Origin of the sequence: Treponema sp. UBA6852, assembly GCA_002449305.1 — a bacterium.
In the GTDB taxonomy this organism is placed as follows: Bacteria; Spirochaetota; Spirochaetia; order Treponematales; family Treponemataceae; genus Treponema_D.
The window spans coordinates 1-42528 of sequence record DKDI01000015.1 but is presented as its reverse complement, the minus strand read 5'-3'; the positions used below and the strand labels follow the sequence as shown (position 1 = coordinate 42528).

The following is a 42528-nucleotide window of genomic DNA, read 5'->3' as shown; positions in this document are numbered from 1 at the left end:
ACCGAGTTTCTTTCAAAAACATTGCAGAGTCTAGCCCGATAATGACACTAAATTATAAAATCGAATTTCAGACAGCCAAAAATATAAAAAAAACTAAACAAGCTTGAATTTCTGCTCAACATAAGGTTCGCGGACAACCATTACAGAACAGTGCGCGCTTCCTATTATTTCGCTGTCTTGAGAAGAAATCACATCGCGAGAAAGTGAAGAAAGATGGTCAAGATTTTTTGCTCCGCCCAAAAGTATAAGGTCAGCTTTGAATTCATCTGCGGCTGTGATAATTTCAGCCCAAACTGCACCTTTGCGAATTTCAGTTTCAATCTTTACGCCTTTTGACTTTGCAAGATCTGTTACATAATCCAGATTTTTTTCACTGTCAGACTCAAGGCTTTTTGCAATAGACTCGCCTTCCTGCGAAACCATAAATTTCTGCAAAGTGAGATACTTTATGGAAGCTGTGTCTACAACGCTTACAACTTTTACTGCGCATTTGTAGACTTTTGCCATAAGAATTGCGTACAAAACTGTATGAAGAGAAGAGCGAGAACCATTGTAGCCGACTACAATCCGCTGAAAAAGAGGTTTTATCATTTTTCACCCTGCCTTTTTTTTAAAGACTTCATAACGAAAACATTATCACGTTCTCGTTCCTCAAGAACACCTTCAATATACTTCACAGTTTCCTTGTCCTGCGGAATAACCGTTTTATCCAAAGCATTTACACGGCGCTGGGTTTTCTTGACTTCAAGAGCAAGCCTCCAGGCGACAGTTCTTATGCTCGCCATTTTTGTCAGAAGCGTCAAAAGCTCAAAAAAATCCGCCATGACTTCATCACTGTCTGCAAAAGTTCCCATAAAAGAAGAAAAAAGTCTTCTCTGCGGAAGATTCACATCGATGGTTGTAAAAGACATTCCTGCAATGACAGCCGGTTTCTTTGTAATTTCAAAATTATAGTCAATTCCGTGCGCAATCCGCTCTACACGGTCGCCGCCAACAGAAACAAGCATTTTTTTCAGCGCAGGATAGGCTTTATGAATGCACTTGTCAATCTGGTTTTCCAAAAGCTTAACTTGCTCAACAATTCGCATAAGCTCCATTACAAGAATTTCACGTTTTTGCTCAAGCAAGTCATAGCCTTCAGTGCTGATTGCCAGCTGCTCTTTTATTGCAAGAAGATTTGATTTTGTCGGAGCAATATTCAGTTTTGCCATAATCAGTTCTCTAAAGCTTTTGGAAGATACTTGTCAATCATTTCATTCTTGATTCTGTAAAGCTCTTCGCGCGGAAGAATACTAAGCATTTTCCAGCCTAAATCAAGAGTCTGATCTATTGAGCGGTCTTCATATTCGCCTTGGGTAAAGAATTTCGCTTCAAGCTCGTTTCCGAATTTCAAGTAGCACTGGTCAAGCTCAGAAAGCTCCTCTTCGCCAATAATAGAAGCAAGGTTTCGGATTGATTTTACTTTGCTGTAAGCGGCAAAAAGCTGGCTTGAAACAGGCGCATGGTCTTCGCGTGTCATGCCTTCACCAATTCCGTCTTTCATAAGGCGGCTCAAGCTAGGAAGTCCTGATACCGGCGGATACATTCCCTTCTGGCTCATCTCGCGGTCAAGAACAATCTGTCCTTCCGTAATATATCCTGTAAGGTCAGGAATCGGATGCGAAATATCATCGTTTGGCATAGAAAGAATAGGAATTTGCGTAATTGAACCTGTACTTCCCTGAATTTTTCCTGCACGCTCATAAAGCTCAGCCAAATTTGAATAAAGATATCCTGGATAACCTTTTCTTCCAGGAACTTCACCGCGTGTCGTTGAAATTTCACGCAAGGCTTCGCAATAGTTTGTCATGTCTGTCATAACGACAAGAACGTGCATATTGCATTCATAGGCAAGATACTCAGCGGCAGTAAGAGCGCATCTCGGCGTAATAATACGTTCAATAGAAGGCGCGTCAGCCAGTGACTGGAACATTACAACTTTTGACAAAACTCCAGACTCTTCAAAAGTATGCTTAAAGAATTGCGCAACATCGTATTTTATTCCCATGCCGGCAAAAACCATAACAAATTCTTCATTGCTATTTAGAATTTTTGCCTGACGGATAATCTGGGCAGCAAGCTTGTTGTGCGGAAGTCCGTTTCCAGAGAAAATCGGAAGTTTTTGCCCGCGAATCAAAGTGTTCATTCCATCAATTGAAGAAATTCCAGTCTGGATAAAATCGCGCGGATAAACACGTGCATAAGGATTTATAGGATTTCCGTTTACATTTACTTTTTTGTCCGAAATAATCTGCGGATAGCCATCTATAGGCTCGCCAAGTCCGTTAAAAATGCGTCCGAGAAGTCCTTTTCCAACACGAAGCTCCATTGGCTCTTCAAGGAATTCCACAGTTGTATTTTCCAAGTCAAGACCGGTTGTGCTTCCGAAAATCTGAACAATCGCAGTTTTTTCATTCAAATCAATAATTCGTCCAGTCTTTTTTTCACCGTTTTTATCGCGGACATAAACAACTTCGTCATAAGAGGAATTTTCACTGCGCTTTACAGCTACAATCGGTCCGTCAACAGAAGTCAGTCCAGTATATTCAATTCCTTTCATAGTGCAACATCCTTGCGGTACATTCTTTCAAGTTCCGCCATCTGGTCGTCAAGATGATTTTGAATAGTTGTAAGCTCGTCAAGCTTGTCGTTTGGAATTTCACTTTTTGCCCTGACTATTTCATTTCGCACAGGAAGCTCGGTAACTTTCAAAAGCGGACATCCAGATTTTATAACCTTTAACGCTTTTTCATAGAAAGTCATCATAAGCAAAAGTATATTTACCTGTTTTTCTGGAACTGCATAGGCATCGATTGAATCAAACGCATTCTGCTGCAAAAATCCATTTTTAATCATTTCACAAACAGTAAGAATAAGGCGATCGCTGTCCGGCAAAGCATCAGCACCAATCAAGCGTACAATCTGCTGAAGACGCTGCTCACGTTTGAGCAAATCCAAAGCCTGAACACGAATCGAAGACCAGCGAGGATCAAATTTGTCCCACCAGCCTTTAATTTCTGCAGCATATTCTGAATACGAATCAATCCAGCCAATAGCAGGATAATGGCGCGCGTTTGCAAGTTCACGGTCCAACGCCCAGAAACAGCGGATAAAACGTTTTGTATGCTGGGTTACAGGCTCAGAAAAGTCTCCGCCCGCAGGAGAAACTGCTCCAATAATAGAAACAGAGCCTTCTTTTCCGCACAAAGAATTAACACGACCGGCACGCTCATAAAATTCAGCAAGGCGAGTCGGAAGATATGCAGGATAACCTTCTTCAGCAGGCATTTCCTCCATACGACCGGAAAGTTCACGCAAAGCTTCTGCCCAACGGCTAGTTGAGTCCGCCATAATTGCAACGTGAAGCCCCATATCACGGTAATATTCGGCAAGTGTAATTCCTGAATAAAGTGAAACTTCGCGCGCCGCAACAGGCATATTTGAAGTGTTCGCAATCAAAATTGTGCGTTCCATCAAAGAACGTCCAGTACGCGGGTCTATCAAAGTCGGAAATTCAGTCAGAACGTCCGTCATTTCGTTTCCGCGCTCGCCGCAGCCAATGTAGACAATCAAGTCCGCATCGCACCATTTTGCAATCGCATGCTGAGTCATCGTTTTTCCAGTACCGAATCCGCCTGGAATTGCGGCTGTTCCGCCTTTTGAAAGAGGAAAGAATACATCGATTACACGAAGACCTGTAACAAGCGGCTGGCTTACTTCAAGTTTCTGTGCAAAAGGACGAGGTTTGCGCAAAGGCCAGTACTGGCTCATCGAAATATTTTCGCCAAGTTCTGTAGTAGCGATTGTCTCATCAATTGTATAAGAGCCTTTTCCTGCGAAAGTCTTTAGAACACGCCCGCGGATTGTCGGAGGAACCATTATTTTATGGACAACAGAACCTGTCTCCTGAACAGTTCCAAGAACCATTCCCGGAGCAATGGAAAGACCTTCGCACATTTCTTTTCCGTCGGAAGGGTGAGCTGCAGGAATAAATTCCCATTTCTTTTTATTGTCAATAGGTTCTGTGCGCTGGCCAGGGAGCAGAAAAACCCCGCCGTCTTCATACATTTCTTTTAAAGGACGCTGAATTCCATCGTAAATTGTGCCTACAAGCCCAGGTCCAAGTTTAAGTGAAAGAGGACGCTCGCTAGAAACAACCTGCTCGCCAACGTGCATTCCTGTAACATCTTCATAAACTTGAATTGTAGCTTTTCCTTCACTCTGGCGGATTATTTCACCAATAAGCTTTTTTTCGCCAACATCAACAACATCGTAAAGTCCGCATTTTTCAAGGCCTTCAGCATAGACTATAGGACCTGAAATTCGGGTTATTTTTCCAGTAATCATTCAGGCAACCTCCCGCCAAAAAGAGTCTTTGCAAGAAGTTCTCTTTTTTCGTCTAAAATTTCCTTTATTTTTTCATCAAGCGTCAAACGGCAAGTAACAGAACCGTCCAAAGCTTTCAGTATAATTCCTTCCTTTAAATTGAATCCTTCAAGGCTTTCGCGGGAAACAAGATGAACGTCTCCAGCCTCGCATGAAGAAAGATTCTGCGGAAAAACTTTTTTCAGCATAGATTCAGCATCAGAAAGATTGAATCCAACAACAACCGCTGAAATTTTCTTTTCCTGAATAGCTTTTTTTGCACGCTCGCAAAGACTTTGTATAACAAGAAGACGTTTTTTGTCTCCGATAGATTCAAAATACTTATCCATAGCTTCTATAATAGAGCCATAAATATAAGAAACCAAATAACGCTGCTTTTCAAGAGGAAGCGAAGCATTTATATTTTTTTCATAAACAGCAATTCCTTCCGCAGAGATTTTTTCTGCATCTGACTTCGCCTTTTCAATGCGGTCTTGAACTCCGTCAATGAGCTGCTTTGCGCTTTCGTCCGCTTTTGCAAGAATTTTTTCTGCTTTTTTTACACTGTCAGAACGAATTTCTTTGTCCAGAACTTCCGTTGAACGTAATTCTTCCATAAAAAAGTTTTCCTTGTATGGTTTCGGTATGAACCTTCCGCACAAAATGATTAGTTTTATAAGCCCTAAAATTCAGAACAAGGAGCAGAGATTTGCTGCATTTAAGCCATGCCTCTGAAATTTTTAGGTTTGCTTAAAAACCTAAATCGATGAATAAAATTTAAACTTGAATTCCAACTGCTTCTCGGATTGAATCAGTGAGAGTTTTTCTTCCCTGAATATGTCCCTGAAGCCCAGGAATTTCCACAATAAGAGGAGCTTTGCCGTGCATCTGCCAAGACTGAATTTCCTTGGACAGCATATCGGCTATGTCTTCCGTAAGAATGAGAACCTTTGGTATGTCGCCAACGGAGCCTACGGAAGAATTTTGTCCGGTTGCCTTGTTAAAAGCATCCAAAGCTTCCTGTCTGTTAGAAACAGCCTTGCCTTTTACGCCCGCAAGCATAAAGCCAAGAATCAGTTCCCGTTCTCCAATTACAAAATATTCCATGGTTTTGCTTTTTATGCCAGACTGAATTTTCAACAGTTAAACTGACAAAAATTCAGCCTTCAGCAAAAAAATTCTATTACATTATCATAATGAACAAAGCAACAAGGAATCCCCAAAGACAAATACCTTCAGCAAGACCTACGAAAGGAAGCGCCTTTCCAGAAAGCTCTGCGTTTTCGCTCATTGCTCCCATAGCAGCTGAACCAATCTTTCCAACAGCAGAACCGCCGCCAATACAAGCAATTCCAACAGCAAGAGCAGCAGCTACATATTTTATAGCTCCAGCATTAGAAGCCGCCTGTTCTACAGCCTGCTCTTCAGGAACAGAAGAAGCCTGCGCAAAAACGCCAGCAACAGCAACCAAAAGCATCATTGAGAGAGCAACCAAAAATTTCTTGTTCATAATAAAAACCTCTTGTTCTAAAAATTCTATAAATAAACTGCAAAAAGCAGCTGTATACAAATTAAACTGTCTCTTTATAAACAAAAGAGAACGGCTTGAATTCACGTCCTGTCTCGCTAAAGAATTTTGAGAAGAACTCGTAATACTGAAGACGCACAACCTGAATTGCAACAATCATTCCTTCAAGAACTACAACAATAGCATTTCCCAAAATGGCCACAGCAATTCCGCCTGCGCCAGGAGCAAGCTCAACAAAAGTGTTGATAATATATCCCAAAACTGCGTGGGCAAGAGCAAATGCGCCTACACGGACAAAACTCACTGTATTTGAAAGATAGGAAGAAATCACTTCGATTATTTCAACTACAGCGCCAATAACCGCACTAAAAAGACCGTTTTCCAAAATAGGACGCTCGCCGTCAACAAGCCTTTGGAATATCTCAGAACAAGCAGTCAAAAACAACGAAACTGCTATAACAATCCAGTCATAGGCAGCTGGAACATGCTTGAACATCGCAACTCTAACCGCAAAAATAATCACATACCAGAAGAAAACCGCGCCTGAAATTCCAGTTTTTCCAAACAAAGCCTTTCCAATCCGGCGCAACGAAAACTGATTTATTATATTTATTATAAGTCCGCAGCTATTGATTATAAATCCTATTGAAATTGTAAATCCAAAGAACGTAAACATTCTAATTATAGAAGCAGGATCATTTGAAGGCATCATGTGCAGAATAGGAGCGCGCGGAGTTCCAAAAAGCCCTGTAACCCACAACGCAAACGGACGCAGCAAAGTTTCATTTGCAAAAAACTCGCCGGTAAGAAGTCCCATAATCGTACTGCTTATTCCTATGCAGCAGAAAATTCCGCCGAATTTTTCCCAGCCTGAAATCTTAATTTTTTTAAGGCAGCAAAGAATTCCTATTATAAGGAAGCACAAACCTTGTCCCGCGTCTCCAAACATAATTCCAAAAAGAACCGTAAAGAACAAAGCCACAAACGGAGTCGGATCAACAGTTCCGTATAAAGGCGAACCATAGCTGAAAATCATGCGTTCAAAGCTAGAAACAATTTTTCCATGCTTAACTTGAACCGGAACTTTTTCCTGCCCTGAAACAACAGAAGGAACTTCAGTTGGCAAAAACTCACGGATTCCAGCCCGGCTTTGTGTAAGCTCGTCCAAATCCTTCATTACTTTTCTAATAAGATAAGCCGGAATCCAACCAGTTATTCTATAAACAAATTCTGTTGATTCAAGAGAATTTTCCACAGAATAAATCTGGCTTCCAACTGAATAAATCTGCAAAAGCCTGAAAAGCTCGTCTTTGTGGGTTTCCGCAAAATTACGGCGTTCAGTCTGAATTTCTTCAAGAGCAGCAGCAGCTTCTGTTTTATTCCGCTCCAAAGTAAGCAGAACTTCATCAGGAATTCCTTTAAAATCTTTTGGAACCTGAAGCTCTGTAAATCCGGCTTCCTTAAGTTCTCCGTCCAATGCAAAACGAGCTTTTTTTGACGAAGCGGCAAGAATTCTTGAATTATCATCGCCAAGCCTTACAATAATTCCACGTGAGCCAAGGCGAGCTTTTAAATCATCGATTTTTTCAGGATCAATTTTTCCAATTCGCAAAGTAAGAAAGGAAAGAGACTCAAGATCTGAATAAGAAACTTTCAAATTTGCAAAAGCCAAAGCCTCTCTATATGCGGAAACTGCCCTTTTTTCCTCGTCAGCAGCAGTAAGCTCTTTTTTATGAATATCTTCAACTGAATCAATAATTTTTGTTGCGCTTTCAAAATCAGCATCAGAAGGAAGAGGAACAGAACCTTTATATCCGTCCAAGTCAGGCAAATCCAAAGCCGCCCTAACCTGCTGAAGCCGCTCAAAAACAGAAGCGTCCGGATTAAGTCTTTTTGCAGAATCGGAAGAATCAGAAGAAAATTCCTGTTGAAACTGAAATTCGCCCAGCTCGCCAAGGTATTTAAGAACAGAATGTATATCTTCCCGCAAAACCATAAGCTCAATAAGACGCATTGTGGTTGTTCTAGCCATTTATTACCTCCAAGGCTCCAGTCATCTGCATAGCCTGCGATGAATCTATGCTAAGCCGCAGACTTTCAGAAGCCGTGCGGATATTATCAAGTTCGTTTCTTTTTATAATAAACCAGCAAACAATCGGACAAGCCGTAAACGGATATTTATGGAAAAGTTTGTATGCTTTTTTTACATAAAGACTTTTATACGAATTAGAAATCCATCTAGGATCTATTGTCCATATAACGCCTTCTTCATGCGGATTTAAAAGCCTGCTGTATTTCCAGTTTTTCCAAGCATCGTAATTGTCCAATTCCCAATCCAAAGTTCTTATAGCTTCATAGGCAAGAGGGTCAGAAATTTCTTTTTTTTCCGTTGAATAAGCCAAAAGCGGAATAATCTCTTCTTTTTGCATTTTATAATAAAAACGAAGCCGGATTGCCCAGACAATATTGTCTATCCTGATTTTTTCACCAATTAGCTTAAGAATTTCTTCCCTGCAAGATGAATGAACCTGCTTTGCGGCATTCCAAAGAGACATAATATAATGGCAGTCAAGGTTGTAATTCGCCAAATGCTGCTCAGAAACGGGAGGAATGTTATTATACCAAGAAAGCGGTCCGCCAGATGTAATTGAAGCGATGTCCGGCCATTTATCATAATTTATTATATTAAAAGGTGTTATCTTTTGAATATCAGGGATTTTCTTTTCTCCAAGCGAAAGAGAAGCCGAAATGTCCTTTAAATTTTCATAATCAAAACTTCTAAGCAAAGTTAAAACAATATCATCCGGCTCTGAATAATTTCCAACAAGTTTTTTATAGTCGTAAATAAAATGCTCAAAAGCTTCCTGTTCCAAAGCATGAGCCAAAAGAGTTTCTGGAACAACAGGAACTTCTTTCTTGAACAAAAAAGCCCACAGTTCTTGCAATGTGTGAAAAGAAAACAACTGCCTTGCGCGTTCCCCAACATAAGACCGGGCAAGCATGCCGCTAGCTTTTGCATAAACATAAGAATCAGCGGCGGACTTATCCATTGCCATATCGTTCTCCTATGAAAAAAGAATTTTATCCATAAGAGCGTTAAAAGATGTATAATCCTTTTCGCTTGAATTCAAGTTCTGCTTATAAGATTCTATATCTGCAGAATGTTTTTTCTCTATAGCGGATTTTGTATCTTTTTCTTTCTGCTCAATTTCAGAAACAACAGCGGAATACTTAGCCTTGAATTCAGATTCAGCCTGAGAGCGTGCAGCGGCAATTTTTTCATCTGCCCTTTTCTGCGCATCAAGCACTGTTGTAGAAGCTTCTTTTTCTACATCAAGAAGATGTGTAATAATATCAATTTCTTCAGCAGCCATTATGTACTCCAAATAAAATGTTTTATCTCATTCTATTGAGATTCAGCTTCGCATAAAGCATCGAATATTTCTTGCGATGAAGTCTTTTCAAACAGTTTTGTCATAAAAAGCGGATCTTGCAAAACAACAGCAAGTTCTTTTAAAATCTCAAGAAGAAGATTGTTGTCATTCGGACCGCATAAAAGCATAAACACAAGATTTACAGGAGAACCGTCCAAGGCATCATAATCAATACCATTGCGGCTTATTCCTATTGCGCCAACGCAGCCTTTTACAGAACTGCAAATTCCATGCGGAACAGCAACGCCGTGCATTATGCCAGTGCTCATCTGGGCTTCACGTGCATGAAGAACAGACAGAGCATCATCTCTGCCTACTTCTGGATGTTCAGAATGGATAACTTGCACCATTTCCTCAAAAAGCTCGTCTTTATCTTCGCTTTCAAGGTTTACAATTATGCTTTTAGGAGAGAAAATTTTTGCGAAAACCATATTACCATCCTTAAACAATTCGCTGGCTCAAAACTGTTCGATTTTTAGTTTTTTGCAGTCTTGATTCCAACGCATTTTCGGTTTGTAATAACCCCTAATAAAGCCGCCAAAAACAACAGCTTTATTTTTCAGCAGGAGCAAGTTCCTCCTGAAGCCAACTTCCATTATCTTCTGAAGAAGTCTGTTCTCCCTGAACTTCCTTTACAGTAGATGACAAGTCTTCTTTAGCAGGAGCTTTGTTCAAAAGTGAAATTCCAAAAGCAGTTACAAAGAACAATGCGGCAAGAACACCAGTTGTCTTTGTAAGAACACTCGCTGAGCGGGCGCCAAAAGCTGTAGACTGTCCGCCGCCAAAAGCACTTCCCATGCCGTTATTTTCTTCATTTTGAACAAGAACAAGAAGAACTAAAAGTACACAGATAATTACAAACGCAATGAGAAGGATTGTTTTTAAAACAGCCATTTTTTACTCCAAACACCGGGCATTCCCGGCAAAATTCATTTTTAGTCTCATTATAATAATGAAATATTTCCGTTAGGTCAATTAAGAATTATAAAAACAGCACGGACTTTGAAAGGCAGTTTTTACAAGGAATTTAAATTCGAAACACCAAACGCAGTAAAGAAATTTTTGAACATACAAGCTTCAAGAGTTTCCATATTCATGCCGCGGATTTCGCAAGCCTTTTCATAAATCTGTTTAATTTGCAGCGGAGATGTTTTTTCTTCGCCTTTTAAAGTCTGGTACGGAGCGTCTGTTTCCAAAAGAATTTTTTCTAGCGGAAGTTCTTTTACACAGCCAATTGATTTTTTGTTTCCGTTTAGCAAAGGCTTTCCAAAAGAAAAATACGCGTTTATTCCGTGATTCAAAATTGAAGCGGCATCTCTTGCAGTAAAAGCAAATGAATGAAAAACAACCGAAGCGCATTTTTTTAATCCAGCTGAATAAAAGAACACAAGATCCAGTGCCTTTCTGTCATGAACCACAAGAGGAACTTTATGCTCCGTGGCAAGCTCAAGGCACACTTCAAATGCTTTTTTCTGTTGAACTATGCAGGATTTTAGTTCCGGCGTAAAAAAGTCAAAGCCAGTTTCTCCAAGCGCAATGATTCTTTTTTGAGGCAAAAGGGTTTCTAAAAAATCAGCATTTTCAAGCAAAGGCTTCTGCGGATGAAGGCCAAATGCGCATAAAACTTTTCCGCTGCTTTTTAAAGCAATTTCTTCCTGAATAAAAAATTCTTTTTTTGAATGAGCGCATGAACAGCAAAAATGAGCCGGAATAAAGTTTTCACATTCGGCGATATGCAAATGGGAATCGCAAAGCATTAATCAAAGCCTCCAAACAAATAAAAAGCTAAACACATTCATTAAAAAACCGAAAATATAATAAGGCTAAGGAATTTTTTCCGTATTCAAGCAGCATTGCTTATAATACTAAAGCGAGGTGCAATTTATGGCATACTACACACTTAAAACCATAGCAAAGACAAACGATTACATGGCAGTCCTAAAAGAAACAGAAGACGGATACGTTGTGCGCATTGTAAGAGACAAAGACGGCTACGATGAAATAACAACAGACTTCATCTCACGCACATTGTTCGAATCTTGCCTTAGAACCGGCTACCTTACAAAAATTGAAGAGCCTGCTGCAAAGATGGCTGTAAACGCCTAAAATTCAGGCACATACTTTTCAATTAATTCAACAGCAGACAAATACCTAGCTTCCTTGCTGCTTTTGCGGGGAAGCCAATGTATTTTTACGCCCTTACGCTCCATTCCGCGGAACCAAGTTTCCTGCCGTTTTGCAAAATGCCGTATAGAAGCGCACAGCTGATTTTCCATTTCTTCCTTTGAACTGATTTTTCCTTCCAAATAGAAACTTACAAATCTGTATTCCAGTCCAAGTTTTTCAAGACGTTCCCATGAATATTGCTTGTGAAGATTTTCAACTTCATCTATCATGCCTTCTTGAATTCTTTGACGAAGCCGGATTTCAATATTTTTGTAAAGTTCATCTCTGTTCAAAGTTGTGCCAATTACAAGCGGCTCGATTTTTGGGCGGCTCAAAAGCTCACTTCTTGCCTTTATTCCTTCTGGACTAATTTTGAAAAGTTCAATCTGCAAAGCCTTTACAACACGTTCCTTTATAGCAAGATCACTTTTGTTGTGCAGTTCAGGCTTAAGAGATAAAAGCATAGCTCCAAGTTCCTCAAGCGATTTTTTTTCAAGTTCTTTTTTCTGCTCAAGGTTTTCTGGAACGGTAAGAAGATCGTAGCCTCGCACAACGGAATCAAGATACATTCCAGTTCCGCCTGCTACAAACGCAAATTTTCCCTGCGCTTTAAGAGAATTGAAAGTTCTGTAAAAATCCTGCTGAAAACAAAACACATTGTATTCAGAGTCTAAAGTCGCAATGTCTATAAGATGATAGGGAATTTGCCTTCCATTCACATAATATTCAGACAAATCTTTTCCGCTTCCAAGATCAAGACCTTTGTACACTTGCCTTGAGTCCGCAGAAATTATATCCCAGCCGAATTTGTCTGCAAGGCGCACCGCAATGGCAGTCTTTCCCACAGCGGTAGGTCCAAGCAGAACAACGCAGTTTACATTTTTTTCCTGCATCAAATTAAATCACCCTGCACACGGCGCACTTAAGATATTCGCTCTTAGGATAGCCCAAAAGAATTGGATGGTCAGAAGCCGCTCCAAGTTTTTCCAAGACCTGAACACGTTTATGGCTGTCCATCGCTGAATGCATGAGCATTGAATAAAATGTATTTTCATCAAAATAGTGAGAACAAGAGCATGAAACAAGAATTCCGCCTTCATTAAGAATTCTCATGGCACGCAAATTTATTTCCTTGTAGCCGCCGTAAGCTTTTTCGATATTTCCTGCTTTTTTGGTAAATGCCGGAGGATCAAGAATAATCACATCGAACTTTTCACCGCTAGCTTCATACTGCTTAAGAAGGTCAAACACATCCGCGCAAACAGCCTTCATTTTTTCTTCAGCACCATTAAGCGCAATGTTTTTTTCAACCATATCAACGGCTTCCTGCGAAATATCCACACTTATAACTTCGCGTGCGCCTGCTTTTACGGCATTAAGACCAAACGCACCTGTATGTGTGAAAGTGTCCAAAACTTTTTTTCCGTGGCAGAACTTTTTAATTTTTTCTCTATTGAATTTCTGGTCAAGGAAGTAGCCAGTTTTTTGACCGCGGGCAATGTCAACAAGCAAAAGCACTCCGTTTTCTTCTATTTCAATTACTTCCTGCCCTGCCTTGCCAATCCAGCCGGATTTTTCTTCAAGCCCTTCTTTTTCACGCACAGCAGCATCGCTTCTTTCATAAATAAAATCAGGCTTTACAAAGTCTTTTAGCGCACCAAGAATTTCATTTCTGAATTTTTCACATGCAAGCGCCAAAAACTGAACAACAAGATACAGTTTGCCTTTTGAAACATATTTTTCCACAATAAGCCCAGGAATAAAATCAGCCTCGCCAAAAACAAGGCGGCAGCTGTCATCGCTTTTAAAGCTAAGATTTCGAATATTAACAGCATCCCGGATTTTCTTTGCCCAAAAACCTTTCATGTCTTCCAAGATTTTATCAGCGTGCAAAGAAGAAATCATGCGCACTGTAATTTTCGATTTTTTATTTATTACACCGCTGCCAAGAAAACCTCCGGCATTAGAACAGACTTCAACAATAGTTCCGTCCTCTACAGCGCATTCTTCAAGAGGCGAAGTTTTCATGCCTTCATCAAGCGGAAACTTTACAGTTGAAATTTCATTATCATAAACCCACGGAAATCCCTGAGAAATCTCACGGTCTTCTTTAGGCTTTAACATAATTCTTACAGTTTTATTCATTTTTAATATCCCTTAAAAAAAAGCCCTGCGGCTTGCGCAGAGCTTTTCTTTTTCTGCCGGATTCCCCTGCAAGGCAGGAGAATGACACTTTGTTTTAAACGGAATCCCGCAATTATTTTGTAGCTAAAATAGCTATACCTGGCAAGGTCTTTCCTTCGAGAAGTTCGAGGGAAGCGCCGCCGCCTGTTGAAACGTGGCTCATCTTGTCTGCAAGGTGGAACTTGTTTACAGCGGCAACAGAATCTCCGCCGCCTACAACTGTCATCGCGCCGCGTCCTGTAGCTTCCGCAACAAGATGTGCAACGGCTTCAGTTCCCTTTGCGAACGCGTCGAATTCAAATACTCCGACAGGTCCGTTCCATACGATTGACTTTGCCTCGCCGATTGCCTTCTTGTATTCTTCAACAGTCTTAGGTCCGACATCCATAGCCATAAGGTCAGAAGGAATGTCAACTCCGTCAACTGCGACAGGTTTTGCATCTGCACTGAATTCTGCCGCTCCAACGTGGTCAACAGGAAGAAGAATCTTTACGCCCTTTGCGTCAGCGTCTGCAAGAAGCTTCTTTGCTGTGTCGATGAAGTCGTCCTCAACAAGAGATTTTCCGACACTGTGTCCCTGTGCCTTGAGGAATGTGTATGCCATTCCGCCGCCGATAACAAGATACTTTGCATTCTTGAGAAGCGATTCCAGAACGGCGATTTTTGAGGAAACCTTCGCGCCGCCGATAATGGCAACCATTGGCTTTGGAGGATTTGTAACCATAGGCTCAAGATATTTAACTTCTTTTTCCATGAGGAATCCGCCGACAGGCTGCTCTTTCATGAATTTTGCGATTGTAGCTGTTGAAGCCTGATCGCGGTGCGCTGTTCCAAAAGCGTCGTTTACAAAGATGTCTCCGTAAGTTGCAAGCTCTTTTGCCATTGTCTCGCGCTCAGCTGCATCCTTGGAAGTTTCTTCCTTGTGGAAGCGCACGTTCTCAAGCATTGCGACTGCTCCTTCTGGAAGAGCGTCGATTGCATCTTTCTGTCCGAGAGCGTCCGGAAGGAATGTAACTGGCTTTCCGAGCTTTTCAGAAAAATATTTTACGACTGGAGCCATGCGGTTCTTTCCGTTGATGAATTTTTCTGAATCAGCTTCAGTCCAAGTCTTTCCAGCTTTCTCAGCTTTTTCCTGAGCCTTCTTTACGTCCTTTTTTGGATCTCCGAGGTGGCTCATAAGAACGAGCGAGCGCGGATTCTGCTCAAGAATATATTTGATTGTAGGAAGAGCCGCCATGATACGTGTGTCGTCCTGAACAACTCCGTCCTTCATAGGAACGTTGAAATCAACGCGCATGATGATGCGCTTGCCTTTAAGATCAACATCTTTTACTGTCTTAATCATATAAAATATCCTCCATGGAATTTTGTACTTATGTTGCAAAAATAATATAACAAATCCGCAATTGTTTCAACTTTTCAATATGAAGAAACTCATGCTAAATAATCGTTCTTATCAAGTGAATCAAATCGTTTTCTCTTGAAGCCGGACGAAGCGATTCTTTTAAAGATTCAAGCTCAGCTTTTTTTGCCTCTTCTGTTGCAGGATCTCCGCTTGCATTTGCAGCAGGGCGGTTGTCTAGCGCAGAAGTTTCTTCCTTTTCAGGATTTTTTGTAAGGACTATTTCATCGCCAACATTCAGAGTGTCATAAAATCCATTTTTCTTATAAACGCCTTCTGAAATTTCCTCGTCTGAATTTTCAACTTTAAATGTTCCAAGAAAATCTTTTTTGTTATACGAAACTCCAGGTCCTGAATCCTTTGTTATGACACTTCCCTTGCGGACAATATCGAACTCAGAATCTTTTGAAACTCCGTCATTTTTTCCAAGGTCAACAAGAAGCTGCCCATGAACATTGCGCAAAACTTTTCCGCGGATTGGAAGAATATCCAAAACACCCTGCCTGAATCTTTGCAAAGCGCGCGCCATGCAGTCATTTCCAGTTCTGTAAACGAGAATTTCAGAAGTCTTGGTTCCTGTTCTAGCTGAATAAATAACGGCATCAAGAGAATATGTGCGTTCAGTTTCAGAAGCGTTCAAAATAATAAAATAGTCGCGCCCGGAATTTCTTGCAAGCCGGAACGCCTCGCCATAACCGCTAACAGGTTCTGACTGAACATCAACATAAGCAGAAGGAACTCCGTTAAAAACATCTTTTGCAGCTAGCGCAGAAATTTCCTCCAAGTCGGCATGAAACAACTGAACCATTTTTTTTGTATAATAAATTCCAATGTTCCATCTTGTCTTGTCCAAATAAAACGGATCTACATTCCAGCGGGAAGCTATGTTGTTCCGCAAAAGACTTTCGTAAACTTCAATTGCATCATCGTTCTTTATTTGCTCACGTGTTCGTTTTGGAACAGGTGAATTTTCGTTTGTCTGAATTTCTTCTGTTGACGCATAAGCTTCATTTTCCCTTATGAATTTCAGCTGCTGAAGATAAAGTTCGTAGTGCCCGTCGCGCTCAAGCATATCGGCAAAAGACTGCCTGATTTTATTGTTAAGCGGAGAAACTGAAAGCGCTTTTTGATACTCGTAGCGTTCTGCAATTCCATCAAAGTTGCGGCCATATTCTTCCGCCTTTGCTGAATGAAAAACAGCCCAAGTGTTCCGCCTTGCATCTTCAATTGAAAGATAGCCTCCTGCAAGCTGCTCAAGCGCATTCCGCATAATTTCATCTTGCGGCGCAATTGAAAGTCCAGTTTCGTAAGTTTCAATCGCATCTTCATTCTTGCCAAGTTTTTGAAGTGAACGGCCTTTTAAATACCAGGCGTCAACAGAATCTCTATTCCGCCCGATTCTAAAGTCGCAAATATCAATGACTTCATTGTAGCGTTTCTGGGCATAAAGAATTCCAGCTAAAAGAGAATATGCCTTGTCAAAGTTTCCGTTTATAAGAACCGCACTTCTTGCACGCTGCTCTGCGGTTTTATAGTCTCCGCTTTTTGCAGAAAGATACGCCGCCATATAATGAACTTCCGGCTCACCGCTATAAAAAGAAAGCGCCTGCCTTATATAGTTTTCAGAAACTTCTGGCTTTCCCATTTCCGCGCTTACAAGAGCAAGACTTAAAAGAGCTTTTCTATTTGAAGCGTCGCGCTTTAAAGCATCCTGATAGCGGCTCTCCGCAACAGTAAGACGACCATCAAGCAAATCAAGCTCGGCAAGTCCGAACCTTGCATTTACGTCATTTGGATATTTTTTTAAAATCTGATTGAAAACATCTTTTGCCTCGTTAACTCTTCCAAGCGAAATCAAAGACAAGCCTTTTAAATTCTGTATATCACTGAAATTGCGCGCATATTTTGAAGATTCGTCCGCATACTGAACAGAAAGGTCATAGCTTCCAAGCGCGTAATGGCAAAGCGCAAGATTGTAAAGAGCGTCTCCGTACTGCGGATTCAGCAAAAGAGCTTCCTGGTAAAGGTCAACCGCGTCAAACCACTTGCTCTGCTGCTGAAGTTCCTGCGCCTGATTAAAAAGCTCCAATGCAGATTTCTTTTGAGCGCATAGAGGATATGCAAAAATCAAAAGCAGAAAAGCAAGTGTAAAACTATGAAAAATATTTCTTTTCATTTTAACTCCGTGGAAACTCTTAAAAATAATTTAGTCTTCTTTCTTCCGCATTATTTTTATTGTGTCAACCTTGTGTCCTTCCATTTCCTGAATAATAAAGTCCCACTGATTCCATGAAATCTTTTCAAACTTTACAGGAATTTTTCCGAACAAATCGAACACGAAACCGCCCAAAGTATCAAAATTTTCTGTAGGAAAATCCGAGCCGATTTCTTCATTTAAAGTGTCAAGGTCAACACGCGCATCGCAAATCCAGGCATTTTCAGAAAGCGAAATTATGTCCTCATGCTCATTGTCAAATTCATCCTGAATGTCGCCAACAATTTCTTCTATAATATCTTCCATGCAGACAATTCCAGAAATTCCGCCGTACTCGTCAATGCTGACCGCAATATGAACGTGCCGTCTTTTAAATTCGCGCAAAAGGCTGTCGATGTGCTTGCTTTCTGGAACAAAATAAGGCTTGCGGATTATTTTTTCCAAGTCAATCGGAAGTTTTTCTGCAAGAGTTTTTATCAAGTCCTTTACATAAAGAATTCCAACAACATTGTCTATTGAACCGGAATAAACCGGAATGCGGGAATGACCGCTTTCTGTAACCTTTTTTAGAAGCTCTTCTTCTGGAGTTTCCATTGAAATAAAATCAACATCGATTCTAGGAACCATTACTTCCTTTACGGTTGTTACCGCAAGCTCTTCAACTCCCTGAATCATGTCGTTTTTTTCTTCAGCTAAAATTTCCTGCTGGGCTTCTTCTGCGGCAGAGATTTTCTGATCGTTTTTCTTTGAATTTTCTTTTTTAAGTCCAAACATACAATTTCCTATTTTTCAGTTTCTTCTATTATAATTTCCTGCTCTAGTTCTTTCATCAGTTTTTTTTGCAGAACAAGCATTTCGCATTTTGGCTCCACATTTTTTTCAACGTGTTCTTCTCCGTGGTCATATCCGTTTAAATGAAGAATTCCATGGATTATAAGCCGCTTTAATTCCTCATTCTGGCTCACTTCAAAATACTCTGAATTTTTGGGCAAAGTGTCAACGCTTATAGCAATATCGCCAGCCTGAAGCCACACAGCATTGTCTTCGTCAGTATATTTTTCGCCGTTTTCAAAGCTCAAGACATCAGTGGGGCTATCTATATTTCGGTAAGTTTTATTTAAATACTGAATATATTCATCGGAACAAAAAAGAATAGAAAATTCCTCGCCGTCCCAGCCGCATTTCTGCATGACTTTTTGCGCGAAAGGCTCAATCTTTTCTATCCAGACAGGAGAAGTTTTTCCGTCTTCCATGCCCACAAAAATCTGGTTCCCCATTACTTTTTTTCCTTTATAATTTTTTCAGCCTTGTCTTTTAAAGACTTCTTGGAATTTTTATCTTCCTTCACGCTTTTATCTTTTTCCGTTTTCTCAGATTTTTTATCTTTTTCTGCGGAAGCTGAATTTTCCTGCTGCTGTGCTTGCGCCTGAGGAGGAAGCGGAATCTGATGGACTTCATTTGTGTCCGGATCTTTTTGGTCAGGATATTTCGTGCGGCTGTGATAGTAGCCTGCAAGAATCTGAACGAAAGCATCGTGAATTTTTGTAAGGTCTCTGAATGTAAGATTACAGTTTTCAAGCTGCTTATGCTCGATTTTTCCGTAAATCAATGTGGTTATGAATTTTTCAAGGCGCGGAACAGAAGGCTTTTCCAAACTGCGGCAGGCAGCTTCAACTGTATCGGCAAGCATGACGATTGCGCTTTCTCTTGTTGTAGGCGGATTTCCTGTGTAAGAATAATCTTCTGGGTTCGCATCCGGATCAATTGCTTTTGCCTCATTATAAAAATACGCAATAACCTGATTTCCGTGGTGCTCGCTTATTATGTCGATTATCTGCTTAGGAAGACGCAACGCACGCGCTTTTTCAACACCTCGCTTAACATGGCTTCTGATTATGCTCACAGAAAGAGACGGATTTATTTCAGTATGAATATTTTCACCGGCAGTCTGATTTTCTACAAAGTATTCAGGATTATCAAGTTTTCCAATGTCGTGATAGTACGCGCCGACTCTAGCAAGAAGCGGATTCGCTCCAACCTCATTGCACGCAGCTTCTGCAAGGCTTGCAACCATAAGCGAATGGTTATAAGTTCCGCTCGCTGTAACAAGCATTTTTTTCATCGTAGGATTATTCAAGTCGCTCAAATCCATAAGACGGAAAAGAGAAGCCGTGTTCAGCAAAAGTTCAAGAGGTGTAAGAAGTCCAAGGCAAAGAATGCCAGAAAAAAATCCGTTCAGGGCAACACCAACAATCGCGCCAAGTCCGTCATACAAAGAATCACTAAAAATAATCTTGAAAATCATCAGGAAAACAACATTCAGCAAAGACTGAAGCACAGAAACCAAAACCATGTCTGTTCTTCTGTTGATTTTTCTTACAAGCCGCGCGGAAGCAAAAGAAGTTGAAAGCACAAACAAGAACGGAACAATCTGATAAGAAGAAGCATTTAAAACTGAAAGTGAAATAATAAGCGAAAAGAAAACCGCATTAAGCTGGCCGAACAAAATCGCCACAAGAAAGACGCAAACAGAAGACGGAATAACAGCGCAGATTGCATAAGGAGATGCAAAGTAAACTGACTTAGAGCCAAAAATCACAGAGCTAAAAATTATAATGTAAAAGCAGCACTCGGTAACAAGCTCCTTGAATTCAATCATCTTGACTTTAAAATAAATTTTACTACAGCAAAAGAAAAATAATGCGCACATCAATATATGGTAAATCACAGAATTCGCAAAAGCCCTGTAGTCCACGTAAACATCAGACTCAGACATTTTCTTTAGTTTTGCGTAGCCTTCTTCTGTAATCGGAAATCCCTTTCTTATGACTTTTTCTCCAGCCTGAACTTCAACTGGATTTTCATAATCTGAAGGAAGCGACTTTACAGCCTTTATTGTAACATCGGATATTTGCCCGATTTCATAGTCGTTTATATTAAAAGAAGAAACGGTCGAGGATGTGGAAATCTTTACAAAGACAAGCGCAACTGTAACAAGAAAAGTCGCAAAGGTCAAAATAACCATTGGATAATTCTTCTTAAGATATTTTGAAAAAGCTCCTGTTAAAACAGAAAAAAAAGTCTGTGTATTTTCATCTTTCTTCATTCTCATAAGCCTGTATAATTTTTTTAACCAACCCGTTTCTTACAACGTCTTCCGAAGTCAGCTCAGCAATCGAAATTCCTTCCACGCCTCTAAGAAGATTCAAGGCATGAAGAAAACCAGAAGGAGTCCTTTTTGGCAAGTCAACCTGCGAAGGATCTCCTGTTACAAAGACTTTAGACGTCTCTCCCATTCTAGTTAAAAACATTTTCATCTGCTCAGAAGTTGTGTTCTGGGCTTCATCAAGAATTATAACGCTGTTGCTTAAAGTCCGTCCACGCATATAGGCAAGCGGCGCAATTTCTATTATACCGTTTTCTGTAAGTCTTTTTATAGTATCTGAAGGCAAAACCGCATTTATTGAATCAAACAGCGGCCTTATATAAGGATTTATTTTATCCTGCAAATCACCGGGAAGAAAACCAAGACTTTCGCCGGCTTCAACAACAGGGCGCGTCAAAACTATGGACTTTACTTTGTGAGAAAGCAAAAGGCGCAAAGATTCCGCAACAGCAAGAAAAGTTTTTCCAGAGCCTGCAGGTCCGCTTGCAAAAACCAAATCAGAACTACGCATCTTTAAAATCAATGAAGACTGGCCTTTTGTGCGCGGAAAAACTTTTTTTGTTCCGCCCGGAATAGAAATAGACAAATCCAAATCAGCATTGTTATTCAATACAGACTGAATCAATTCTGAATCTGAAACATTTTTGCTCGCCGCAGAAAATTCATCAAGAATACGGTCAACTGCAAAACGAAACTGCTGCTCAATGCAAGAATCTCCGCAGTCAATGGAAAGCTCGTTTCCTCTGGCAAAAACAGGAACTCCAAGAAAAGATTCCATGAGTTTTAGGTTGCTGTCATTTGTTCCGCAGATACGGGAAAGATAAGATGAATCGGGAACAATAATCGTATACGAGGGCACTGCGCAAAAATCTCCGTTTTCTATTTGAAGAATTGTAGCATAAGAATTTGGAGAGCGCAAACAAAAGGGCTACTCATCCCTTTCTTCTTTTCTGTCAAAATAGCCGGATTTTTCAAGGTGCTCGCGGCGGCTTACAACAAGACTTATAAGTTCCTGATACATATTAAAATCAACTTCAACGGCAATCGGAAGAATAAAATATTCAGTTTCATCGCAATATCGTTCAATAAATTCATTGCTCGTTACAAAGCCAAGGCTTATCATGTTGGAAATTCTGTCGGCGCATTTTAGGATTTTTGCGCGCTGGCTTCCATTGTCTATAATCGACTTTAAATACTCGCTCTTTAGCTGCCCCGGTCTCTTTGTAACTTCCTTTACAAGCTCAAGAACTTCAGGGCCGTCAGAATCTGCATTGCGGATAAGATTTTCATCAAATCCCGGAATATCTTCTATTGTGTCATGCACGCAGCTTGCCTTCAAAAGAATATTGTCGATGTAGCCGTAGTCAATGAGAATGCCCATTGTATCAAGCTGATGGCGGAACATATTTCCTCCTGCAAACCTTGCCTTGCCAATCAAAGCTGTGGCAATCTGCATATAAGGGGCAAGATAGATGTTCTTAAGCTGAAGCATGTGCTCATTGTCCATCTGCTGGGGCTTTTCCACCGCCATTTCATATTTTCTTTTCATAAGAATCCTCCTGAAGGCAAATCTTTTGAAAAAGTTCCGGCTACAAATTATTCAAGTACAAATTAAGCTTTTCTATGCGGCGCTGGGCTTCTTCCATGCGGTTTCTTTCTTCCTGAACAACTTCGGCTGGAGCGTGCTCGGCAAATTTTCCGTTCAGCTTGTTTGTGCTTCTGCGGACATTTTCTGTTTCATATTCAATGTCGCGTGTAAACTTCTGCCTTAGCTGCTCTTTATTCACGCTTTCATCAACCAAAAGGAACGCTTCGAATCCAGTACCGACAGCTCCAATTGATTTTTCAGGATTTGACTCCACAAAGTCAACCTTGCTGATTCCAGCCAAAAGGCAAACCATGTCGTTCTTTTCTTTTATTACTTCCGCGCTTGAGCCTTTGGAAATTTTTACAGCAATGTGAAGTTTGCTTGCAGGATCAATTCCGCATTCAACACGAAGTCCGCGCAAAGTCCTTATGAGTTCCTTTAAAGTTTCAAATCGCTCTGTAATTTCTTTGTTCATGCGGCTTGCTTTTTCTTCTGGATACGGAGCTGTAACAAGAAGTCCTGTGTATTCTTCAGAAGGAAGAATTTTCTGCTTACCGGCTTTCTTGCGGTTTTCTACAATCTGAGACAAAGGCAGCTTAGAATAAATTTCTTCTGTAACAAAAGGAATGTACGGATGAAGCAAACGAAGGCTTTCTTCAAGAACATTCAGCAAAACAGAAACCGCGCGGTCTTTTTCGCGGTCATCGCCATTTTTAAACGAAAGTTTTGTAGCTTCAACATACCAGTCGCAGAAATCGTTCCAGAAATATTCATAGATTGCAGAAGCTCCGTCATTGTAACGGTAGCTTTCAAAAGCAGCCCTTGCATTTTTTACAGCATTGTCAAGGCAAGTATAAATCCACTTGTCAAGCTCGTTAAGGTCTGAATCAGCAACAGGAATAAGAGTCCTGCCTTCAAGATTTCCAAGAATATAGCGGCTTGCGTTCCATACTTTGTTGCAGAAACGGCTTCCCATTTTGAATGAATCCTTATCTACAAGAACATCCTGGCCTTGCGCGCACATATAGCTCAAAGTGAATTTAAGAGCATCCGCACCGTAAAGGTCAATAATTTCAAGCGGGTCGATTCCGTTTCCAAGAGACTTAGACATCTTCCTGCCCTGCTTGTCGCGAACAAGTCCGTGAATATAAATGTCATGGAACGGAGACTTTCCTGTAAATTCAAGGCCAGCCATAATCATGCGGCTTACCCAGAAGAAAATAATATCGTAGGCTGTAACAAGAGCTGTAGTCGGATAGAAATGCTCAAGGTCGGAAGTTTTTTCAGGCCAGCCAAGAGTTGAGAACGGCCAAAGCCAGGAAGAGAACCAAGTGTCAAGAACATCAGGATCTTGCTTTAAATGAGAAGCATCTGCGCCGCATTTAGGGCATTTTTCAGGATCAGCGCGGCTAACGATAGTTTCTCCGCAGTCGCAGTACCATACAGGAATTCTGTGTCCCCACCAAAGCTGACGGCTTATGCACCAGTCGCGGATATTTTCCATCCAGTGAGAGAATGTGTTTTCCCATTTGCGCGGATAAAAAACAAATTCTTCGTTCTTCCAGGCGGCAAGAGCTTTGTCTGCAAGAGGCTTCATTTTTACAAACCACTGGTCGCTTAAATACGGCTCTACAACAGTTGAACATCTGTAGCAATGGCCAACTGAATGCTTGATTTTTTCCTCGCCCTTGTAAAGTCCAAGTTCCTTTAAATCTTCTATAATAAGTTTGCGAGCTTCAGGACATTTTAAGCCGCGGTATTTTTCAGGACAATTATTGTTTAAAGTTCCGTCTGGATTTAAAATGTTTATAACTTCAAGATTGTTTCTTTTTCCAACTTCCCAGTCGTTAGGATCGTGCGCCGGAGTGATTTTTACCATTCCAGTTCCGAATTCCTTGTCAACATAAGAATCTGCAATCAAGCTTATTACACGGTCAGTAAGCGGAAGCTTAAGTTTTTTTCCAACGACAGACTTGTAACGCTCATCTTCCGGATTTACAGCAACCGCAGTATCGCCAAGCAAAGTTTCCGGGCGGGTTGTGGCAATTTCAATTTTTCCAGAGCCATCTTCAAATTCATAATAAATGTGATACATGAAGCCGTCTGTGTCTGTGTGTTCAACTTCATCATCAGCAAGAGCCGTTCCGCAGCGAGGACACCAGTTTACAAGATAATGTCCTTTATAGATAAGTCCGCGCTCATAAAGAGTTACAAAGACATTGCGAACAGCCTTAGAAAGACCTTCATCCATTGTAAAACGCTCGCGGTTCCAGTCCACGGAATTTCCGAGCTTGCGCTGCTGCTTAACAATAGTGTTGTGATGATCTTCTTTTACCTGCCAAGTGCGCTCAAGAAATTTTTCACGACCAAGGTCATTGCGGGTCTTTCCTTCTTTTTTAAGCTGCTTTTCAACAACATTCTGAGTGGCAATTCCTGCATGGTCGGTTCCAGGAATCCAAAGAGTGTCATCTCCTTTCATTCTGTGGTAGCGCACAACAATATCCTGAAGCGTATTGTTAAGTCCATGCCCCATGTGAAGAACGCCTGTAACGTTTGGCGGAGGAATTACGACTGTATACTTTGAAACAGAAGATTTTTTAGACTTACCCAAGTAACATTCATGCACCGGAGAATCCTTGTCGGACGCAGGCTTAAAGCATCCTGTCTGAACCCATTCAGCATAAATTCTATCTTCAAAATCTTTTGGATTGTAGGATTTTTCAAGTTCAATAGCTTTCATCGTAACCTCTATCAACACACAGACTTGTGCTTTTTTTTTATAAAGCGAAATTATAATATTTTTTTTTGATGTTTGCAATGAAAAGATAAAGATGGGACATTCAAGGTATATCTAACAAGTTCTATGATTCCACTCTGCGCTTACCCATGTGCCATTCCCGTGCTTGTTTGTATGTCATTCCTGCTCTGGGTTATATGTCATTCCCGCACTCGTTGCGGGAATCTATTTTTTTTTACAACAGTACCTGCTCGCTGCATCTGCTACGTACCTGTTCCGCTACGGCTTACCGCCTGCGCTGCACCGGCACTACACAGCCGCAGCTCGCTATTACTTGCCTGTAGAGCGGACAATGCGGAAGCCCAGGTAGTCGTAGGTGCTATAGGCGTTGTAGTCGCACCGATTGCCCACCGCGCAGTAGTAGGCGTCGTTGTACCAACTGCCGCCGCAGTAATAGCGTTTGCCGTTGCTGTCGGAACCCCAGCACCACTCCTCCACATTGCCGCTCATGTCGTAAAGAACGTAGCCGTTAGGATCTTTCTGTGCTACAGAGTGTGTCTTGTTTCCGCTGTTGACAACATACCAGCCCACTTCGTCCAGCTCGCCGCTGCCGCTGTACGTGAATTCCTGACTGCCTTTTGCCGCATACTGCCATTCTTCTACTGTAGGCAGGCGGTAGCCGTTGGCATTTTCATCTTGAGTTACAGTTTTTGTTATTTTATTTCCTTTATTAGGAACATAGTTCCATTTTTCTACATCAGTTTCGCCATCAACATCATAGACTGGAGTCAAACCGCAAATCTTACTTAATTTGTTGCAAAAATAAACTGCGTCATACCAGCTCACAGTTTCCACAGGAAGATTTTTTTCTCCTTTGAAGCCGCTAGGATTCTTGCCCATTACAGACTCGTAAAGCTCCTGTGTAACTTCCGTTGCAAGAATAGAAAATTCCTTTCCTGGAACAGCAATCATAAGCTTGTCAACATTTTTATACGTAACGCCCTCTTCCAAGGCAGTTTTGACAGAGCCATCGGAATTGTTTATGTCAGTATCCGCCCCCCCCTCAACAATTGAATCTCCACTGTCGTCTCCTGAGTCAGAGCATGAAATCTGCAAGGGAACAGCAAGCAGTATAATTCCGCAGATAACAAAAGTCGCAAAAGACAGCCTGCTTTTACGGTCGCCAGCCACGCTAAAACATTTTTTTAAGGTTTTCATTTTTTACCACCCCCGTATAATTTTTTAAAGCTACCATACAAATTTTATGGTGTCAAGAAAAACAATCTGCTTGCGTTTTAACAAAAGTTTTATAGGTCGAATGTCGAGTTAAAAAAAAGAGCTGTCTTTTACAATTAAAAATTAGCAAGGCAGCTCTTTTTATCAGCAACACTGTTCTAATACCAAGCTTTCTACAGTCCATCTACTGCCTTGTGAAGACCGCGCTTAATGCTTTAGCGTCCTTAAAATAAAGTTAAAAACAGACAATTTTTAAGTTAATACTAGTGCAAAATCAACTTAATTTCATTCTTAAATCAACTTAATTCTGCTTTGTTTTTAACTTAATTTTACTTTAATTTTAAGTTGATTTCGTTTTGTTTTTAAGTTTATTTTGTTTTAATTTTAACTTAATTTCACTTTAATTTTAACTTAATTTTGTTTTGTTTTTAAGTTAATTCCACATAAAAATCAGCTTAATTTTATAATCCATACATACCTTGTTCATTGCATATAAAGCGTAACGGTGCAGACTGGTGCGCCTTGTGCTAAAGCCTAGAAAGCCTGCCTGTGTTTCAAAAATTCAGCTTACTTGCGGAAAGAGCTAGATTCAACTAGAATGCTAAAAGTTAAACAGACCAAATTTTATAAAGCGAGGTGAGTCCAATGCCTACTCCACTTGAAAACTATGTAAAGGAATGCGGCGGAAAGTTGAATCCTGCCATGACTTCCTATGTTGCGAATCTTCAGCTTGTTTCTGATGTAGCCCCGGAAATTGCAGAAGACATTGTAAAGGAGCTTGCAACCCAGCGCCGGCACTTAAAGCTTGTGGCAAGTGAAAACTACTGCTCGCTCAATGTTCAGGCCGCAATGGGAAACCTTTTAACAGACAAATATGCAGAAGGATTCCCGGAACACCGTTACTACGGCGGATGCGAAAACATCGATTCAGTTGAAAAAACTGCCGCAAAAGAAGCAGCCGAGCTTTTTGGAGCAGACTACGCTTATGTTCAGCCCCATGCAGGATGCGATGCGAATCTTGTTGCTTACTGGGCAATTCTTTCAAAGACAATTGAAACTCCGACTCTTGAGGAAATGGGCGTAAAATCCCTTGGGGATCTTAATGCCGAGCAGTTCGACATTCTTCGCAAAAGATTCGGCAACCAGCGTCTTATGGGGCTTGACTATTCATGCGGCGGACACCTTACCCACGGATACAAGATGAATGTTTCAGCCCGTATGTTTGAAAGCCACCCTTACGGAGTTGACAAGGAAACAGGACTTTTGGACTATGACGCAATAGAAAAGCAGGCGATGGAAGTAAAGCCTCTTATTCTTCTTACAGGATTCAGCGCGTATCCAAGAAAAATCAACTTTAAGAAATTCCGTGAAATTGCAGACAAATGCGGAGCAGTTCTTATGGTGGACATGGCGCACTTTGCAGGTCTTGTTGCAGGAAAAGTTTTCACAGGCGACTATGATCCTGTAAAATGGGCTGACGTTGTTACAACTACAACACACAAGACTTTACGCGGACCACGTGGCGCGCTCATTCTTTGCAAGAAGGAATTCACAGACTACGTGAACAAAGGCTGCCCTATGGTTCTAGGCGGACCTCTAAATCACATTGTCGCGGCAAAGGCTGTGGCTTTCAAAGAAGCAAAAACTCCTGCATATCAGGCTTACGCGCAGAATGTTGTAAAAAACGCACAGGCTCTTGCCGCTGCCTGCATTGAAAAAGGAATGAAGCTTCAGACAGGCGGAACAGACAACCACCTTATGCTCGTTGACGTTACAACTTACGGCCTTACAGGAAAACAGGCGGAAGCGGCACTTTTCAAATGCGGTGTTACAGCAAACGCAAATGCCCTTCCTTATGACAAGAACGGCGCCTGGTGGACTTCTGGAATCCGCATTGGAACTCCGGGGCTTACAACTTTGGGAATGAATGAAAACGACATGAAGAAAGTAGCGGAAATTATCGACCTTGTTCTAAAGGGAACAAAGCCAGGACTTACAAAAGACGGAAAGCCTGCAAAGGGAAAAATAGAGCTTGATGAATCTATTCAGGCAAAAGCAGAAAAAGAAGTTCAGGAGCTTCTTTCAAAGCACGTTCTTTATCCAGAGCTTGACCTTGACTTCCTCAAAAAAGAGTTTGTAAAAGGGCTTTAAGCCAAAATATTGCAAAAACTGCCGCTAAGAACTAAAACGCTTGGCGGCTTTTTTTATTCAACTTTCTAATAAGAAACTATTCAATCGTATAACAATCTATGCCGGCGTTTTTTAGTTTCTGACCCATTGTCATGCTGGCGTTTTCGTCCACGGCAACGATGAAATATGTTGTTCCACTGGAGCGGGTTTCTGTGTAGCAGTATGCGTCGAAGCCTTTTTGCTTTGCATTTCTTATGCAGTCATCGGCATTTTCTTTTTTCTTAAAAAGACCAAGCTGCTGTTTTTTTCCTGAATGCTTTTGCGACAAAGAAATTTCAGGCTGAGCAGAAGAAACTTCTTTCTTTTGTGATTCTGAATTTTCATTGTAGAGTTTTTGTGAAGATGAAGCGGAATTTTCTTTTGGCACAAAATACCAGAACGGAACGCGCATTATCTGGCTTTTTCCATTTGCAACAGAGGCTTCCGGGCTTAAAGGAAATTCACGGTTCAATTCTTCCGCATATACTCTTGCTGAAGTCAAATGCCATAAAGTAAACAAAACCTGAGTCTTTACGCTTTTCATGGACTGCATTGAACTGTATGCTTTTAAAAGTTCCACGGAATCGGAAATGTCTGCGCCGGGAACAGAAGATGCCTTGCAAAGTTCGCTCCAAACAGAATAAAGCTTGACAGTAGCGGAAACTGTTTCGTTCTTGGAATTTCTTACTGCGCTGTTCAAGTAAGAGTCGGCAGTTTCCCAGTTGCCAGCACAAAGATTTGCCCGCACCGCATTAAGCACAAGCTGCTCAGAAGTAACCTTTGGCATATTTGAAGCATCGTGCGCCGCAATGCCGGCTGCCTTTGCGTAGGAATTTCCGGCATCAGTATAAAGACCAAGCTGCTCCTGCAAAGTTCCAGTATAATATAGAAGAGAACGAGTGTCCGCGGCAGTATCGGCAAAGTCAAGGTTGCGCTTTAAATAGTCAATTGAGTCAAGAACAGTTTCCTGCTTTAGAGCTTCCTTTTTTATGATTTCCGCGGATTTTTTATTCTGCGCAAAAATAGAAGCGGAAGCAACACAGGCGCAAAATGCAAGCAATAATTTTTTCATTCAGCGTTTTCCTGCGGTTGCTGCAAAGGAGCTTCTTCTTGCTGAACTTTCTGCCCGGATTTTTTTTCTTTTTTATTTGATTCAGGAATGGAATCAGCTTTTCTTTTTTTTCCAAATGTGAACGGAAGCGTAATTACAACGCCAGCCAAAAAAGCGGAAAGCAATGCTGCAAAAACCGGAATATTTTCAAAGCTATGAAAAAACCAAATTGAGCACTTGTTAGAAAGATTGAATCCTGTAAGAAGAGCAACAAGCACAACTAAAAATAAAATTCCTATAAGTTTAAACGGCATACAAACCTCTCAAAAATTCAAAATTATAAACCAATTAAATTATAATTGCATTCAAGGAAAATTGCAATTTTAATGCTATGGAAAAATGGAAGGAGTTATTTTAATTTTGCGGAAAGTTTTTTATCAAACGTAAAAACAGTTTCATTAAGAATTTTTTTTCTCGAAATTATAATGCAATCAACAAAATCAAATGCTGTTTCAGAAAAAACAGAAAGCGCATTAACAATAATTTCCTTATTCTGAATTTCAACTTCATTGAAAATAGGAGCAACTATTGATTTTATTTCATTTCTAGGAACTTTATAAAGCTTGGTCAGCACATACACAACTTCGGCAATAATTTCTGGCAAAGTAAAAGAACCTTGCTTTATAACAGATTCTGCTTTGTCCGCCTGTTCTGGAATATCATCCAAAAGATAGCGGAGAATAACATTTGTATCTATGAGAGTCATTTTTATTTTCCAGAAAAAGCAGAAGAAGCTGTTTCCTGTTCAATGTGAACCAACGACGGATTCGCATAGATAGCAGCAAGTCCGCGGCATGAAACAGATTTTTCATCAGAATCATTTTCTTCATCCACAACAACTATAGCCGACTGTTTTAATTTAAAAGTAATATTTCCAAGAGGAACAAAAGATTTTCCGTCATAATAAGCCTTGACTGCAATCATGAGATGCCTCCTATAATTTTTTAATATATTAAAATTATAATTGCATTCAAGGAAAATTGCAATTTTATATTTATTATGTGCCAGGGCAAACGCATTATAAATGTATTCAGCATAAAACTGGCTCCCAGACACGATTTTCTGGTTCAAAATCGCGCAATAATGTGCTACACTCTGATTGTTGCAAAGTAACTATAGAATTACCCGCTCACGCGGCCGCAACAATCAGAGTGTTTTTGCCCCAGAAACCGTTCCTTCGCGCAAACTTTACTTAAATTATTTATAATGCATTTGCCCTGTATTATGCGTTTTTTTTTCCGTTATTTTTCTGAGTCTTCTTTTTGTCCTAGGTATTTTCCGGTTGCTTCAAACAAAGCATTTTCAATTTCTTCGATTCTGAAATTCCGTTTTTGAATAAAGTCCCTGATTGTCATGTCGAATTTGTTTTTTTCGTCAAAAGCCGTTTGTGTTTACCTTGATGTCTACAAGTCCCGGTATTTTTCCTTTGAGGCCTTCCAGACCTTCTTTGATTGAGGGGGCAGTACAAACCCTCAAAACGGCGAAGTCAAGGCTTTAAGCGTTAGCGTGCCTTGACTTCGCCGTATTCCGGCTTTTACAGATTCCTTTTCAGAATCGCTCATTTCTTTTAATGTCCATAAGATTATGTGTTTTACCATTTGTGTGTCCTTTCCTTAAATCATATTGCAGCCGGATTTTCTTTCTTCCGGGTGAGCCACTTCAAAGCCGCAGTTGGCTTCCATGTTCAGTTCGCGAAGTTCTTTTACTCCGTCAATATAGAGCTGATAGTTGATGCCAGTAGATTCATAGCCGCAGCCTACATCGTAATCTTCGCACAGTGATTCGCGGACAATCTGTTCCCGCTGTTCTCTAAAGGTATTGCAGTCGGGCTTGTACCCTCCGCACGAATCAAAATACTTGCCATAGTGTTTCCTTTTGAAAACATTTTAGCATAACAAAGAGGGCTTCTGGAATAAAGTTACTGCGACAGAGGAAAACTAATCTGTTATGTTTTAGAATGATGGTAAGTCCGAAAAAACTTTCTTAACGAAGCGGTAAATAAAAAGGCAAATCGTAGCACATACAAGTTTATCTACAAAGTTTGTGATTGTGCCGCCTATGTATGCTGCAACCGGCAGGCTTCTGATTACGACGTAGATTCCCTGAACGGCGTTATCAACCTGCGGAATTGATGTGTTTGCGCCGTAAACAAAAGTTGAAATTGTGTCGCCGATAATTGAATTGCTGATTGCGGCTAAAAATCCAGCCCACATAAAGCTGTCTGCAGAAAGAAGTTTTTCGTTAGGATATTTTTTTCTTTCTGAGCGGAAAATCAGCCAGGCTATTAAAGCGGTAGAAAGATGACATGCAGAAAAGAAGATTCCCGTGTGTGCAAAAATGAACAAAAGCAGATTTGAACCAAAGGCGCAGATTAAGCCCGGTACAAGTCCGCACAAAGCAGTTACCGCAATGGTCATTACTGAATCAAGATAAAGAGGAAAAGCAATTAATCCTGCCAGAAAAGAACCGAGATAATTTATTCCGATTGAAACGGCGGTAAAGAGAACTGTAAAAATTATTCTGCGCGGTGTCCAGTTTTTGTCCGGCAACCTGCTGTTTATTAAGTTGCCGCTCATACTATAAGCCCCAGAAGTTTTGCTTTTTCAAGAAGGTCGTGTCTGTCTTTTATATCAAGTTTTGAATAGACTTCGGTTCGCTGATTGATGACAGTTTTTTCTGATTTGCCGAGTTTTTTGGCAATGTCTGCAACGTGCATATCCTGCGAAAGAAGAATAAAAACTTCACGCTCTTTTTTGGAAAGTGATTTGTAGTTATCAAAAAGGTAGCTCAAATCATTTGTGATGTCGTGTTCACACCCATGTTTTACAAGAAGCGACTGCATCAGTTCAGTTGCGGCTTTGTTGTAATATGAGTTCCCGTTTGCAACAGTTGTGATTGCAGATGCAAGTTCATCAATTGTTGCGTCTTTTGTAATGTAGCCCTGAACTCCGTTCAAGAGTGAATTTTCAACATGAATCACATCGTTGAACATTGTGTAAATCAAAATAGAAATGCCGGGAGAAAGCTTTTTGAGTTCGGGAATCAATTCAAGTCCGCTTCTGCCGTCCAGGTTCAAATCAAGAATAACAATTTTGATGCCGCGGTTTTCCTTTAAGGTTTCCAGTGCGCTTTCATAATCACTTGCGCACACAAAATCAAAAGAGGAATCTTTATTTTTAAGCATCTGCGTCATGCCGTCGCGTAAGCCCACATGATCATCAACGAACAGAATCTTTAATTGTGATTGCAATTGTTGTTCCTCCCTCGCTTATAAAATTGACAGTGCCGCCCAAAAGTTCCACGCGCTCTTTTATATTAGAAACGCCGTAATGCTTTTTTGCGCTCTGCTTGTTTTTAAGTTCAACTTCTTCTTCCGAAAATCCCTTGCCGTCGTCCTTTATGATAAAGCGGAAGTCGTCGATGCCGTCTACAAAACGGATTTCCACATTGCCCGCGTTTGCATGGCGGCTGATGTTGGAAAGAGCTTCCTGCAGGATCCGGATAAGTTCAATCTGAACATTTTCGCTTAAATGCTGAATTTTTGTTGAACCGATGTAGACCTTTGTTGAAATGTTGTAGTTTGCTTCAAGCGTTGCCGCCAGTTTTTTTACAATTTCTTCAAAGCTTTCGTTCAGGTTCAGGTGAGTGGTTCCAATCATATAGCGCACTTCGTTAAAAGCCTGCTGGGCATAAAACTTTGATTTTGAAATATCTTCTTTTTCAAGATAAAGCTTAAGCGCCGCAAGATCCTGAGCAACACCGTCGTGAAGATTGCGGCTGATTTTAGACTGTTCTTCGTTCATCACTTTAAGACGGTGAAGGTCTATTCTGTTTTTAAATGATTTTTCTACAATCAGAAAAACTGCAATCATAATGAGGATGAGAGAGCAGTACAAAAGCGTGTCGTAGCCAAGGTTCAGGCGGTTCTGCGTCTGGTGCATGTTGTTTTGAAAAGTGATTATCGGCTCAATTGTGCTCTGATTTGTTTCCAGAAGTTCAATAATCTCTGAAAGTTCAATTTTTAATTCTTCATCAAAATAAGTAAAAGGCGCGTAATCGTAAGTGAGTTTTTCTATCAAATCATCAGAATTAAAATTGCCGCTGTTTTCTTCCAGCTGGATTTTGAGCATTTGAGAATCCAGTTCAGAAATCTTTTTGTTTGAGTACGTCTTAAAATAAATGGAAAATCCAAAATTGATTATTGCCACATAGATGATGAGTAATTCAATTTTAAAAACATGCTTCAATGTTAAAGCAAAACTTTTGCTCATGCGCCAAGTATACATCAAAAGTCCCGTTTTTGTTTGGGAAATTTTCCCAAGAATTTTAGGAAAGAGTCCCAAAGGAATTTTGAAGCGATGGAGTAGAATAACTGCGTGCGTACGGAAACGAAAAAAAACAAAACATTGGAAGGTGAATTATGGGTTTCTTAAACAAAATGAAAACATCTCAGACAGGAGATATTTATTGTGACTGGTGCGGGGCTTATATCAAAAATGATATGAACGGCGGATTTATTGAACAGATGGGTTTTGGAATTGTAAAGCGCGTTGTAAGTCTTTCGACCAAACATTACTGCTCGGCAAAATGCAAGGCACTTGCAGAAGAAGCTGCAGCTGAAAAAAAAGAAGATTATGAAAACAGAAAAGCAAACGGGCAGCTCACTGCAACAGAACAGATTAAAGAAGACATTGCAGCTCCTGTAAAAGAAGCCTTTTCAGAAATGGGAGGTATGGTAAAAGATACAATGGCCGAGCCTATGAATGAAATGAAAAATCAGCTTGCAGATCAAATGAAACAGTCGTTTGCCGGCATTTCTAAAGGCTTTGGTATGTTTGGAAAAAAGAAGTAATTTTTTAAAAATTGAGGTGGAAAAATGAAGTTTTGTACAAACTGCGGTAAGCAGTTAAATGATGATGCAAAGTTTTGTGATACATGCGGAGCTCCGGTTTCTGGAACACAGACTCCGCCAATCCCTGGAACAAATGAGAATGTTGGGGATGATACAAAAAGAAAGGAAGTATTTGTAGGAGTTAAAAGAAAATGTCCTGTCTGCGGAGCTGAAGTATCTGCCTTTGCACTAACATGCCCCAATGGTCATGAATTATCAGGAATAAACGTAAGCAAAATCTCAAAAGATTTTCAGGAAGGACTTATAGAGTACGAAGGAAAAGAAGAGCGTGATTTTGTTGCTTCATTTCCAATCCCGAACGAAAGAGAAGCTCTCGGAAATTTTATGCTTATGGTTGCATCAATCTTAAAGCAGGACATGCAGAATGGTGCAGACCAGATGCGTGTAAGTTCTTTTTCAAGTAAATTTGATGAAATTAAAAGCAAAGTCTACATGATGCTGAAAGCAGATGATCCGATTTTTGGTGAAACAAAAAAATGGGACAGTGCTTTAAATGAATTGTATGAAAATTATAAAAAAATCATTGAAGAACGAGCCATTATAAACAGGAAGAAGCAGAAAGAACAGGAAAGAAAGAATAGAAAATGGGAAAGAAAACGAAACAGTCTCTGGTATAACGCAAGTAATGAAACAAAAGGAGCTATAATAGGCATATGTATTTCTTTTGGGGTTGCTATTATTCTTGGCTGTTATTTATTTGGGTGTGCAATTGACTAGGTGGTGTTTTATGATAGAAACAAATATTCAAAATCAAAAAGAGTTATTTCTTAAATCAGAATTCTTTATGCTTTCTTGGGAAGCTGCCGTTCAACAAAGGAATGAAGGTCAGAAACTTTTTAAAAACAATATTTCAGATGGGAAAAAGAATGAATTTAAATATGACTTATTTAAGCACACAGAAGAAATCTTAGAAAATTATAAAGAAAATAAAGTAAATTCAAATGTTCATCATGAAAATTTATTAAAAGTCCATAATTTTATATGTGAAAAAAAAGAGTTTTTTGCAGATGGCTCTTATGCATTTAATTTTTCTACTGTACAAAAATATTTTAACATGATGTGTAAATACTATTGGTGTGCAGGATTTATTGAAGAACCTCCAGAATTACCTGTTGATAGAATTAATCTATCAAAAATTGGAAAAACTGATAGTTGGACGAAAGAAATCATAACAAAAGATGACTATGAAAAAGTGATAGAGGATTTTCGTACGAATGAAAGTGTTTCAAGTGAAAGTTCTCTCGCAGTGTGGGAGTTAAAAAAATGGAATAGGAGACAATTTAATGGGCTTATTCAATAAAAAAAACGAAGGCGGATTGATTGATGTAATCCGCTGTGATGAAAAAGAATATTTAATCTGGAAATGGCGGCCGGCTGGAGAAGAGGTAAACACCACTAAGAAAGAAAATGCAATCCGTTATGGTTCAAGCCTTAGGGTAAAAGACGGTGAAGTTGCGGTTTTTGTTTATCCGGGAGAAAATGGAAATCAGGATTTTATAGAAGGTCCTTTTGATCAGACAATAAAAACCGGAAACTTCCCGATTCTTTCAAGTATCGTTGGTGCGGCTTTTGGCGGAGTAAGTCCTTTTCAGGCAGAAATTTACTTTATAAATCTTGCAGGGCTGATTCAGACAAGATTTGCCGTTCCATTTTTTGATGTTGCAGATCCCCGTTTTCTTGATTATTCAGTTCCCGTAGCTGTTCGCGGTGATATTCGTTTTAAAATTACAGACTATAAAGAATTCATCAAACAGCGACGCCTGATACATTTTGACCTGGAAGATTTTAAATCTCAGATACAATCAGCTGTAACAAAATATGTAAAAAGTGTAGTAGCAAATATTCCTTCAGAGAAAGGAATTCCAGTAATTCAGCTTGAGCGTAAGCTTACAGAAATTAACGATGTAGTTGAAGAATCTCTGAAAAAACGTTTACAGAATGAGTTTGGTGTAACTGTAAGTTCAGTAGATATAGAGGATATCGATATTGATAAAACTTCTGATGGTTACAATCAGCTTAAAGCCGTTACTCAGGATGTAACAACACAGACAATACAGCGGCAGACAAATGCAAACCTTACCAACATGGAAGAAACCTTACGCATTCAGCGTGAGGGTATGGCTCAGGCTCAAAGACTTCAGAATGAAAGCGCAAATCTTTCTGCGTTCCAGCTTGAAAAACAGGCAGAAGTCGGCGTTGAAGGGGCAAAGGCATTCGGACAAATGGGCGCAAATGGTGCCATGGGAATCAATCTTGGAAATGGCGGGGGAATGAACCCGGCAGGAATGATGGCAGGAATGGCAATGGGAAGCGCAATCGGGCAGAACATGGCTGGTATGGTTGGCGGCATGATGAACGGAATGAATCAGCAGGTGCCGCCACAGGCTAATAATGTACCTCCGGTTCCGGGAAATGAAAGTTATCATGTAGCAGTTAATGGAACTGCAACCGGTCCTTATACTGTTTCGGTCTTATCAACAATGGCGGCGAATGGTCAGTTTACAAAAGAGAGTCTTGTCTGGAAAAGTGGAATGGCAAACTGGCAGGCAGCGGGAAGTATTTCAGAGCTTGCAGGTCTGTTTGCGGGCACGGTTCCGCCAGTGCCTCCAGTGCCACCACAGATGTAATCTAATTTTAGGAGAAAGAAAATGAAATGTAATATTTTTTTGACTGTAGCTTCTGTACTTATTGCAGCATTAATCGGATATGGTTTTTACGCTGCAAATTCAAGTGAGTCCTTTGTCTGGCTTTTATGCAGTGGGGCTGGAATCACTTCTGCACTTACTCTGACAGGAATTTTGGGAATTTCAACCAAAGGAAGAACTGGAGGAATAAACATAACGGCTTTGTCGTCAATCTTTTTTGTCCTTTTTTTAATCTGCAATCTTGTGTTTGCTTTTACGGCTGTAAAAGTTGCACCTTATGTAATTATCAACGGAATTCTACTTTTGATTTATGCTATTGGAATTTATGGCATAGTAAAAAGTAAACATTAAAAAATTGTTATTTTTAAAGAATTTTACTTAAAAAAAACACCTTTCTTGTATTTATTATATAGGGGGTAAAAATTATGTCAGATTCTAATACTTCTTTAGATTTTTCTAATTCGGAAAACCTTTTACAGGATAAGGTTTATCCGGTTGAGGACAGGCAAAAGAAAAATGAACTCTTTAAGGATTTCCTTTCTGAAGTTCTTAGCGAAACCCTGTGGTTTCTGGAAACAAAAAACATAGGCAAATATTCTTTTGAAATCCGGGAAGTGAATATTACGGAAGAATTTGAAAGCCTTGTTGACCATGAAGGCAGCTCAGGAAAAATCAACAGCGAGGATAAAGTCTATTGTTCCCTGCTGAATGGTGAGAAGCTGTTTTTGTTTACAGACAAGTGCTTTGATAACCTTGGGCTAATTCGTCATGACCAGCAGTATGATTTGGCCTATCTTCATGACCTGAAATATTTTACCACGGTTTTAGCTGAAAATTTTGAGAAGGCATTTATTAGGGTAAGTTTCAGGCAGAATCATCACCGTGGAAAAATGATTCTTTCTAATAAAAAGTCAACAAGTTTTATCGGGCAAAATAGCATCTACCTCAAAACAGATGATATGAAGCAAATGGGCTATTTTGCAAAATTTGAAATAAGAAGCAATAAAAATGTCTATACCGACCCCTTTCAAATATGGATTTCAGGTAAGCTTATGGAACAAATCAATCTTGAGCCTTTGCAGATATTGTGGATGAGTAATACGCCGGAAGAAATATTTGACATGACTCCAGAAGAACATGAACAGTTGATGAACAAAATAACTCCTGCCTGGATAGCAGAAATAGAAAAAAGAGCATTTGAAAAATTAAGAAATCCTCGTCGGGGATCATTACGCGATTATATAGAGGAATAATTATGAAGAAAAACGCTTTGTACATTCACGGCTTTATGGGAAATCCAAAGGGCGGAACTTTTGAAACGCTAAAAAAGACTCTCACAAAATGGAACATTCATTCAATACCTTTTCCAGATTTGCACACTGATGTAAAAAAAACTCAGTGTCTTATCAGGGACTATTGTAAGAGTGAAAAAGTTGATTTGTTAATTGGAGCCTCCCTTGGAGCTTTTTATGTTCTTCAATATGAAGAGATAATAGACAAACTTGTAATAAATCCGTGTTTATATCCTTCTATTGAGATTCCAAAACTTAGAGACCGGTCAACTGGTAATCCCATAATTCTTTCAGATAAAGTATTGGCAGACTTTCGTGAAATGGAAAAATATAAAGACATTCCAGAAGAACAAAAAAGAAGAAGTTTTGGCATTTTTGCAAAGGACGATGAATTATTTCATTTCAAAGATTCATTTGATAAATTATTCCAATATAAAGAAGATTTTTATAAAAACAGCATTTTAATAAAGGGGCATCACAGTATTGAAGAAGAGTATTTAGCTGATGGTTTAAAGCAGGCAGAAAAGTATTTTTAAAGACAGATAAACAGCTGTTGTGATGAATGTATTGATTAAAAAATTGCAGGGCTTAGAGAAGTGCAGACTGTGGAGAATTTCAGCCTGGGCAAATTGGTATAAGCCCTGCTTTTTTGTATTGGAAATATAAGAGGTGACATCATGACTAAAGAAGAATACGATAGACTAGGTCATATTACGGAAACAGGAAAATGCTGCTTCTGTGGAAAAGAATACACAGACTATGGTTATTCAACCTGGTGCGTTTGGACCGCTGAAGAAGAAAACGAAGCATTTGGTGAAAATAAACGCTGCTGTGCGGAATGTAATGAAAAAATTGTCAATGAAGCGCGAAGAGAAAGAGTGGCTGCAGTGAAGCAAGGAAAAATCGAAAATATTTTGCAAGATTTTTCTGAAGTCATCTATGAACGGCGGAGTAAGGGGTTAGTAGAAGGTGGAGAATCTATAATACGAGTCTATGACAATGGTCTATACCGAAAAATACTTCTTCCCAGAGAGAAATATAAAGGGAAAAAATGTAAAGGAGAGCGGAAAGACATAGTCTACGGTAAGGAACTTTCTGTAGTACCTAAACTCCTTGAGTTCTATAGGGAAAATCAGGAAGAGATAGATTCCCTTCCAGACCGATTAAAAGATCCCTATGACGATCGTATATACAGTGAGGAGAGCATACGGTTTGGCAAAAAGCTTATTACCGGACCTCATATTTTTGGTGCTCCGCCTAATGAATATTATGATGAAATTCTCGAAGTTAAACGGACTCCGGAAAAGGATGCAGTCGTACAACAGATAGAAAAACTCTGGAAGCTTGCTCAAAAAATTGAAAACGGGATTTTAGAAGACGAATTTCCACTGTATAAAAAAGAAAAGGATGATCGTCGAAAAAGAATTGCAAGAAGCCTGGAACTTAGTAGGAAGAAATACGTCGAGTCAAGGCACGCTCACGCTTAAAGCCTTGACTTCGCCGTTTTGAGGGTTTTGTAATAAACCCTCAATAAAAGGAGGTGCTTCCTGCACCGCCTCTGAACGCGGAGTTTTATAAGGAGCGATTGATTATGTTAGATAATTTTCAATTACACGAATTAAGTGGTTACACTGGTTTAGAAAGAATCAGCTATCTACTGGAGATCCTTATAAGTTCGAAGACTTATTATGATTATGTACTCGATTCTTATGAACAAAAAGATTATGAAAAAAATCATTTCCCGGATATTATTCGAATATTCTTTAATGAATACAGACAAATTGAACCCGCTGCATTATTGAAAGTAAACTATGGTATCTTTATGGTATTAGGTGAGAATACTAAAGTTGCAATAAAAGTATTGAAAGATCTATATTACGAAAATAAGATTTCAGTTTCTGATGATGAAATAAATGAAATGACAGGAACTTTAGAAGAATTACTTTCTAATATCAGAAATCAGGAAGATCAAGTTTATAGATTTAAAGTATCAAACCTTAATGAAAGCTTATCTAAGTTTATTGAAGAGTTACAGGCTTTTCTTGATTATATATTGTTTTTTAAAGATGCTAAAACAGAAATATTAGAAGCTCTTAGTTCTGCCTATTCAAATTATAAAAGCGATTTAGACTCTTATAATGAACAAATTATGTCAGATGGTTATAACAAAGCAGTGGATGAAACCCAAGACGCAATCGAAAATGAGAACTTAAAGCAAAAGGCATTGAGTATTATTTCTGCAATATTCAGGCAGAAATGTTATATCGAAAATCCAGCACTCCTGGAAAAAACTTCAAGTCTTGTTAGTCAATCCGAGCGTATCATAAATGATACTTTACCTTTAAAAATATCTGTAAAAGATAAATTGCCGGTCGTTATACGATAAAGGAGGTGTGATAAAAATTACATCCATGTAATTTTTATCACTGCAGATTTTGCCGTTGGCAAAACTGCGATTCGATGCCTCGTGCATCGCCGCTGAACGCGGAGTTTTATACGGAGGATGATTTGGCTATATTAGCACAGTTAAGTCTTGCTGAAGAGTTTATTAGAACTATTTTGCCAGGAGATATGGATTATAAGTTGTTCAAGTCAGAAGCTGACCAAATAATCAAGGTTTGGGAAGGTTTTGGAAAAGCTCTTAAAAAGAACAAGCCGTTAAAATACAATCCAAGTTTGTCACCTGAAGCAAAAAAGTATCTTAAAAGATATTCAAAGTTTGTTGCTCTCAATTTGGTAGAGCTAAGAAACAAAGCTCAGACAAATACAATTGTTCCGGTTAAAACAGAATACGAAAAAATAGAACTTGAAAGGTATAAGCTGCGAACTGAAGGTTTTATACTTAATTTTGAGCATACTGAAGATAAATCAGTAAAAGCTTTTGTTAAGCTTGTAAAAGATACTCAGCAACTGATTTTCAGGTAATCGGGAATAATTTATACAGTGCCTTATGTATAAATCTCTGCTATAATAAATCAAGAGGCAAAAAATGATTGATTACAAAAAAGCAGAGTTGAATGAACTTGATGAAATTATAAGATGCCGCATGGAATTTATCCGCGAAGACATTGGTCCTCAGACTCCGGAAATGGAATAGACAATCCAGGCACAGCTTCAGGAATATCTTAAAAATCATCTGAACCGCGATTGCTATGTTTTTGCAGCGGAGGAAGATGGAAAAATCATTTCAATTGCTTTTTTGCTGATTCAGGAAAGACCTGCGAATCCGAGATTTCCTCATGGGCGTACCGGAAATATTATGAATGTTTATACGGTTCCGGAAAGACGTCGCCAGAGAATTGCCGGCAATGTTATCAAGCAGATTATGGATTTTGGCAAACTTGAGAATCTTGATTTCCTCGAACTCAAGGCTGCTCCTATGGGATATCCGCTCTATAAAAAGCTTGGCTTTGAAGATGCCTGCAGTCGTTGCAAAGAAATGAATTTTAAGTGGAAAAAAAAGAATGATTAAAGGTATACATCATATTTCAATGAAATGCGGAACAGCAGAAGAACTTGCCAAGGTCCGCGAATTTTATATTGAGCTTCTTGGTTTGAAAGTTATACGCGAGTGGGCTGAAGGTATGATGATTGATACCGGAAACGGTCTGCTTGAGATTTTTACTAATGCTGATGGAACTCACTGCCTTGGTGCAATTCGACATATGGCCCTTCTTACTGATGATGATGGCATGGCTTTCTGTTACGGACCGCTTGGAGAGCAGGTTGAGTTTTATATGGAGAGATAATCATGATGAATGAGTTTAATGAATATGTCCGCGACTGTTTTTCTGAAGCAGGCGATATTGTCATAAAATCTATGATGGGCGGATATCTTGTATATTTTAAGGGGAATCTTATAGGTGATGTTTGCGGTGATGAGCTGTTTTTGAAGAGAACTCCGACATCGGATAGGCTGCTTGCAGATTCCGAACTGCGTTATCCGTATGAAGGTTCAAAGACATTGATGCATGTATTTGATAATTTTGATGATAAGGCACTGATTTTGGAGCTTTTGGAAGGTATTCACTTGATCCTTCAAATGCCCAAAAGCCAAGATTTCTTGGAATAAAACGGATTTTCCATTTATTGTCTTTTATAATTTTATCAATTTGATTTGTTACAGATATATTTTCACAGATGGTTCTTTCATTAAATTTTTCATTTAGACAGTTTCGATCATAAGCAATTATTTTACCATCATCGTAAGCAGCTAAAACTCTAGCTGATAAATAATCTCCTGGATGTTCTGCAGCAGGATAAAAACATCCATAGTTAAGTTCCATTTTGTAATGAAAGATTAAATAAGCCATTAGTTCTCCCATAAAAAGTCAACGAA

The 42528-nt window shown here is 39.7% G+C and carries 46 protein-coding genes; 15 read left to right on the top strand and 31 right to left on the bottom strand.

All coding sequences use genetic code 11. The annotated features are described in order from the left end of the window. Positions 1-93 precede the first annotated feature (93 nt). From B3209_RS03990 to B3209_RS03930, 13 genes are all read right to left on the bottom strand, one after another. A complete protein-coding gene (locus B3209_RS03990) occupies positions 94-591 on the bottom strand; it encodes a universal stress protein (RefSeq protein WP_296662131.1) in 498 nt (165 codons plus the stop codon). Continuing rightward, complete coding sequence (locus tag B3209_RS03985) at positions 588-1211, bottom strand: V-type ATP synthase subunit D (protein ID WP_296662130.1); 624 nt, start codon at positions 1209-1211, stop codon at positions 588-590. Before B3209_RS03985 ends, B3209_RS03990 begins: the two co-directional genes overlap by 4 nt. Positions 1212-1213: 2 nt before the next feature. Continuing rightward, a complete protein-coding gene (locus B3209_RS03980; protein WP_013701799.1) occupies positions 1214-2599 on the bottom strand; it encodes a V-type ATP synthase subunit B in 1386 nt (461 codons plus the stop codon). Next, the gene (locus B3209_RS03975; RefSeq protein WP_296662129.1) at positions 2596-4386 is read right to left on the bottom strand and encodes a V-type ATP synthase subunit A; all 1791 of its coding nucleotides are present in this window, start codon (positions 4384-4386) and stop codon (positions 2596-2598) included. Before B3209_RS03975 ends, B3209_RS03980 begins: the two co-directional genes overlap by 4 nt. Continuing rightward, entirely contained in the window at positions 4383-5021 is a 639-nt protein-coding gene (locus B3209_RS03970; RefSeq protein ID WP_295796472.1) for a hypothetical protein, read from the bottom strand. The genes B3209_RS03975 and B3209_RS03970 overlap by 4 nt, the downstream gene beginning before the upstream one ends. A 160-nt stretch (positions 5022-5181) precedes the next feature. After that, positions 5182-5511 carry a V-type ATP synthase subunit F gene (locus tag B3209_RS03965; RefSeq protein ID WP_013701802.1) on the bottom strand — a complete coding sequence of 110 codons (330 nt, stop codon included), beginning with the start codon at positions 5509-5511 and terminating at the stop codon, positions 5182-5184. 76 nt (positions 5512-5587) lie between these two features. Continuing rightward, the gene (locus tag B3209_RS03960; protein ID WP_013701803.1) at positions 5588-5914 is read right to left on the bottom strand and encodes an ATP synthase subunit C; all 327 of its coding nucleotides are present in this window, start codon (positions 5912-5914) and stop codon (positions 5588-5590) included. Between the two features lie 61 nt (positions 5915-5975). Beyond that, positions 5976-7964 (bottom strand): V-type ATP synthase subunit I, encoded by a 1989-nt coding sequence (locus B3209_RS03955; RefSeq protein WP_296662128.1) that lies wholly within the window; start codon positions 7962-7964, stop codon positions 5976-5978. Beyond that, complete coding sequence (locus tag B3209_RS03950) at positions 7957-8988, bottom strand: V0D/AC39 family V-type ATPase subunit (protein WP_296662127.1); 1032 nt, start codon at positions 8986-8988, stop codon at positions 7957-7959. The genes B3209_RS03955 and B3209_RS03950 overlap by 8 nt, the downstream gene beginning before the upstream one ends. Positions 8989-8997: 9 nt before the next feature. Continuing rightward, positions 8998-9306: a hypothetical protein gene (locus B3209_RS03945; RefSeq protein WP_295796458.1), complete on the bottom strand. Its 309-nt coding sequence runs from the start codon at positions 9304-9306 to the stop codon at positions 8998-9000. Positions 9307-9338: 32 nt separating this feature from the next. Further along, on the bottom strand, positions 9339-9797 hold the full coding sequence (locus B3209_RS03940; RefSeq protein WP_295796456.1) for a PTS sugar transporter subunit IIA: 459 nt from the start codon (positions 9795-9797) through the stop codon (positions 9339-9341). 121 nt (positions 9798-9918) lie between these two features. Further along, positions 9919-10260 (bottom strand): preprotein translocase subunit SecG, encoded by a 342-nt coding sequence (gene secG / locus B3209_RS03935; protein ID WP_296662126.1) that lies wholly within the window; start codon positions 10258-10260, stop codon positions 9919-9921. A 122-nt stretch (positions 10261-10382) separates the two neighbouring features. Continuing rightward, positions 10383-11123 carry a TatD family hydrolase gene (locus tag B3209_RS03930; RefSeq protein ID WP_296662125.1) on the bottom strand — a complete coding sequence of 247 codons (741 nt, stop codon included), beginning with the start codon at positions 11121-11123 and terminating at the stop codon, positions 10383-10385. A 127-nt stretch (positions 11124-11250) separates the two neighbouring features. Between B3209_RS03930 and B3209_RS03925 the strand changes: the two genes are divergently transcribed. Further along, positions 11251-11472, top strand: coding sequence for a hypothetical protein (locus B3209_RS03925; RefSeq protein ID WP_295796449.1), 222 nt, complete (start codon positions 11251-11253; stop codon positions 11470-11472). On the opposite strand, the gene miaA is transcribed toward B3209_RS03925, so the two are convergent. The 11 genes from miaA to B3209_RS03870 form a co-directional block, all read right to left on the bottom strand. Beyond that, positions 11469-12425: a tRNA (adenosine(37)-N6)-dimethylallyltransferase MiaA gene (miaA, locus tag B3209_RS03920; protein WP_296662124.1), complete on the bottom strand. Its 957-nt coding sequence runs from the start codon at positions 12423-12425 to the stop codon at positions 11469-11471. The genes B3209_RS03925 and miaA overlap by 4 nt on opposite strands. A gap of 4 nt (positions 12426-12429) precedes the next feature. After that, on the bottom strand, positions 12430-13677 hold the full coding sequence (locus B3209_RS03915) for a class I SAM-dependent rRNA methyltransferase (protein WP_295796442.1): 1248 nt from the start codon (positions 13675-13677) through the stop codon (positions 12430-12432). 112 nt (positions 13678-13789) lie between these two features. After that, positions 13790-15061, bottom strand: coding sequence for a phosphoglycerate kinase (locus B3209_RS03910; protein ID WP_296662071.1), 1272 nt, complete (start codon positions 15059-15061; stop codon positions 13790-13792). Between the two features lie 94 nt (positions 15062-15155). After that, the gene (locus tag B3209_RS03905) at positions 15156-17294 is read right to left on the bottom strand and encodes a tetratricopeptide repeat protein (protein WP_296689908.1); all 2139 of its coding nucleotides are present in this window, start codon (positions 17292-17294) and stop codon (positions 15156-15158) included. A 30-nt stretch (positions 17295-17324) separates the two neighbouring features. After that, positions 17325-18107 (bottom strand): hemolysin family protein, encoded by a 783-nt coding sequence (locus tag B3209_RS03900; RefSeq protein WP_295796433.1) that lies wholly within the window; start codon positions 18105-18107, stop codon positions 17325-17327. An 8-nt stretch (positions 18108-18115) separates the two neighbouring features. Next, positions 18116-18610 carry an rRNA maturation RNase YbeY gene (gene ybeY, locus B3209_RS03895; RefSeq protein ID WP_296662069.1) on the bottom strand — a complete coding sequence of 165 codons (495 nt, stop codon included), beginning with the start codon at positions 18608-18610 and terminating at the stop codon, positions 18116-18118. Further along, positions 18610-20445 (bottom strand): HD family phosphohydrolase, encoded by a 1836-nt coding sequence (locus tag B3209_RS03890; RefSeq protein ID WP_296092263.1) that lies wholly within the window; start codon positions 20443-20445, stop codon positions 18610-18612. The genes ybeY and B3209_RS03890 overlap by 1 nt, the downstream gene beginning before the upstream one ends. Then, on the bottom strand, positions 20426-21358 hold the full coding sequence (locus B3209_RS03885; RefSeq protein WP_296689920.1) for a PhoH family protein: 933 nt from the start codon (positions 21356-21358) through the stop codon (positions 20426-20428). Before B3209_RS03885 ends, B3209_RS03890 begins: the two co-directional genes overlap by 20 nt. Positions 21359-21427: 69 nt before the next feature. Continuing rightward, positions 21428-22030, bottom strand: coding sequence for a hypothetical protein (locus B3209_RS03880; protein WP_295796486.1), 603 nt, complete (start codon positions 22028-22030; stop codon positions 21428-21430). Positions 22031-22088: 58 nt separating this feature from the next. Further along, complete coding sequence (locus tag B3209_RS03875) at positions 22089-24827, bottom strand: valine--tRNA ligase (protein WP_296689907.1); 2739 nt, start codon at positions 24825-24827, stop codon at positions 22089-22091. A gap of 327 nt (positions 24828-25154) precedes the next feature. Further along, entirely contained in the window at positions 25155-26042 is an 888-nt protein-coding gene (locus B3209_RS03870) for a formylglycine-generating enzyme family protein (RefSeq protein WP_296689905.1), read from the bottom strand. A 663-nt stretch (positions 26043-26705) separates the two neighbouring features. Here B3209_RS03870 and B3209_RS03865 point away from each other — a divergent pair. Further along, the gene (locus B3209_RS03865) at positions 26706-28211 is read left to right on the top strand and encodes a glycine hydroxymethyltransferase (RefSeq protein WP_296689903.1); all 1506 of its coding nucleotides are present in this window, start codon (positions 26706-26708) and stop codon (positions 28209-28211) included. Between the two features lie 76 nt (positions 28212-28287). Here the strand turns inward: B3209_RS03865 and B3209_RS03860 are convergent, their stop codons facing one another. From B3209_RS03860 to B3209_RS03830, 7 genes are all read right to left on the bottom strand, one after another. Continuing rightward, a complete protein-coding gene (locus B3209_RS03860) occupies positions 28288-29301 on the bottom strand; it encodes an SPOR domain-containing protein (protein WP_296689901.1) in 1014 nt (337 codons plus the stop codon). Continuing rightward, positions 29298-29594, bottom strand: a complete 297-nt coding sequence (locus B3209_RS03855; RefSeq protein ID WP_296664486.1) for a hypothetical protein — start codon at positions 29592-29594, stop codon at positions 29298-29300. The genes B3209_RS03860 and B3209_RS03855 overlap by 4 nt, the downstream gene beginning before the upstream one ends. Before the next feature lie 95 nt (positions 29595-29689). Continuing rightward, a complete protein-coding gene (locus B3209_RS03850) occupies positions 29690-30046 on the bottom strand; it encodes a PIN domain-containing protein (RefSeq protein WP_296664484.1) in 357 nt (118 codons plus the stop codon). A gap of 2 nt (positions 30047-30048) precedes the next feature. Then, the gene (locus tag B3209_RS03845) at positions 30049-30264 is read right to left on the bottom strand and encodes a hypothetical protein (protein ID WP_276752787.1); all 216 of its coding nucleotides are present in this window, start codon (positions 30262-30264) and stop codon (positions 30049-30051) included. Positions 30265-31292: 1028 nt separating this feature from the next. After that, positions 31293-31916, bottom strand: coding sequence for a hypothetical protein (locus B3209_RS03840; RefSeq protein WP_288583750.1), 624 nt, complete (start codon positions 31914-31916; stop codon positions 31293-31295). Further along, complete coding sequence (locus tag B3209_RS03835; protein ID WP_296689897.1) at positions 31913-32590, bottom strand: response regulator transcription factor; 678 nt, start codon at positions 32588-32590, stop codon at positions 31913-31915. Before B3209_RS03835 ends, B3209_RS03840 begins: the two co-directional genes overlap by 4 nt. Beyond that, complete coding sequence (locus tag B3209_RS03830; protein WP_296689894.1) at positions 32559-33611, bottom strand: sensor histidine kinase; 1053 nt, start codon at positions 33609-33611, stop codon at positions 32559-32561. The genes B3209_RS03835 and B3209_RS03830 overlap by 32 nt, the downstream gene beginning before the upstream one ends. Before the next feature lie 149 nt (positions 33612-33760). On the opposite strand from B3209_RS03830, the gene B3209_RS03825 reads away from it, so the two are divergent. The 13 genes from B3209_RS03825 to B3209_RS03765 all read left to right on the top strand — a co-directional run bounded on the left by B3209_RS03825 (position 33761) and on the right by B3209_RS03765 (position 42261). Further along, the gene (locus B3209_RS03825) at positions 33761-34192 is read left to right on the top strand and encodes a hypothetical protein (RefSeq protein ID WP_276779105.1); all 432 of its coding nucleotides are present in this window, start codon (positions 33761-33763) and stop codon (positions 34190-34192) included. A gap of 24 nt (positions 34193-34216) precedes the next feature. Next, on the top strand, positions 34217-34969 hold the full coding sequence (locus B3209_RS03820) for a zinc ribbon domain-containing protein (RefSeq protein WP_296689887.1): 753 nt from the start codon (positions 34217-34219) through the stop codon (positions 34967-34969). A 10-nt stretch (positions 34970-34979) separates the two neighbouring features. After that, positions 34980-35552: a hypothetical protein gene (locus B3209_RS03815; protein WP_296689882.1), complete on the top strand. Its 573-nt coding sequence runs from the start codon at positions 34980-34982 to the stop codon at positions 35550-35552. After that, positions 35536-36879, top strand: coding sequence for an SPFH domain-containing protein (locus B3209_RS03810; RefSeq protein WP_296689879.1), 1344 nt, complete (start codon positions 35536-35538; stop codon positions 36877-36879). Before B3209_RS03815 ends, B3209_RS03810 begins: the two co-directional genes overlap by 17 nt. A gap of 21 nt (positions 36880-36900) precedes the next feature. Beyond that, positions 36901-37248, top strand: coding sequence for a hypothetical protein (locus B3209_RS03805; RefSeq protein ID WP_296689877.1), 348 nt, complete (start codon positions 36901-36903; stop codon positions 37246-37248). A gap of 74 nt (positions 37249-37322) precedes the next feature. After that, positions 37323-38150, top strand: coding sequence for a hypothetical protein (locus B3209_RS03800; RefSeq protein ID WP_296689876.1), 828 nt, complete (start codon positions 37323-37325; stop codon positions 38148-38150). 2 nt (positions 38151-38152) lie between these two features. Further along, complete coding sequence (locus B3209_RS03795; RefSeq protein WP_296689873.1) at positions 38153-38725, top strand: YqiA/YcfP family alpha/beta fold hydrolase; 573 nt, start codon at positions 38153-38155, stop codon at positions 38723-38725. Between the two features lie 141 nt (positions 38726-38866). Then, the gene (locus B3209_RS03790) at positions 38867-39676 is read left to right on the top strand and encodes a hypothetical protein (protein WP_296689870.1); all 810 of its coding nucleotides are present in this window, start codon (positions 38867-38869) and stop codon (positions 39674-39676) included. A 104-nt stretch (positions 39677-39780) separates the two neighbouring features. Continuing rightward, positions 39781-40575, top strand: a complete 795-nt coding sequence (locus B3209_RS03785; protein WP_296689867.1) for a hypothetical protein — start codon at positions 39781-39783, stop codon at positions 40573-40575. 122 nt (positions 40576-40697) lie between these two features. After that, positions 40698-41114: a hypothetical protein gene (locus tag B3209_RS03780; RefSeq protein WP_296689863.1), complete on the top strand. Its 417-nt coding sequence runs from the start codon at positions 40698-40700 to the stop codon at positions 41112-41114. A 175-nt stretch (positions 41115-41289) separates the two neighbouring features. Then, a complete protein-coding gene (locus tag B3209_RS03775) occupies positions 41290-41661 on the top strand; it encodes a GNAT family N-acetyltransferase (RefSeq protein WP_296689918.1) in 372 nt (123 codons plus the stop codon). After that, positions 41654-41938 (top strand): VOC family protein, encoded by a 285-nt coding sequence (locus B3209_RS03770; protein ID WP_296689861.1) that lies wholly within the window; start codon positions 41654-41656, stop codon positions 41936-41938. Before B3209_RS03775 ends, B3209_RS03770 begins: the two co-directional genes overlap by 8 nt. 2 nt (positions 41939-41940) lie before the next feature. Further along, positions 41941-42261, top strand: a complete 321-nt coding sequence (locus tag B3209_RS03765) for a TfoX/Sxy family protein (protein ID WP_349681160.1) — start codon at positions 41941-41943, stop codon at positions 42259-42261. The last annotated feature ends 267 nt before the right edge of the window (positions 42262-42528 follow it).

Excerpts from the sequence above, each read along its gene's own strand:
- B3209_RS03990 (WP_296662131.1), bottom strand. The coding sequence starts at position 591 with ATGATAAAACCTCTTTTTCAGCGGATTGTAGTCGGCTACAATGGTTCT.
- B3209_RS03985 (WP_296662130.1), bottom strand. The coding sequence starts at position 1,211 with ATGGCAAAACTGAATATTGCTCCGACAAAATCAAATCTTCTTGCAATA.
- B3209_RS03980 (WP_013701799.1), bottom strand. The coding sequence starts at position 2,599 with ATGAAAGGAATTGAATATACTGGACTGACTTCTGTTGACGGACCGATT.
- B3209_RS03975 (WP_296662129.1), bottom strand. The coding sequence starts at position 4,386 with ATGATTACTGGAAAAATAACCCGAATTTCAGGTCCTATAGTCTATGCT.
- B3209_RS03970 (WP_295796472.1), bottom strand. The coding sequence starts at position 5,021 with ATGGAAGAATTACGTTCAACGGAAGTTCTGGACAAAGAAATTCGTTCT.
- B3209_RS03965 (WP_013701802.1), bottom strand. The coding sequence starts at position 5,511 with ATGGAATATTTTGTAATTGGAGAACGGGAACTGATTCTTGGCTTTATG.
- B3209_RS03960 (WP_013701803.1), bottom strand. The coding sequence starts at position 5,914 with ATGAACAAGAAATTTTTGGTTGCTCTCTCAATGATGCTTTTGGTTGCT.
- B3209_RS03955 (WP_296662128.1), bottom strand. The coding sequence starts at position 7,964 with ATGGCTAGAACAACCACAATGCGTCTTATTGAGCTTATGGTTTTGCGG.
- B3209_RS03950 (WP_296662127.1), bottom strand. The coding sequence starts at position 8,988 with ATGGCAATGGATAAGTCCGCCGCTGATTCTTATGTTTATGCAAAAGCT.
- B3209_RS03945 (WP_295796458.1), bottom strand. The coding sequence starts at position 9,306 with ATGGCTGCTGAAGAAATTGATATTATTACACATCTTCTTGATGTAGAA.
- B3209_RS03940 (WP_295796456.1), bottom strand. The coding sequence starts at position 9,797 with ATGGTTTTCGCAAAAATTTTCTCTCCTAAAAGCATAATTGTAAACCTT.
- secG (WP_296662126.1), bottom strand. The coding sequence starts at position 10,260 with ATGGCTGTTTTAAAAACAATCCTTCTCATTGCGTTTGTAATTATCTGT.
- B3209_RS03930 (WP_296662125.1), bottom strand. The coding sequence starts at position 11,123 with ATGCTTTGCGATTCCCATTTGCATATCGCCGAATGTGAAAACTTTATT.
- B3209_RS03925 (WP_295796449.1), top strand. The coding sequence starts at position 11,251 with ATGGCATACTACACACTTAAAACCATAGCAAAGACAAACGATTACATG.
- miaA (WP_296662124.1), bottom strand. The coding sequence starts at position 12,425 with ATGCAGGAAAAAAATGTAAACTGCGTTGTTCTGCTTGGACCTACCGCT.
- B3209_RS03915 (WP_295796442.1), bottom strand. The coding sequence starts at position 13,677 with ATGAATAAAACTGTAAGAATTATGTTAAAGCCTAAAGAAGACCGTGAG.
- B3209_RS03910 (WP_296662071.1), bottom strand. The coding sequence starts at position 15,061 with ATGATTAAGACAGTAAAAGATGTTGATCTTAAAGGCAAGCGCATCATC.
- B3209_RS03905 (WP_296689908.1), bottom strand. The coding sequence starts at position 17,294 with ATGAAAAGAAATATTTTTCATAGTTTTACACTTGCTTTTCTGCTTTTG.
- B3209_RS03900 (WP_295796433.1), bottom strand. The coding sequence starts at position 18,107 with ATGTTTGGACTTAAAAAAGAAAATTCAAAGAAAAACGATCAGAAAATC.
- ybeY (WP_296662069.1), bottom strand. The coding sequence starts at position 18,610 with ATGGGGAACCAGATTTTTGTGGGCATGGAAGACGGAAAAACTTCTCCT.
- B3209_RS03890 (WP_296092263.1), bottom strand. The coding sequence starts at position 20,445 with ATGAGAATGAAGAAAGATGAAAATACACAGACTTTTTTTTCTGTTTTA.
- B3209_RS03880 (WP_295796486.1), bottom strand. The coding sequence starts at position 22,030 with ATGGCGGTGGAAAAGCCCCAGCAGATGGACAATGAGCACATGCTTCAG.
- B3209_RS03875 (WP_296689907.1), bottom strand. The coding sequence starts at position 24,827 with ATGAAAGCTATTGAACTTGAAAAATCCTACAATCCAAAAGATTTTGAA.
- B3209_RS03870 (WP_296689905.1), bottom strand. The coding sequence starts at position 26,042 with ATGAAAACCTTAAAAAAATGTTTTAGCGTGGCTGGCGACCGTAAAAGC.
- B3209_RS03865 (WP_296689903.1), top strand. The coding sequence starts at position 26,706 with ATGCCTACTCCACTTGAAAACTATGTAAAGGAATGCGGCGGAAAGTTG.
- B3209_RS03860 (WP_296689901.1), bottom strand. The coding sequence starts at position 29,301 with ATGAAAAAATTATTGCTTGCATTTTGCGCCTGTGTTGCTTCCGCTTCT.
- B3209_RS03855 (WP_296664486.1), bottom strand. The coding sequence starts at position 29,594 with ATGCCGTTTAAACTTATAGGAATTTTATTTTTAGTTGTGCTTGTTGCT.
- B3209_RS03850 (WP_296664484.1), bottom strand. The coding sequence starts at position 30,046 with ATGACTCTCATAGATACAAATGTTATTCTCCGCTATCTTTTGGATGAT.
- B3209_RS03845 (WP_276752787.1), bottom strand. The coding sequence starts at position 30,264 with ATGATTGCAGTCAAGGCTTATTATGACGGAAAATCTTTTGTTCCTCTT.
- B3209_RS03840 (WP_288583750.1), bottom strand. The coding sequence starts at position 31,916 with ATGAGCGGCAACTTAATAAACAGCAGGTTGCCGGACAAAAACTGGACA.
- B3209_RS03830 (WP_296689894.1), bottom strand. The coding sequence starts at position 33,611 with ATGAGCAAAAGTTTTGCTTTAACATTGAAGCATGTTTTTAAAATTGAA.
- B3209_RS03825 (WP_276779105.1), top strand. The coding sequence starts at position 33,761 with ATGGGTTTCTTAAACAAAATGAAAACATCTCAGACAGGAGATATTTAT.
- B3209_RS03820 (WP_296689887.1), top strand. The coding sequence starts at position 34,217 with ATGAAGTTTTGTACAAACTGCGGTAAGCAGTTAAATGATGATGCAAAG.
- B3209_RS03815 (WP_296689882.1), top strand. The coding sequence starts at position 34,980 with ATGATAGAAACAAATATTCAAAATCAAAAAGAGTTATTTCTTAAATCA.
- B3209_RS03810 (WP_296689879.1), top strand. The coding sequence starts at position 35,536 with ATGGGCTTATTCAATAAAAAAAACGAAGGCGGATTGATTGATGTAATC.
- B3209_RS03805 (WP_296689877.1), top strand. The coding sequence starts at position 36,901 with ATGAAATGTAATATTTTTTTGACTGTAGCTTCTGTACTTATTGCAGCA.
- B3209_RS03800 (WP_296689876.1), top strand. The coding sequence starts at position 37,323 with ATGTCAGATTCTAATACTTCTTTAGATTTTTCTAATTCGGAAAACCTT.
- B3209_RS03795 (WP_296689873.1), top strand. The coding sequence starts at position 38,153 with ATGAAGAAAAACGCTTTGTACATTCACGGCTTTATGGGAAATCCAAAG.
- B3209_RS03790 (WP_296689870.1), top strand. The coding sequence starts at position 38,867 with ATGACTAAAGAAGAATACGATAGACTAGGTCATATTACGGAAACAGGA.
- B3209_RS03785 (WP_296689867.1), top strand. The coding sequence starts at position 39,781 with ATGTTAGATAATTTTCAATTACACGAATTAAGTGGTTACACTGGTTTA.
- B3209_RS03770 (WP_296689861.1), top strand. The coding sequence starts at position 41,654 with ATGATTAAAGGTATACATCATATTTCAATGAAATGCGGAACAGCAGAA.
- B3209_RS03765 (WP_349681160.1), top strand. The coding sequence starts at position 41,941 with ATGATGAATGAGTTTAATGAATATGTCCGCGACTGTTTTTCTGAAGCA.